At 71.7% G+C, this 43424-nt stretch carries 41 protein-coding genes, 1 tRNA gene and 1 pseudogene; 7 read left to right on the forward strand and 36 right to left on the reverse strand.

The features are described from left to right. The coding region (locus VLJ82_RS12115; RefSeq protein WP_408663612.1) for an ArnT family glycosyltransferase at window positions 1–660 on the reverse strand (660 nt) is incomplete at its 3' end. Then, a complete protein-coding gene (locus VLJ82_RS12120; protein ID WP_408663613.1) occupies window positions 657–3089 on the reverse strand; it encodes a glycosyltransferase in 2433 nt (810 codons plus the stop codon). The genes VLJ82_RS12115 and VLJ82_RS12120, both read right to left, overlap by 4 nt. 687 nt (window positions 3090–3776) lie before the next feature. Between VLJ82_RS12120 and VLJ82_RS12125 the strand changes: the two genes are divergently transcribed. Continuing rightward, on the forward strand, window positions 3777–5318 hold the full coding sequence (locus tag VLJ82_RS12125) for an ATP-dependent DNA ligase (RefSeq protein WP_408663614.1): 1542 nt from the start codon (window positions 3777–3779) through the stop codon (window positions 5316–5318). A gap of 73 nt (window positions 5319–5391) precedes the next feature. Continuing rightward, window positions 5392–7290, forward strand: a complete 1899-nt coding sequence (locus VLJ82_RS12130; protein ID WP_408663615.1) for a glycoside hydrolase family 2 protein — start codon at window positions 5392–5394, stop codon at window positions 7288–7290. A gap of 4 nt (window positions 7291–7294) precedes the next feature. On the opposite strand, the gene VLJ82_RS12135 is transcribed toward VLJ82_RS12130, so the two are convergent. From VLJ82_RS12135 to VLJ82_RS12155, 5 genes are all read right to left on the reverse strand, one after another. Next, window positions 7295–8326 carry a family 43 glycosylhydrolase gene (locus VLJ82_RS12135; RefSeq protein WP_408663616.1) on the reverse strand — a complete coding sequence of 344 codons (1032 nt, stop codon included), beginning with the start codon at window positions 8324–8326 and terminating at the stop codon, window positions 7295–7297. Window positions 8327–8343: 17 nt separating this feature from the next. After that, window positions 8344–9507 (reverse strand): UDP-galactopyranose mutase, encoded by a 1164-nt coding sequence (gene glf, locus VLJ82_RS12140; RefSeq protein ID WP_408663617.1) that lies wholly within the window; start codon window positions 9505–9507, stop codon window positions 8344–8346. Then, on the reverse strand, window positions 9504–9803 hold the full coding sequence (locus tag VLJ82_RS12145) for a hypothetical protein (RefSeq protein WP_408663618.1): 300 nt from the start codon (window positions 9801–9803) through the stop codon (window positions 9504–9506). Before VLJ82_RS12145 ends, glf begins: the two co-directional genes overlap by 4 nt. Then, entirely contained in the window at window positions 9800–12298 is a 2499-nt protein-coding gene (locus tag VLJ82_RS12150; RefSeq protein ID WP_408663651.1) for a family 1 glycosylhydrolase, read from the reverse strand. The genes VLJ82_RS12145 and VLJ82_RS12150 overlap by 4 nt, the downstream gene beginning before the upstream one ends. A gap of 315 nt (window positions 12299–12613) precedes the next feature. Further along, entirely contained in the window at window positions 12614–12832 is a 219-nt protein-coding gene (locus VLJ82_RS12155) for a hypothetical protein (RefSeq protein WP_408663619.1), read from the reverse strand. A 141-nt stretch (window positions 12833–12973) separates the two neighbouring features. Between VLJ82_RS12155 and VLJ82_RS12160 the strand changes: the two genes are divergently transcribed. Continuing rightward, window positions 12974–13360, forward strand: coding sequence for an Mpo1-like protein (locus tag VLJ82_RS12160; protein WP_408663620.1), 387 nt, complete (start codon window positions 12974–12976; stop codon window positions 13358–13360). 46 nt (window positions 13361–13406) lie between these two features. On the opposite strand, the gene VLJ82_RS12165 is transcribed toward VLJ82_RS12160, so the two are convergent. The 3 genes from VLJ82_RS12165 to VLJ82_RS12175 all read right to left on the reverse strand — a co-directional run bounded on the left by VLJ82_RS12165 (window position 13407) and on the right by VLJ82_RS12175 (window position 15033). Then, window positions 13407–13703, reverse strand: coding sequence for a DUF2516 family protein (locus VLJ82_RS12165; protein WP_408663621.1), 297 nt, complete (start codon window positions 13701–13703; stop codon window positions 13407–13409). A 96-nt stretch (window positions 13704–13799) separates the two neighbouring features. Beyond that, window positions 13800–14582: a hypothetical protein gene (locus tag VLJ82_RS12170; RefSeq protein WP_408663622.1), complete on the reverse strand. Its 783-nt coding sequence runs from the start codon at window positions 14580–14582 to the stop codon at window positions 13800–13802. 4 nt (window positions 14583–14586) lie between these two features. Continuing rightward, complete coding sequence (locus tag VLJ82_RS12175; RefSeq protein WP_408663623.1) at window positions 14587–15033, reverse strand: helix-turn-helix domain-containing protein; 447 nt, start codon at window positions 15031–15033, stop codon at window positions 14587–14589. 207 nt (window positions 15034–15240) lie between these two features. Here VLJ82_RS12175 and VLJ82_RS12180 point away from each other — a divergent pair, with 207 nt between their 5' ends. Further along, window positions 15241–16146: a Rieske 2Fe-2S domain-containing protein gene (locus VLJ82_RS12180; RefSeq protein WP_408663624.1), complete on the forward strand. Its 906-nt coding sequence runs from the start codon at window positions 15241–15243 to the stop codon at window positions 16144–16146. On the opposite strand, the gene VLJ82_RS12185 is transcribed toward VLJ82_RS12180, so the two are convergent. Next, a complete protein-coding gene (locus tag VLJ82_RS12185) occupies window positions 16143–17069 on the reverse strand; it encodes a DUF72 domain-containing protein (protein ID WP_408663625.1) in 927 nt (308 codons plus the stop codon). The two genes, VLJ82_RS12180 and VLJ82_RS12185, sit on opposite strands and share 4 nt — an antisense overlap. Before the next feature lie 124 nt (window positions 17070–17193). On the opposite strand from VLJ82_RS12185, the gene VLJ82_RS12190 reads away from it, so the two are divergent. Continuing rightward, window positions 17194–17688: a DUF6328 family protein gene (locus VLJ82_RS12190; protein ID WP_408663626.1), complete on the forward strand. Its 495-nt coding sequence runs from the start codon at window positions 17194–17196 to the stop codon at window positions 17686–17688. Between the two features lie 14 nt (window positions 17689–17702). Here the strand turns inward: VLJ82_RS12190 and VLJ82_RS12195 are convergent, their stop codons facing one another. The 12 genes from VLJ82_RS12195 to VLJ82_RS12250 all read right to left on the reverse strand — a co-directional run bounded on the left by VLJ82_RS12195 (window position 17703) and on the right by VLJ82_RS12250 (window position 30355). Continuing rightward, entirely contained in the window at window positions 17703–18428 is a 726-nt protein-coding gene (locus VLJ82_RS12195; protein ID WP_408663627.1) for an aspartate/glutamate racemase family protein, read from the reverse strand. Next, window positions 18425–19705 carry an NAD(P)/FAD-dependent oxidoreductase gene (locus VLJ82_RS12200; RefSeq protein ID WP_408663628.1) on the reverse strand — a complete coding sequence of 427 codons (1281 nt, stop codon included), beginning with the start codon at window positions 19703–19705 and terminating at the stop codon, window positions 18425–18427. The genes VLJ82_RS12195 and VLJ82_RS12200 overlap by 4 nt, the downstream gene beginning before the upstream one ends. 26 nt (window positions 19706–19731) lie before the next feature. Beyond that, window positions 19732–20586 carry a family 3 encapsulin nanocompartment shell protein gene (locus tag VLJ82_RS12205; RefSeq protein WP_408663629.1) on the reverse strand — a complete coding sequence of 285 codons (855 nt, stop codon included), beginning with the start codon at window positions 20584–20586 and terminating at the stop codon, window positions 19732–19734. 51 nt (window positions 20587–20637) lie between these two features. After that, the gene (locus VLJ82_RS12210) at window positions 20638–21480 is read right to left on the reverse strand and encodes a class I SAM-dependent methyltransferase (RefSeq protein WP_408663630.1); all 843 of its coding nucleotides are present in this window, start codon (window positions 21478–21480) and stop codon (window positions 20638–20640) included. 63 nt (window positions 21481–21543) lie between these two features. Next, window positions 21544–22386: an SDR family NAD(P)-dependent oxidoreductase gene (locus VLJ82_RS12215; RefSeq protein ID WP_408663631.1), complete on the reverse strand. Its 843-nt coding sequence runs from the start codon at window positions 22384–22386 to the stop codon at window positions 21544–21546. Continuing rightward, window positions 22370–23485, reverse strand: a complete 1116-nt coding sequence (locus VLJ82_RS12220; protein ID WP_408663632.1) for a sulfotransferase — start codon at window positions 23483–23485, stop codon at window positions 22370–22372. The genes VLJ82_RS12215 and VLJ82_RS12220 overlap by 17 nt, the downstream gene beginning before the upstream one ends. Before the next feature lie 21 nt (window positions 23486–23506). Next, window positions 23507–24673 carry an MFS transporter gene (locus tag VLJ82_RS12225; protein ID WP_408663633.1) on the reverse strand — a complete coding sequence of 389 codons (1167 nt, stop codon included), beginning with the start codon at window positions 24671–24673 and terminating at the stop codon, window positions 23507–23509. Continuing rightward, window positions 24670–25986 carry a DegT/DnrJ/EryC1/StrS family aminotransferase gene (locus VLJ82_RS12230; RefSeq protein ID WP_408663634.1) on the reverse strand — a complete coding sequence of 439 codons (1317 nt, stop codon included), beginning with the start codon at window positions 25984–25986 and terminating at the stop codon, window positions 24670–24672. The genes VLJ82_RS12225 and VLJ82_RS12230 overlap by 4 nt, the downstream gene beginning before the upstream one ends. A gap of 322 nt (window positions 25987–26308) precedes the next feature. After that, complete coding sequence (locus tag VLJ82_RS12235) at window positions 26309–26974, reverse strand: HAD family hydrolase (protein WP_408663635.1); 666 nt, start codon at window positions 26972–26974, stop codon at window positions 26309–26311. A gap of 96 nt (window positions 26975–27070) precedes the next feature. Next, the gene (selB, locus tag VLJ82_RS12240; RefSeq protein ID WP_408663636.1) at window positions 27071–28861 is read right to left on the reverse strand and encodes a selenocysteine-specific translation elongation factor; all 1791 of its coding nucleotides are present in this window, start codon (window positions 28859–28861) and stop codon (window positions 27071–27073) included. Next, the gene (gene selA / locus VLJ82_RS12245; protein ID WP_408663637.1) at window positions 28861–30210 is read right to left on the reverse strand and encodes an L-seryl-tRNA(Sec) selenium transferase; all 1350 of its coding nucleotides are present in this window, start codon (window positions 30208–30210) and stop codon (window positions 28861–28863) included. Before selA ends, selB begins: the two co-directional genes overlap by 1 nt. Before the next feature lie 49 nt (window positions 30211–30259). Next, window positions 30260–30355, reverse strand: a tRNA-Sec gene (locus VLJ82_RS12250). A 64-nt stretch (window positions 30356–30419) separates the two neighbouring features. Between VLJ82_RS12250 and selD the strand changes: the two genes are divergently transcribed. Continuing rightward, a complete protein-coding gene (selD, locus tag VLJ82_RS12255) occupies window positions 30420–31409 on the forward strand; it encodes a selenide, water dikinase SelD (RefSeq protein ID WP_408663638.1) in 990 nt (329 codons plus the stop codon). A gap of 12 nt (window positions 31410–31421) precedes the next feature. Here the strand turns inward: selD and nrfD are convergent, their stop codons facing one another. From nrfD to VLJ82_RS12300, 9 genes are all read right to left on the reverse strand, one after another. Further along, window positions 31422–32489: an NrfD/PsrC family molybdoenzyme membrane anchor subunit gene (gene nrfD / locus VLJ82_RS12260; protein WP_408663639.1), complete on the reverse strand. Its 1068-nt coding sequence runs from the start codon at window positions 32487–32489 to the stop codon at window positions 31422–31424. Continuing rightward, window positions 32486–33403, reverse strand: coding sequence for a 4Fe-4S dicluster domain-containing protein (locus tag VLJ82_RS12265; protein WP_408663640.1), 918 nt, complete (start codon window positions 33401–33403; stop codon window positions 32486–32488). The genes nrfD and VLJ82_RS12265 overlap by 4 nt, the downstream gene beginning before the upstream one ends. Next, window positions 33403–36792, reverse strand: coding sequence for a formate dehydrogenase (gene fdh / locus VLJ82_RS12270; RefSeq protein WP_408663641.1), 3390 nt, complete (start codon window positions 36790–36792; stop codon window positions 33403–33405). Before fdh ends, VLJ82_RS12265 begins: the two co-directional genes overlap by 1 nt. Window positions 36793–36868: 76 nt before the next feature. Beyond that, a complete protein-coding gene (locus tag VLJ82_RS12275) occupies window positions 36869–37858 on the reverse strand; it encodes a TIGR03557 family F420-dependent LLM class oxidoreductase (protein ID WP_408663642.1) in 990 nt (329 codons plus the stop codon). A gap of 80 nt (window positions 37859–37938) precedes the next feature. Further along, window positions 37939–38379 carry a PIN domain-containing protein gene (locus VLJ82_RS12280; RefSeq protein WP_408663643.1) on the reverse strand — a complete coding sequence of 147 codons (441 nt, stop codon included), beginning with the start codon at window positions 38377–38379 and terminating at the stop codon, window positions 37939–37941. Then, window positions 38376–38633 carry an AbrB/MazE/SpoVT family DNA-binding domain-containing protein gene (locus VLJ82_RS12285; RefSeq protein ID WP_408663644.1) on the reverse strand — a complete coding sequence of 86 codons (258 nt, stop codon included), beginning with the start codon at window positions 38631–38633 and terminating at the stop codon, window positions 38376–38378. Before VLJ82_RS12285 ends, VLJ82_RS12280 begins: the two co-directional genes overlap by 4 nt. A 68-nt stretch (window positions 38634–38701) precedes the next feature. Further along, on the reverse strand, window positions 38702–39784 hold the full coding sequence (locus VLJ82_RS12290) for a YgfZ/GcvT domain-containing protein (RefSeq protein ID WP_408663645.1): 1083 nt from the start codon (window positions 39782–39784) through the stop codon (window positions 38702–38704). After that, a complete protein-coding gene (locus tag VLJ82_RS12295; protein WP_408663646.1) occupies window positions 39781–40221 on the reverse strand; it encodes a Fur family transcriptional regulator in 441 nt (146 codons plus the stop codon). Before VLJ82_RS12295 ends, VLJ82_RS12290 begins: the two co-directional genes overlap by 4 nt. A gap of 272 nt (window positions 40222–40493) precedes the next feature. Further along, window positions 40494–41075 (reverse strand): FABP family protein, encoded by a 582-nt coding sequence (locus tag VLJ82_RS12300; RefSeq protein WP_408663647.1) that lies wholly within the window; start codon window positions 41073–41075, stop codon window positions 40494–40496. Window positions 41076–41194: 119 nt separating this feature from the next. On the opposite strand from VLJ82_RS12300, the gene VLJ82_RS12305 reads away from it, so the two are divergent. Next, complete coding sequence (locus VLJ82_RS12305) at window positions 41195–41566, forward strand: DsrE family protein (RefSeq protein ID WP_408663648.1); 372 nt, start codon at window positions 41195–41197, stop codon at window positions 41564–41566. A 1-nt stretch (window position 41567) separates the two neighbouring features. On the opposite strand, the gene VLJ82_RS12310 is transcribed toward VLJ82_RS12305, so the two are convergent. From VLJ82_RS12310 to VLJ82_RS12325, 4 genes and pseudogenes are all read right to left on the reverse strand, one after another. Further along, window positions 41568–41867, reverse strand: coding sequence for a DUF1416 domain-containing protein (locus VLJ82_RS12310; protein ID WP_408663649.1), 300 nt, complete (start codon window positions 41865–41867; stop codon window positions 41568–41570). Window positions 41868–41958: 91 nt separating this feature from the next. Beyond that, window positions 41959–42789 carry a sulfurtransferase gene (locus tag VLJ82_RS12315; RefSeq protein WP_408663650.1) on the reverse strand — a complete coding sequence of 277 codons (831 nt, stop codon included), beginning with the start codon at window positions 42787–42789 and terminating at the stop codon, window positions 41959–41961. A gap of 133 nt (window positions 42790–42922) precedes the next feature. Continuing rightward, window positions 42923–42997 (reverse strand): putative leader peptide, encoded by a 75-nt coding sequence (locus VLJ82_RS12320; protein WP_408663652.1) that lies wholly within the window; start codon window positions 42995–42997, stop codon window positions 42923–42925. 52 nt (window positions 42998–43049) lie between these two features. Then, window positions 43050–43424, reverse strand: a pseudogene (locus tag VLJ82_RS12325) (hypothetical protein); the annotation flags it as partial.

Genomic DNA, 43424 nt, shown 5'->3' on the forward strand with positions numbered 1-43424 from the left:
CTCCTTGGCCAGCACCGTCGCGCCCATCAGGGCACAGCTGGCCAGCATCCAGGGCAGCGCTGCCGACTCGACGTAGCGGGCGACGCAGTACAGCACCAGGGTGGCGCACAGCGTCATCAGGCCGTCCAGCAGCACCTGCCGACTGACCACCACGTGGTAGGGCATCACGGCCAGGATCAGGGCCGCCAGCAAGCCCACCCGGTGGTCGTACAGGCGCCGGCCCAGGGCATAGGTGGCCAGCACCGCGGCCACCCCGATCAGTGCGGTGACCGCGCGCGCCGACCAGTCGCTGAGCTCACCGTGCATTCCCCACGACAGCAGGATCTGCAGGAACAGCGGATGTGCCCGGAACACCGGGAACATCGAGCGCAGCGTGTCGTTGCCGGCCAGTGATGCGGCGGTGCCGCTGTAGACCGCCTCGTCGCTGTTGAAGCCGACCCGGTCGAGCTGCCAGAACCGCAGGAAGGTGGCCAGGGCGAGCACCAGCGCCACCGGCAGCGCGGTGCGCAACCGGTGGCCGGTGGCCAGCCGGCGCCAGCGAGGATCGGGCCGGTCAGCCTGGCTGTCGGGGCCGGCGGGTGGCTCGTCCCAGATCGCTGCCCCGTAGAACCGCTGGGGAGCGGGGACCAGTACCGAGGCCGGTTCGGTATCGCTGGTCATGCCGGGGCCGGCAGCACGGTCGGTCCGCTGACCGGCGGCTCGGCGATCCCGGCCGGTTGTTGCGCTGCCGCGGGAGCACCGGAGCTCCGCAGCAACGCGGCGATGTCCTCGGCCCAGGAGAAGGTGTTCGAACCGAGCCGGCGTACCCGGATGCTGCGCATCGCCCGCACCAGGATCTCGCGCTCCTTGCGCCGCAGCTCGGCGTAGTCGTCCTCGCCGATCACGATCGAGGGCGCCATCTGCCGGAACGGCGGGAAGCCGTAGGCGTCGTCGGTGTTGTCCACCAGCGTCTGGATGGCCTCGTCGAACGGGATGTCGGCCAGCACCGGCTCGCCGCGCTCGATCACGAACAGGTTGTCGACCTCGACGGTGCGCACGATGCGGCAGTCCACCAGCCGGTCGACCTGGTACTTCGGCGGCGGCACGATCCGCTGGGTGAGGGAGTTGATGCCCATGATCGGGATGTTCAGCCCCGCCAGCACCAGGCCGAAGTTGCGGCCCTCCTTGGAATGCAGCCTGCTCTGCAGCTTCAACCGCCGCCACTCGGCCGCCGTCAGGTCACCGGCCTGCACAGCACGCAGGGTGTGGTGGCTGATGGTCAGCGGCTTGGGGAAGCAGGTGGCATGCCCGTCCGGATGCAGGATCGTCATGTCGTCGGACAGGAACCGGGCGCCGTGCTCGCGCAGCAGCTTGAGCACGCTGCCGGTCTTGCCGGTGTCGGTGCGCGCCGACAGCAGCAGCCCGCGGCCGTCGAGCTCCAGGCAGGCCGAGTGCAGCAGGACCACCCCGCGGGACACCGCGATGAAGCGCAGCAGCGCCTCGATGACGTTGGTGTAGAGCACGTGCGGGGAGTGCGCCAGCGCCGGCGAGCAGGTGACCTCGATCTTCTCGCCGATCTCGACCCGGAAGTTGGCACCCAGCCGGCCGAGGTGCTCGGCGTAGCTGACCCCGGCCGGGAAGACGTGCTGGGTCATCAGCGCCCGGGTGCGCGGGCCGCGGCCGACCTCGCCCACCCGGATGCTGAGGTCGACGTCGTTGCCCAGCCACTGCGCGCGGAAGTAGTCCAACTCGCGCAGCGGCACCTGGGAGCCGACGCTGAGCACGCCGTCGATCGCGTAGCGGTAGGGCAGGTACCGGCTGCTCGCGCTGACCGGGCGGGCCTCGCGCCGGTGCCGGGACTGCCCGGTGGCCTGCTCGCCCGGCGCCGGACGCTGCACGCCGGTCAGGTCGACCGTGATGCGCATCGGCTGCCGCTCTACCACCTCGCCGTCGGGCTTGGCGTAGATGGCCGAGTCCGCCACCACGAAGCGCACCAGGAACAGCAACACCAGGGTCAGCACGTTGGCGATGAGCAGGTGGGCTCCGAACACTCCGACCAGCAGGGCCAGCAACGGCAACCGCGGCAACAGCGCCAGGTGGTTGAGCAGGAAGAACCGGACCGCGCGGCCGAGCCGGGTACCGGGCTTGTGGCCGGTGAAGACGAACTTCTCGGTCAGCACGAAGTTCCAGCTGGTCGACACCTCGGTGGCCAGCACCGCCGCGATCAGGTAGTGCGGGTGCACCACGTGCTCGGACAGCACCCAGAGCGCGGCGGTGTTGACGAACACGCCGGTCCCGCCGACCGCGCCGAAGGCGACCAGCCGGCCGAGCCGGCCGCCGGCGTAGGTGGTGGACGAGCGCCGCACCTGGATGCGCAGCACCAGCAACCGCAACCGCAGCAGGTGCCGGAGAAACCGCAGGCCCTCGCGCAGCGAGGCCTTGCTCTGCCCGGCGAGCCGGGTGCCGAACACGAACGGCACCTCGGCAACCTGCAACCGGGGCTGGCGGATCATCAGCTCCAGCAGGATCTTGAAGCCGATCGGGTCCAGCCGGTCGATGTCCAGAGCTGCCAGCCGCACCGCGAAGAACCCCGACATCGGGTCCGACAACCGCGACAGCCGCCGCGGGAACACCGCCTTGGCCAACCGGGTGGCCAGGCCCGACACCGCCCGGCGGTACCCGCCGGCCAGCCCGTCGGAGGCACCGGAGCCGGTGTAGCGGCTGCCCGCCACCAGGTCGAGGTTGCGCGCCCGGCCGATCTGGACGAGCTTGGCGGCCAACTGTGGCGGGTGCTGCAGATCGCCGTCCATCACCACCGCCCAGCTGCCCCGGGCGTGCTTGAGGCCGGCTACCACGGCACCGCCGAGCCCGCCGTGCCGGGCACCGGCGGGCCGGTGCAGCAGCCGCACCGCCAGGCCGCACTCGCGAGCCGCCTGCCGGATCTCCTCGGGAGTGTTGTCCGCGCTGTCGTCGACGAACAGAACCTCGGCCGGAATGCCGGACAGGCTCTCCGCCAGGCCCGACAGCAGCGCGCGCACCGAGCCTTCCTCGTTGCGGGTCGGCACGATGACCGTGAACCAAGCCGCCAGGTCCGGCGGCAGGACCGTCACGTCATGAGGTGCGGAAAGAGGTTCGCCGTTCGCGGCCACTTCGTCAGAAAGCCGCGCCGGGCGTGCAGCATCAAGGGTATTGGTCAAGAGAAGCCCCCCGCTTCACTTATGTGCGACTTCGCAACGGCGCACGCTTCCTGTGCCGGCCCGTCGGAAGTCTCGATCTCCGGGCCGAGCCCAAGAGAGTAGGACGAAGTTAAACCCCGTTTCTCGGTTAATGCAACCACTGGTTTACAGCGTTAACATCAGGGGAAAATTGACAGCGAGACAACGTGAGTCCCTTGTTTGATTTCGTCAGCAGAGGCGACTCGAACGCCGAAGACGGTCAGGAAACCCAATCAAACTGCTGGGAAAATTCGGCAGCACAGCATTCTGCTGTTGGATGCTCTTCTAGAAGCACAACAAACGCTGATCGGCAGGCCGACAGCCGGCGCGAACAGCCGGGAAACCCGCGGCGAACTCCGGCAGGTAGCGCACTACTCATCTAGATCTGCTACCGCCGCCGGGTCCCACCAGGCGCGTCGTGCTCCTATCGTCACCCGGTGGCTCGGGCATGCCTAGCCGCAATCCAGTAATGGAGTGGTCACCGTACGTGGTAGGGGTTGAGGCAGGTCAGCTGCGCCCTTTCCGGACATCGGTGCCGCCGGGTTGCGCTGCTCGCTCGGGGCCATCTGCCAGGCTGGAGGCATGCAGTTCTTCCTGGTCACCGCCACCTCCGACGAGCTGGCAGCCACGCCGGCTCGTGGTGCGAAGGTGGCGAAGCTGGCGGCGCTGCTTCGCGGCAGCTCCGGCGCGGAGGCGGTCACCGTGGTCTCGTGGCTGTCCGGAGAGTTGACCCAGCGACAGATTGGCGTCGGCTGGGGTTCGCTGCGCTCGCTGCCGCCGCCCGCACCGCAGCCGAGCCTGGACGTCGCCGCGGTGGAAGCCGCCCTGACCGAGATCGGCGGCTGTGCCGGTCCCGGCTCGCAGGCCCGCCGGCGGCAGCTGCTGGAGGCGCTGTTCGCGGCCGCCACCGAGTCCGAGCAGCGGTTCCTGGTCCGGTTGCTCACCGGTGACCTGCGCCAGGGTGCGCTGGCCGGCGTGATGGCGGATGCGGTCGCCCGGGCCGCCGACCTGCCGATCGCGCAGATCCGGCGGGCCGCGATGCTCAGCGCCAGCCTGCCGGCGGTGGCCGCCGCGGCGCTGGACGGCGGCAGCGAGGCGCTGGCCGGCTTCCGGCTGCGGGTCGGGCAGCCGGTGAGCCCGATGCTCGCCCAGACCGCGACCAGCACCGCCGACGCCCTGGAGCGGCTCGGGGGGACGGCCGCCTTCGAATGGAAGCTGGACGGCATCCGGGTGCAGGTCCACCGCAACGGCGACGACGTCCGGATCTTCACCAGAGGCCTGGAGGACGTCACCGGGCGCTTCGACGAGATCACCGCGGCGGTGCGCGGCGTCGCCGCCGAGGAGTTCGTCGCCGACGGGGAGCTGATGGCGCTGCGCGGCGACGGCCGGCCGCAACCGTTCCAGGTGACCGCGGGCCGGGTGGGCACCCTGTCCGCGCCCGCCGTCGGCTCACCCGAGCTGGGGATCTTCCTGTTCGACATCCTGCAGGTCGAGGGCACCGACCTGCTCGACGAGCCGGGCGACCGGCGGGCGGAGGTCCTGGCCGGCCTGGTGCCGGCGGCCGCCCGGATTCCGCGGCTGGTCACCGCCGATCCGGCCGAGGCCGAGGCCTTCCTCGCCGACGCCCTGGCGCACGGCCAGGAGGGCGTGGTGGCCAAGTCGCTGACCGCACCGTACGAGGCGGGCCGCCGGGGCGCCGGCTGGTTGAAGATCAAGCCGGTGCACACCCTGGACCTGGTGGTGCTCGCCGTGGAATGGGGATCGGGCCGGCGCCGGGGCACCCTGTCCAACATCCACCTGGGCGCGCGGGATCCGCGAACCGGTGGTTTCGTCATGCTGGGCAAGACTTTCAAGGGCATGACGGACGCGATCCTGGACTTCCAGACCAGGCGGTTCCTGGAGCTGGCGGACGGGCCCACCGACTCCTACGTGGTCCGGGTTCGGCCGGAGCAGGTGGTCGAGATCGCCTTCGACGGGGTGCAACGCTCCTCCCGCTACCCGGGCAAGGTCGCGCTGCGCTTCGCCCGGGTGCTGCGCTACCGCGACGACAAGACCGCCGACGAGGCCGACACCATCGACACCGTGCTGGCCCTGGCCGCCGCGGCAGGTCTGGACTCCGGCTGAGCACCGGTCCCAGGCCTGCGGGTACGGCCGGGCCGGAGTTGCCCGTCCGGAGGGCCCGATTACCCTGAGGCCAGTGAGAGTGGAGTTCCCCGCGGGCGTGCACCCGCGGCCCCAGCTGACCCGTGACCGCTGGTTCGACCTGTCCGGAGAGTGGCAATTCTCCTACGACGACTCCGACATCGGGCTGAGCAGGTGCTGGTACCGCACCTGGCACTCCTCGGCCGGCGTGGTCGAGCGCAGCATCACGGTGCCCTACCCGCCGGAGTCGGCAGCCAGCGGCATCGGCGACACCGGCTACCACCGGGTGCTGTGGTACCGCCGCACCTTTACCGCGCCGCACCAGCCCGGCGAGCGGCTGCTGCTGCACTTCGGTGCGGTGGACTACTCGGCCGAGGTCTGGTTGAACGGCCAGCTGGTGGCCTCGCACACCGGCGGCCACACCCCCTTCTCCGCCGACATCACCGACGCGCTGCTGGACTCGGCCGAGCAGGTGCTGGTGGTACGTGCCGTCGACGACCCGCGCGACCTCGAGCAGCCCCGCGGCAAGCAGGACTGGCAGGACGAGCCGCACGCGATCTGGTACGAGCGCACCAGCGGCATCTGGCAGCGGGTCTGGCTGGAACCGGTGCCTGCCGTCCGGATCGAGAAGCTGCGCTGGACGCCGGACGTCGAAGCCGCGGTGCTGCGCCTGGACGTCCGGCTCAACCAGGTGGCCCAGCAGCCGTTGCGGCTCCGGCTGCGGTTGACCGGCCAGGACACCGAGCTTGCCGACAGCACGGTGTCGGTGACCCGGGGTCGGGCCACCATCGCGGTCCGGCTGCCGCAGGCCGACATGACCCTGGAACGGCAGCGGATGCTGTGGTCGCCCGAGACCCCCAACCTGTTCGAAGCCGAGATCGAGCTGTACGGCAATGACGAGGCCGGCACCCCCACGCCGGTCGACCGGGTGCACAGCTACGCCGCGATGCGCAGCATCGCCGCGTCGAACAACCGGATCCTGCTCAACGGCCGGCCGTACTTCCTGCGGCTGGTCCTCGACCAGGGCTACTGGCCCGAGTCGCACCTGGCCGTCCCGGACTCCGAGGCCACCCGCCGGGAGGTGCAGCTGGTGCGCGAGCTGGGCTTCAACGGCGTCCGGTTGCACCAGCGAGCCGCCGACCCGAGCTTCCTGTACTGGTGTGACCGGCTGGGCCTGCTGGTCTGGGCCGAGATGCCGGCCGCCTACGAGTTCTCCACCCGGGCGGTGGAACGGATCACCGAGGAATGGACGGAGATCCAGCGGCGCGACTACAGCCACCCCTGCATCATCGCCTGGGTGCCGATCAACGAGAGCTGGGGCGTGCCGACGCTGACCAGCTCGGCGGCGCAGCGCAGCTTCGTCACCGCGCTCTACCACCTCACCAAGGCCCTGGATCCCACCCGGCTGGTGGTGGGCAACGATGGCTGGGAGCAGATCGTCACCGACGTCCTCACCGTGCACGACTACACCGCGCACGGCAAGGTGCTGAGCCAGCGCTACGGCAACACCGCCGCCGTCAGCACTACCCTGCAGGACGTCCAGCCGGGCTACCGCTCGGTGCTGCTGCCGGGCATGACCGCCGACGGCCTGCCGCTGATGATCACCGAGTTCGGCGGGATCTCCTACGACACCGACGACGGCCCGTCCTGGCACGGCTACTCGGTCGCGCGCAGCTCGGAGGAACTGCTGGCCCGCTACCGGGCGCTGGTGGACGCGCTGCTGGACGCCCCCGCCATCAGCGGGTTCTGCTACACCCAGCTCACCGACACCCTGCAGGAGAAGAACGGGCTGCTGACCGCCGACCGGACGCCCAAGGCGGACCCGGCCGTCCTGCGGTCCATCAACCGCCGGCCCTCGGCAGCCGTGCCGGCCGATCAGATCGGCTCGTTCGAGTACGGCGACTACCCGCCCACCGTGATGGAATCGGGCATCAGCAACGGCGGAACGCCCTGACGCCTCAGTCCGATCGCTGAGGTTGCGGCACCGCCAGCCGGGGCAGGTCGGTGCCGGGCTCCCACCGCAGCGCTGCCACCGAGAACTGCCTGACCGCCGCGGGCGAGCTGCGGAAGTGGTAGCACAGGTACGGCCGCCCGTCGCTGGTGAGCACGCTGCAGTGTCCCGGGCCGAACAGGCCGGCCGCCGGGTCCGGGCCCAGTAGGCTGGCCGCCGGCGTCGGGCTGAGGTCCAGCCACTGGCCGCCGCCAGGCTCCCGGGCGATCACGCCGATGCCGTAGAAGTCGGCGAAGTTGCCGCCGCTGTAGAGCACCACCTCGCGGCCGCCCGGTGAGGTGAGCACCGCCGGTCCCTCGATGGTCGACCAGCGCACCGTCTCGGCCCGGTCCCACCGCACCCCGGGGATGTCCTTCCAGGGCATCGAGCGGTGCGCGTCGTAGAGCTGCCACTGCGCCCGCGGCCGGGCGATCACCTCCGGCCCAGACTCCAGGCGCCGCAGGTCCGCACTGATCCGAGCCCGCACGATGCCGGTGCCGTACGGCTCGTCGTCGACGAAGTCGGTCGCGAAGTACAGCCACCGCACCCCGCTGGCGTCGGCGCAGACGTCCGGGTCGATGGCGAAGTCCAGGTCCGGGGTCAGCACCTCGCCGGAGTCGGCGAACGGGCCGGCCGGCGAGGAGCTGTCGGCCCGCCGCAGCCGGTGCTGCTGGTGGCCCTCGGGCTCGCCGGCGCCCCTGGCCCGGGAGTAGAGCATCACCCAGGGCCGCGGCAGGCCGGGCAGATAGCGCACGCACGGCGCCCAGCACCACGGGTCCACCCCCAGGCCCGGGTAGCTGTCCCCGACCCGCTGCCAGCCGGCCGGGTCGAGCAGGTCGTCGGACCCGTACACCGGAAAGCCCGCCGCGGAGACGTAGACGTAGAACCGGAACACCCCGGCCGACCGCTGCCCGGCCGGCACCTCAAGCAGGAACGGATCGCCCTGGTCCACCGCCGGCTCCGGCACGAACGCCGTTCCCAGGCCTGCCGTCGGGGTCATGGCTTCTCTTTCTGGAGTCAACGGAAACGGCCGGCCAGCTCGTTGTCCACCAGCCGCAGCGCGGACGCGATCGCCATGTGCATGTCGAGGTACTTGTAAGTGCCGAGCCGGCCGCCGAAGTACACGTCGGGCTCGGCCGCCGCCCGGGCCCGGTACCGGGCCAGCATCTCCCGGTCCCGCTCGGTGTTCACCGGGTAGTACGGTTCGTCGTCCCGGCCGGCCTGCCGGGAGAACTCCCGGACGATGACCGTGCTGTCGGCGGGATATCCGCTCCGTTCGGGGTGGAAGTGCCGGAACTCGTGAATCCGGGTCCACGGCACGTCGGAGTCGGCGTAGTTCATCACCGGCGTGCCCTGGAAGTCGCCGACGTCGAGCACCTCCTGCTCGAAGTCCAGCGTGCGCCAGCCCAGTTCGCCTTCGGCATAACCGAAATACCGGTCCAGCGGGCCGGTGTAGACGACCGGCACGCCGGCCGGGATCCGGTCGCGGACGTCGAAGAAGTCGGTACCGAGCAGCACGCTGATGTTGCGGTGGTCGGCCATCCGCCGCAACCACGGGGTGTAGCCCTCGGTCGGCAGTCCTTCATAGGTGTCGTCGAAGTAGCGGTTGTCGAAGGTGTAGCGCACCGGCAGCCGGCTGATCACGTCGGCAGGCAGCTCGCGCGGGTCGGTCTGCCATTGTTTCTCGGTGTATCCGCGCACGAACGCCTCGTACAGCGGCCGCCCGATCGAGGCGATCGCCTTGCGTTCCAGGTTGTCCGGCTCGGAACCAGACACCTCGGCGGCCTGCTGGCGGATCAGCTCGCGCGCCTCGGACGGGCTGAAGTGCGCGCCGAAGTACTCACAGATGGTGGCGAGGTTGATCGGCATCGGGTACACCCGGCCCTTGCTCACGGTGAAGACCCGGTGCTGGTAGCCGGTGAAGCCGGTGAAGCGGTTGACGTAGTTCCACACCCGCTCGTTGGAGGTGTGGAACAGGTGCGCGCCGTACCGGTGCACCTCGATGCCGGTCCGCGGCTCGATCTCGGAATAGGCGTTGCCACCGAGGTGATCGCGGATCTCGAGCACCACCACCCGCCGGTCGAACTGCTCGGCCACCCGCTCGGCGACCGTCAGCCCGAAGAACCCCGATCCCACCACCACCAGGTCGGCGGCCCGCAGCTCGCCGGCGGTCCCGGTCACGGGTTCAGCTCCCGCGCGGTGGGGCACGGCGCCGGCACGTTGCAGGTGGCGCACCGGCCGGCCGCGTCGCCCTGCACCGGATGCATCCGAAGCGCATTGAAGATCCGGCTCAGCAGCGGTGCGCGCAGGAACGGCGTCGCCGACGACACCGCCGCCTCGGCGAGCACCGGCACGCCGGCCCCGGTGAGCCGGGCCGCTCCGAGCGCGGCGTCCTGCAGGCCGTGCCCGGCCGCGGTGACCGCCTGCCGGTGGGCGAATTCCAGGTCCCGGGTGAGGGCGCTGACCGCCGCGCTCATGCCGGCACCTCCTCCTGGCCGGTCGTCTCGACGTACACCTCGGCCACCTCGACCACCACCTCCACCGTCCGGGTGTGCCGGTCGAGCAGGCCGGCCATCGCCGAGGCGATGCAGTCCCATTCCTGCCGGGCCTGGATCGGCTGGACCCGCCGATCCCGGTCGGCCACCGAATGGGTCACCACCTCGCGGCAGGCCGCCGCGAACGCCGGCCCGTCGTCGGCCAGGCACACCACGCCGGAATAGTCGGCCACCACGTCGGGCACCCGGGTGGACACCACCGGCAGGCCGGCGGCCAGGTACTCCAGGGTCTTGGTGGGGCTGATCGCCCGGGTCGCCTCGTTGCGGGCGAAGGGCATCAGCGCCACGTCGAAACCCGCCATCACCCGCGGCAGTTCCGGATAGCCCACCATGCCCAGGTAGTCGAGGTTGGCCGCCTGCGGCAGGTCGGACGGATCGATCTTCGCCACCGGGCCGACCAGCCGCACCGTCCAGTCCGGCAGGCCGGCGGCCAGGCTCGCGACCAGCTCGAGGTCGATCCGCTCGTCGATCACCCCGACGTAGCCTGCCACCTTGCGCTGGCGCGGGACGCGTAACGACCGGGAGGCCGCGTAGTGCCGGCTCTCCACGCCGCTGGGGAACAGGTGCACGGCGTGCCGGCGCTGGCTGAGGGTGGCGCGGTGCAGCGAGCGGCCGCCGGTGAAGACGACGTCGGCCGCGTGCAGCAGTTGCCGCTGCCGGAGCCGGAGGCCCTCGGGGGCGTTGCGGAAGGCGGCCAGGTCGTCCATCACGTCATAGACCAGCCGGCCACCGTGCAGCTGCCGGGCGATGTCGTAGGCCATCGGGGTGTAGAGCCACAGATCCGGTTCCGGCCGGCAGCCGTGCTCGGCCAGGAACTGTGCCAGCAGGGCGGGATAGCACGCGGCGCGCGGGTCGGCGAAGCTGACCGAGCCGGTGGGATCGCTCTGGCCCGGGACCTCCAGCCGCACCCGGGTCAGCCCGTCCCGCTCCTCGGCGGCGATCCGGGGCGCGTCGACCCCGGCCGCGACCGGTTCCTCGACGAACCAGGTGCGGGCACCGGCCGCCGCCCGCTGCCGGGCGAAGCGGGACACCAGGTGCTGCGGGCGCTGCCACACCCAGGGCCAGCGAAGGTGAGAGAGCACTACCAGATCCGGCTGGGAACAAAGGTCGTTCATCACGAACTCCTGGTCGATGGGCAACGGAACGGCGACGGCGGCGGCGACCTGCTCCGCCGGAGGGTCCTCCCACGGCCAGTGGTCGAGGCGGGCGGTCAGGCCGGCCAGCTGGGCATCGCACGGCGGCTGGAACCGGTACGCCGGCAGGTCCCCGGCACCGGCGCCCCGCACCACCTGCTGCCACGCGTCGGTGAAGCCGGTCCACTCGCGGCCCCCGGTCGCCGGGTCGATGCCCAGCACCCCGACCGGGTCCACCCGGCCGGCGCTGCGGGCCAGCAGCGAGTCCCAGTCGCAGGAGTCGACCTGGGGGAACCAGCAGAAGCCGTGCAGCGGCACGCCCCGCTCCAGCGCGAGGTCGTACTGCTCGAGCATGTAGCGCAGCCACGAGACGCGGTCGGAGGGCTGGCCGCGCAGGTTGGTCTCGGTGAGCATCATCGGCAGGCCGTACCGGGCCGAGTACTGCTCGGCGAGCGCGGCGAACCCGATCGGGTACGGCGAGGGCGCGTGCCCGCCGGCCTCGTCGTAGAACCACTCGGAGTGGCAGTAGTAGTCCAGCCCCAGCAGGTCGACCCGGCACGGCGGCAGTTCCAGCAGCGGGCCGCCGCCGGCCCGGACGAACTCGGCGAGGTAGGGCCGGGCCGGGTCCAGGTCGTGGCCGGTCAGCAGGTCCAGCAGCAGGTACCGCCGGTCGTTGGCGAGCTCCGCGTAGTCCTGGCAGGCCGGGTTACCGGTGTGGTGCTCGGCGGTGTCGACCCACACGTGCCGGGCCTCGGGCAGCAGCTCGGCCCAGCAGCCGGCGGCCCGGCTGACCGCCGGCAGCACCGAGCGGGCCAGCCGGACGAAGCCGGCGATGCCGCGGTCGTACGGCGGCCACAGCCCCTCGCACCCGGCCAGGTGCAGGGTGGCGAACGGCTCGTTGAACAGCGTGTACGCCGGCAGCCAGGGGTAACGCCGCGCAACCGCCTCGGCGTAGCGCACCAGGGCCGGTGCGAATCCCTCGTCCCGGAAGCCGTCGGACAGCCAGTCGGGATAGCTGGTGTGGTGGACCAGGTCGACGATCGGCACGGCGCCGGCGGCGCGCAGGTGCTCCAGCACCCGGTCGGTCCGCGACCAGTCGAAGCGGCCCGGCTCCGGTTCGATCCGCGGCCAGCGCAGCGGGTAGCGCAGGCAGCGCACACCGGCGGCCAGCAGGTCGTCCAGGTCGGCCTGCCATCGCTCGGCGTGCCCGGTTGCCTCGGCCAGGTCGGTGCGGTAGGCGGGCAGGTGGGTGCTCTCGAAGCCCCCGACCACGGTGCGGCCCACGGCTGGCAACGGCCAGATGCCGGAAGCGGGAAGGACAGCTGGATGCACCGGAGGAGCCCCTTACGAAGCGTCTGGTGTCCAGCCGGACGCTCGCCATCGGCGCTGCCGGAAGGGGCAGCGTAGAGACGCTGGCTTTCCAGCTGTTGTCACAGTAACGGGTCGGTTGCCGGATCTGCCACCCCCGGCAGCCGCGGCCGACGGCGGGTGTGTGGTGCAGCCGGGTCACGGCAGTCGGCTACCGGCCAGGTTTCCGGCCTGCCGCGCCGGAGGATGTCAGTCCGCTGCCGGAGGAGGTCAGTCCGCTGCCGGAGGAGGTCAGTCCGCTGGCAGGTCCGCCGACTCCGGAACCTGGTCATGGCGATCCGGGGTCTGGGACGAGTCGTGCCTGGTTTGCTCGGGTGCGGCCACCCGGGTGTCGGAGTCTTCCAGGATGACCTCGGCCTGCCGGTGCGGATCGTCGCTGCCGGCCGCCAGCTCCTCGGGCTCCAGGTTCGCGCGGGCCTCGATGCGGTCTTCGTCCGGATGCTCGGTCATCGGCCCAGATTACCGTGCCGGCCCGTTCCGGCCGCTCGGGAACGTGCTGCCGCACACGGGGTTCTCCGACGTTGCTCGGCTTTGCCACAATGGCAGCTGAGTCCGGTCCCGAAGAGCACGTCGGCGAGGGAGGTACCGAGCATGTTCGGCAGCTACCAGGAGTTCTTTCCGTACTACGTCGCTATGCATTCCCAGCCGCTGACCCGCAGGCTGCATGCTGTGGGCACGCTCTCAGGCCTGGCGCTGGCGCTGTTCGGCCTGCTGACCGGCCGCCGCCGGCTGCTCGCCGCGCTGCCGGTGCTCGGCTACGGCGTCGCCTGGCCGAGCCACTGGCTGATCGAGAAGAACAACCCGGCCAGCTTCGGTCACCCGCTGTGGTCACTGCGCGGCGACGCGCAGATGATCGCGATGCTGCTGGACGGCCGGGACCGGGAGCTGACGCTGATCGCCCGGGACTGGCTGGCCGAGCACCCCGAGCACCGCACCGCCACCAACTCCCCGCCGTCCCCGGTCCGGCTGGCCGCCTGAGGCGCCCGATCGAGCTGCCGGGACGGCCGGTCGACTGCCGGGACGGCTACCAGCGGGACGGGCCGCTGATCTCGCGGACCGCCGGCCGGACGTCGGCCAGGTACACGCAGCTGACGATGATGCCGATGTAGGAGAGCAGGTTCAGCACGTCCTGCAGGAAGGCCACCGGCGCGACGGCGACCGCGGTCAGCAGGATCCAGGTCGGCTTGGTGAGCTTGCCGGCGGCCGGGAACGCCGGTGCCTTGCGCGTGATGCAGTCCACCAACGCCCAGAGCTGCAGGGCCAGCACTCCCAGTAACACCACCAGGAGCAGGCCGTTCTCGATGTTGTCGATGGTCTGCACGATCACCAGCCTAATCCACCGAAAAGAGCTGTGCCCCGGCCCGAAACGATTTCAGGGGCCGGGGCTCAGCAGCTTGGAGCGCAGGAACGCCGAGGACTAGTCCTTCTTGGCCGCGGTCCTGCGAGTGGTGCCGGACTTGGTGCTACCGGACTTGGCCGGGGTGCTGGCCTTGGCCGGCGACGCCTTGGTCTCCGCCGCCTTGCGGGTGGCCGGCGCGGCGGCGTTCTCCCCGAGGTCGATGTTCTCGATCTTCTCGGCGGCCGAGTCGAGATCGGAAACCACCTCCGAGCGCACCGCGCCCAGGACCGGGGCGATCCGGGTGGCCAGGGCGGCCGAGGCCGCGTCCAGCTCGCCGAGCAGCTTGCCGACCCGGGGGTCGTTGCGCAGGTCGGCCAGCCGGGCCCCGCCGCGGGCGGTCAGCCTGCCGTAGGCCTGCCGAGCGGTGTCGAGGTAGCCGCTGGTGGTGCCGGCGGCGATCACCGGCAGGCTCGGCAGCGACCGCACGGTTTCAAGGCCCGCGTCCAGGCGCTCGCGCAGCTCGCCAAGGCGGGCCAGCGCGTCGTCCTGGGCCCGGTCGAGCAGCGCCTTGCCGCTCTCCTGCGCCTTGGCGAGGTTGCCGGCGGCAGCGGCCGACAGTTCCGGCAGCGACTCCATCCGCCGGCCGAGGTGCTCGGCCTGCTTGCCGAGGGCCTCCACCTGCTTGCCGACGGTCTCGGCGAGCAGGTCGGCCGCTCCCAGCACGACTCGCACCTGCTTGCCGGCGTCGGCGGCCAGCCGCTTGTTGGCGGTGCCGGCGGCGGTTCCGGCCTGGTTGAGGGCCGCCCGGCCCTGCTCCAGGGCGAGGTCTGCATAGGCACGGATATCCGTGGCGATGGACATGCGATTACTCCTTCTCAGATGCCGCATCGGCGGCGTTCGGCCGTGCTGCCACCGGCGTCGGGTCGAGGCCGGCAGCACTGTTCTCACGGCGGAAGGTCTCGTAGATCTCGACGAGCACGTTCTTCTGGCGCTCGGTCAGCGCCGGGTCGGAACGGATGGCCGGCACCAGCTCGGAGCCGGCGGGCCGGTCCTCCAGGATGCCGGCCCGGACGTAGAGCTGCTCCGCCGAGATCCGCAGCCCCTTGGCGATCTGCTGCAGGATCTCGGCACTCGGCCGGCGCAGCCCCCGCTCCACCTGGGACAGGTAGGGATTGGAGACCCCGGCCAGCTTGGCGAGCTGGCGCAGCGACACCTGGGCCTGCTGGCGTTGCTCGCGGATGAGGTCACCGATGGTGCCCACTCCGATCAGCGGCGCCTTGGCCGCCGTCTCCTTGAGCCCGTCCACGTTCACGCAGTCCAGCCTGCTCCGCAAGTGCTAGCAATTGCAAGCAGGGCGCTTGCAATTGTGGCCGGCCTCATAGCCAGCCCCGCTCGGACGCCTTCGCCCGGGCATGCGCGGCGCGGCGGGGCCACGCTACTGTCGGCTCAGCTGAACCCCAGCGTCCTTCGAGCACACGGGACTGTGGCACGCGCGCTGCCCGCCCGGGTAAGGCCCGACATGCTGAGCTGGCGAATCAACCGCACCCTGGACTCCCTGATCGGCCGGGTGGAGCGAAGCACCGCGCTGGACCCGGTCGCCGACCGGCTGGCCACGCTGGTGAGCAAGCCGCTGTACGCCTCGACGGGGCTGCGCAACACGCTGAGCGGCACCGCCGCCGGGCATCCGCTGCACCCGGTGCTGGTGGTGGTACCGCTCGGCTCCTGGATCGGGGCCAGCTACCTGGACCTGGCCGGTGGCAAGCAGGGACAGGCGGCGGCCACCAAGCTGGTCGGGCTCGGCATCGCCGCGGCGATCCCGGCCGCCCTGACCGGCGTCAACGACTGGGTGGACACCACGCTCGCCGAACGCCGGGTCGGCCTGGTGCACGCGCTCGGCAACCAGCTGGCCCTGGGGCTCTACGCCGGCAGCTGGTTCGCCCGGCGCCGGCAACGCCAGGGCGTGGGCGCGGCGCTGGCCGCGGCGGGCGCGGTCACCCTGGGCGTGACCGGCTGGCTGGGCGGGCACCTCAGCTACGCCCGCGGGGTCGGCGTGGACACCACCGCCTTCGACCACGCGAACGAGGAATGGGTCGACGTGCTGCGCGAGGACGAGCTGGCCGACGACCAGCCCACCCTGGTCTACAACGGCAAGCTGCCGGTGCTGCTGGTGCGCACCGGTGGCCAGCTCTACGCCATCGCCGACCGGTGCACCCACCGGGGCGGCCCGCTGCACGAGGGCGAGCTCGCCGACGGCTGCATCACCTGCCCGTGGCACTTCAGCAAGTTCCGGGTCAGCGACGGGCAGGTGCTGGCCGGGCCCGCCACCCGCAACCAGCGCGCCTACGAGGTGCGCACCCGGTACGGCTCGATCCAGCTGCGGCACACCGACGAGCCCGGTTCGCTGCGGACCAACCCGGTCAGCTAGCCCCGGGCCGCCCAGGGGTTCGGCCGGGTCGGCGTCCGGGCAGGAGCGGTCCGGGCCCGGGCCGGCCGGCCGGCAGTCACCTCCGGCCGCCGGGGCAGCTCCATCACGCCCCGGGCCGCCAGCTGGTGCTGCAGCGCCTGGGCGTCGTAGGGGGCCCGCACCTTGATGTCGTTGTCGAAGTACACGAACACGTCCAGGCCCCGGCTCGTCCAGCCGGCGATCCGGTCGGCCCAGCCGGCGAGCTCGGTGTCGTCGTAGCCGCTGGCGTAGAGCTCCTGCGCACCGTGCAGCCGGACGTAGACGAAGTCGGCGGTGACGTCGAACAGCTGCGGCCAGCGGCCAGCGGTGTCGGCCACCACCAGCCCGACGCCGAGCTGGCGCAACAGCTCGGGAAAGGCCGGCGTGCGGTAGCTGTCGTGCCGCACCTCCACGGCGTGCCGCAGCGGCCGGTCGGCGAGCACCCCGGTCCAGGCCCGGCCGGCCAGCCGCTCGTCGTGCCGGCGGGCCAGGTAGGCCGCCTCGCCGGTGGAGGCCGGCAGCCCGGTGAAGAACTCGGTCAGCCGGTCGGCGTCGAAGCCCAGCGTCGGCGGCAGCTGCCACAGCAGCGGGCCGAGCTTGTCCTGCAGGGCCAGCACCCCGGAGCCGAAGAAGTTGGCCAGCGGGGTGTCGACGTCGCGCAGCTTCTTCATGTGGGTGATGAACCGGCCGCCCTTGACCGAGAACAGGAAGTCCGGCGGCGTCTCGGCCGCCCACCGGTAGAAGCCGGACGGCCGCTGCAGCGAGTAGAACGACCCGTTGACCTCGATCGAGGTCAGCCGGGAGGCGGCATAGGCCAGCTCCAGGCGGTGCGGCAGCCCGGGCGGATAGAAGTCGCCGCGCCACGGCGGGTACATCCAGCCGGAGATGCCGACCCAGGCGCTCATGGGCTTCAACCTAGAGTGCGACAGGAAGGGACCGGAACTCACTACCCCGGGATCGGTAGATGTGAAAACCGGCCCGATCATGTGAAACGCTGAGCTACCGCCGACAGAAGGGACATCCGCAGACGTGGCAGACCCGAAGAAGGCCGACGACGGCCGGGACGAGTCCGAGGCCGACCGGCTGGACCGCAACTACAACGAGTTGCTGCAGGAGCTGCGGGTCGCCGAGACCGGGGTGCAGATCCTGTTCGCCTTCATGCTCTCGATCGCCTTCCAGCAGCGGTTCCAGACCCTGGACGACGTGCAGCGCACCATCTACGTGATCACGCTGCTGTTCTGCACGCTGTCGATCGCGCTGCTGGTGGCACCGGTGGCCTTCCACCGGCTGGTGTTCCGGCACGGGCTCAAGGACGAGCTGGTCCGGATCACCAACGCGCTGGCACTGGGCGGCACCAGCTTCCTGCTGCTGGCCGTGCTCAGCGGCGTCCTGCTGATCCTGGACTACGTGGTGGGACGCGGCTTCGCCGCCGTGGTCACCGCGGTGCTGGCCGTGCTGTTCGTCAGCCTGTGGCTGGTGCTGCCGCTGTCCCGGCTGCGCGCGGAGGAGAAGCGCTCCGGCTGACAAGTCCCGGAAAGTTACCGGTAGGGCCGGCGGGTGAGGCTGGCGTGCACCATGTCGGTCAGCGTCACGATGTCGAAGACCGGAACGCCGATCAACCGCTGGATGTCGCTGGCGAACGGCACCAGGTCGGTGCACTCGAGCACCACCGCCCCGAGCCCCGGGTCGCCGGCCAGCCGGCCGGCCACCGTGAGCACCTCGGCGCGCATCCGCTCGACGTCCAGCTCGGCCCGCCGGCCCTCCAGCATCACCTCGCGGAACTCCTGCTGGTCCTCCATGCCGGACACCCGGATCGGCACCGACTCCGCACCGATGGCGGCCAGGTGCCGGGGAGTGAGCGAGGCCTGCTTGGCGGTCAGCACGCCCACGTGCTGGCCGGCGGTCAGCATCCGGTGCACCATCGGCAGCTGCACCAGGCTGGAGGCGAACAGCGGCACGGTCACCGCGTCGGCGAGCTGCTGCTGGAACAGCACCAGGAAGCCGCAGCCGGTGGTGATCGCGCCGGCGCCGCGGGCCTGCAGCTGCCGGGCGGCCTGGCAGAACGGCTCGATCAGCGTCGGGTCTGCCTGGGTCACCACCCGCTCGGCGGTGGCACCGGCCACCACCTCGTAGATCACCGGGAAGCCGAAGGTGCTCGGATTGCGGATGTGGCCCGGGATCTTGGTGAAGATCGTCTCCAGGCCGATCACCCCGACCGGCTGGTCGGCCGGCCATCCCGCCGCGGTGCCGGCCTCCGCGGTCACGCCGAACCCCGGGACGAGAAGCGACCGACCTCGAACAACAATGCATCCATTGCCACATCCTGATCCGTGAGTAACTGCGCGACGAGCTCGCCCGCCGCCGGCGCCAGCGACATGCCGTTGTGGCCGTGCCCGGTCGCCACCGTCACGTTCGCCAGGCCCGGCGCCCGGCCCAGCAACGGCAGGCTGTCCGGCGTGCACGGCCGCAGGCCCACCCACACCTGCGGGTCGGCCGGCTCCAGCGCCGGCAGGTGCGCCCGGACTTCTGCCAGCATCCGGTCCACCCGGCGCCGGTCGATCGAGGTGTCCGGGCCGGCCAGCGCCAGGTCACCGGCGAACCGCAGCCCGCCGTCCAGCGGCCGGACCGCCACGGTGCCCTCGCTGAGCAGCACCGGATGCCGGGGCGCGGCGGCCGGCGCCTGCGCCGTGACGGCGTACCCCTTCACCGGCTGCACCGGTAGCTCCAGGCCGAGCTGGGCGGCCAGCCGGGGCGTCCAGCTGCCGGCCGCCAGCACCAGCTCGGCGGGCCGGAAGCTGGCGGTGCCGGTGTGCACCTCGCACACCCGGCCGGCCGTCACCCGCACCCCGGTCACCGCCGTGTGCGGCCGGATCTCGACCCCCCGCCCGGCCAGCGCGGCGGCCAGGTTGCGGCTGAAGGCCGGGGCGTCGAAGAAGCCGGCGTCCGGGTTGAACAGCGCACCGACGATCGCGAACTCGACGTCCGGTTCCAGCGCCGCCAGCTCCGCCGGGGTCAGCGCCCGCATCGGCACGCCGGCGGCGACCAGCTGCTCGATCCCCGAACAGGCCCGGTCGAAACCGGCCTGTGTCCGGTAGGCGTGCAGCATGCCGCCGGCGGTGAAGCCGGCCACCGGCAGCTCGGCCATCAGCTGCCAGCTGCGCCGCTTCAACGCCAGCATGCCGGCGGCGCTGCGCCGTACCCGCTCCGGCGAGCCCGAGCGCCGCAACTGCCGCAGCCAGCGCAGCCGGCCGGCGTCCAGGGTGGGCGGCAGTGCCAGCCGGTCGTCCGGACGCAGCTGCGAGCGCAGCCCCGCCCGCAGTGCGCCGGGACCGGCCAGCGGCACCCCGCCGGCCCCGAGGAAGCCGGTGTTGCCCGACGAGCACGCCGCCGGGTCGCCGATCGCGGCCTGGTCCAGCACCGTGACCGACCGCCCCGCCGAGGCGAGGAAGTACGCGCACCACAGCCCCGCCACCCCGCCGCCGACCACCAGCACGTCCGGCTCGGACGTGCCGGACGTGCTGGTTTCGGAGGCGTCGGGCACGGTGATCTCCGCGGGCCTGCCGGGGCCTACAGGGTGACCAGGTGGAAGGTGAACGGCAGGTTCAGCACCACCCGTTCCCAGATCTCGGCCTTGATGGCCACCCCGGGCTCGACGAAGGTGCCCGGCGGCGGCTCGGCGAAGCAGATGCTGGTGCGGCCGGCGTCGAAGAGCTGCGCGCCGTGCCCGAAGTCGCCGACCAGCGCGCTGCCCGGCGGCACCAGCCGGGTCCGGACGATGAAGACCCCGTTGTCGTCCAGGGTCTGCATCAGCCGGCCGGTCTCCAGGTAGCGGTAGTAGTCCTGCGGGTTCATCACGATGCCGTCGGCGGTGCAGCCGATCTGCTCCACCGCGTCGCAGGCCGCCAGCAGGCCGGAGCCGAACGGTGCCGCAGCGGTCAGCCGGCCGATCTGCGGCATGTTCAGCAGGCCGCCCGCACCAGAGAGCAGCGTGTGGTTCTCCGCGGTGCCCAGCCGCATCACCAACCGGGCGTTGAGGAAGGACTCGAACGCCACCGGGTCCTCGGCCAGTCCCGGCGGCAGCTGCACCCACGCGGTGGTGGACTCGAGTTCCGGGATGGGCGAGGCGTGGAAGTGGTTGGCCAGCTCCCGACGCTCCTGGCCGTACAGCACCGCCGGGTCGTCTGGCTGCCCGGCGCTCTCGTGCCAGTACGCCTTGCGCTGCTGCTCGGACAGGTACACCACATTCTTGAACAGGTACCGGGTCGGGCGGCGCGGCTTGCGCCGGGTGCTGCCCAGCGAAGCCGTGACGGTGTAGTCGAGCTCAAGGGAGGCGTCCTGCCCGTCCCGCTGGTAGGCCTCGACGAACAGCCGCCCGGCGGAGGCTGGCTGAACAGGGGCCGGCTCGGTGATCGCTCCGGCCATTGATTCGGTGCTGTGCATGGGTTCCTTTCGTCCCGGGTCTCGCACCGGCGCTCAGGCCGGCTTGCGGGCGACGAAGATGCCCCAGCCGAACTCGCCCCGGTCGATCGCGAGCTCGATCTCGTCGCAGGACTCGGCGAAGCCCAGCATCCAGTCCCGGGCCGCGGTGTCGTCGGTCTGCTCGGCCCGCTCCCGCGCCGCCTTGCCGATCACCCGGTAGGTCTGGCGGATCTGCGGCTCCAGGTTGCGGGCGTGGGTGACCACGAAGCCGGCGTCGGTCAGGGCCTGCTGGTAGCCGAGGTAGGAGAACCCGTTGTTCCAGCGCACCCGGTCATAGACGTGCTTGCGGCCCCGCTCGCTGATGTCGGTCTTGGGCTGCAGGAAGTCGGAGAAGGCGAACACGCCGCCCGGCTGCAGCACCCGGAACACCTCGGAGTGGGTCTTCGGCTTGTCCGGGATCAGGCACAGCGAGTCCTGGCTGACCACGTGGGTGAAGGTGTTGTCCTCATACGGCATCGCGGTCGCCGAGCCGTGGGTGAAGTTGACGTTCAGGCCGGCCTTGTCCCCGGTCAGCAGCCCGCGGGCGAAGTTGATCCGCTCGGTGGACAGGTCCAGGCCCTCGCCACGGCAGTCGAACCGCTCGGCCAGGTACAGCAGGAACGGCCCGCAGCCGCAACCCACGTCCAGCACGTAGGACGAGGCGTTGATGCCGGCCTCGTCGGCCACCACCTCCGAGGTGCGGGCCGCCGCGGCCTGGTAGTCGGTGTCGTCCTCGCCGAGGAAGTAGCCGGTGTGCAGCACGCCCGAGCTGTCCCAGAAGTCCAGGTAGGTGCGGGTGGTCTGGTCGAAGAAGCTCTCGACGTCCTGCTCGGTGAAGGACTGGCCGGTGGTGGTCATGATTTCCCTTTCGTCAACGGGGCATGCTCGCGGGGGGCCGAACTGTGGTGGGAGGCTTCGGTGCTAGGTGAAGGTGTCGGGGGCGGTGCCGGTCAGGTGGGCGAGCTCGGGCCCGACCACGCCGGCGCCGCCGTCGACGAGGTGGACGCCGCCGGTGACGAACGAGGCCCGCTCGCTGGCCAGGAACGCCGCCACCGCGCCGATCTCGTCCGGGCGGGCCAGCCGGCCCAGCGCGCTGTGCGCGCCGATCGCCGCCAGCCGGGCCTCAATAGCGCTGTCGCCGCTTCCGCTGTCGGCCAGCCGGGCTGCGGCCCGCTCGATCGGCGGGGTGCGTACCGTGCCGGGCGCCAGCACGTTGACGGTGATGCCGGTCGGCCCCAGGTCGGCGGCCAGCCCCTGGGCGAAGCGCACGATGGCGGCCCGGGTCATGCCGGACAGCACCAGCGGCGCGATCGGCTGCACCGCGGTCTCGGAGGCCACGAACAGCAGCCGTCCCCAGCCGGCCGCCCGCAGGTGCCCGAGCGCGGCCAGCGCCAGGTTGATCGCCGGGTAGAGCACCCGCTCCACCGCCGCCTGGTAGTCCGCCAGGGTGAACCGGGTGGCCGGGCCGATCGGCGGGCTGCTGCCGCTGACCAGCACCACGTGCAGGGCGCCGTAGTCGGCCGCCACCTCCTCCACCCATCGCCGGGCGGCGTCGGTGTCGGTCAGGTCCAGGCTGGTGCCGGTGATCCGGCCGCCGCGGGCCAGCTGCTGCAGGTTTGCCACGGCAGCCTGCAGCCGCTGCGGGTCGCGGGCCCCGATCGCCACGTGCGCGCCCTCGCGGGCGAGTTCGGTCGCTACCGCCAGGCCGATCCCGCTGGACCCGCCGGCGACCAGCGCCACCTTGTTCTCAAGTCCCAGATCCAACGGTCCCGTCCTCCAAAGCCGGCTCGGCCGCCGGCGCTGCCGGAACGGTAGCGGGCCGGAGCGGGTGAGCCGGAACCCGCAGGCCGCCGGTGGTGCGGTAGCCGTAGCGCCAGGCCATCGGCCAGGCCACCACCGCGGTGGACAGCCGGGCCAGCAGCGGCAGGCCCTTGCGCCAGGACTCGTCCTTGGGCCGGATCACCGTCTCGCCGTGCCGGAACCGGTCCGGGTTGCCGGTCACGGTGTGGTTGGTGTGCAGCGTGACGGCCTGCCCGTGCACCGGGTTGCCGGCCGGGTCGGCGCCGCACATCCGCAGCAGGGTGTCGACGGTGCCGGCCGGGTCGGCGATGAAGTCCTCGTAGCGCAGCAGCATCGACTGCTCGGGGTAGTGGCGCAGGATCGCCCGGGATGCGATGTTGAAGGCCCGCCAGTAGGCGGTGTTCTTGCCCGCCGACATGGTGTAGACGTAGTCCTTCGGGGTCCGCCAGGAGTTCGACACCGCCATCGGGTCGCGGACCAGGTGCACGAACACCGTCCGGATGCCGGGCAGCCGCGGCAGCACGGCCGCCTCCCCCGGGATCTTGGTGGTGTCCACCAGCACCCGCGAGCCGGTCTGGGCGGCCACCGCCCGGTAGACGCCGGCCATCAGCTCGGCGTGCTCCTTCAGATCAGTGGAGTCGGTCGAGTTCAAGCCGTTGCGCATGATCCGCCAGGTGTGCCGGGTCCGCGCGGACGAGCGCTGCCGCCGGATCACGTTGCGGGCATGCTCGGCCGGCGTCATCCCGGCCGGCCGGCCGACCGGCAGGATCTGTGACCACACCGGGCACTCGGGCAGCGTGGCGCCGCAGCCACAGAGGTTGTTCACCCCCAGTCCGGAGGAGTTCTTCCAGAGGAAGTGGATCTCGCCGACGTGGAAGAAGCCCGGCACCTCGTTGAGCACGTTGCCGAGGATGGTGCTGCCGTTGCGGCACCAGCCGGTGATGCACAGCACGGTCAGCTCGGAGTTCTCCGGCCCGGGGTTCTCCTGCTCGGGATTCTCCCGCTCGGGGTTCTTCTGCTCGGGGTGCACCGTCGCCGAGGCCTGCGCCGCGGGGTCTGTCACTGGTTGTTCCATCCCGGCCACCTAGGCCACCGTCACGGGCTGATCGCTCGGCTCGGCGATCAGCAGGGCCATCACCGCCGACACTCCGGCACAGCAGGCGCCGACCACGAAGACGGCCTCGTACCCCAGGACACCGGCGATCACGCCGCCAACCGGGCCCCAGACTGCCACGCCCAGGTCCCAGAAAGAGGTGTATGCGCCCAGCGCCGCACCCTGCTGGGTTCTGGCCGTGCGGTTCATCACCATCAACGCCAGCGACGGGTGCAGCAGCGAGAAGCCGACGCCCATCACCACGCTGCCGAGCAGGGCGATGAGCAGGTTCGGCGTCACCGCGATGATGAGCAGGCCGATCGCCTCGCTGACCGCGCACACGGTGGCCACCCGCCGCGGGCCGTACTTGTCGGGGAACCGGCCGATGAACAGCCGGGTGCCGGCATAGACCAGGCTGAAGCAGCTGAGCACCACCACGCCGGAGCCGATCCCCCGGTCGTCTAAGTGCAGCACCACGAAGGCGGCCAGCGCCGCGTAGCCGCCGGCGGCCAGCGCGAGCGCCAGGCCGGGGGTCAGCGCCGGACGCAGCATCAGCCCGGTCTTGCTGCGCGGGCCGGTCGGGCGGGCCGGCGCGGGAGCCGAGCTGATCAACGCCAGCCCGACCAGCGGCGCCACCGTGCACAGCGTCCAGACCGCGGAGTAGCTGATGTTGTGCAGCAGCGCGCCGAGGAAGGTGCCGGCCGAGATGCCGCCCCACATGCTCACCCCGTACAGCCCGATCAGCTGGGCACGGCGGCTGTGCGGCGCCAGCGAGACCACCCAGACCGCGCCGGCGGTGAACAGCGCCGCCTCGCCCACCCCCAGCATCAGCCGGTCGAGCACCAGGCCCGCCAACCCGATCGGCAGGAAGTAGGCCAGACCGCCGAGCGCCACCAGCACCGCGCCGACCTGCATCACCAGCCGGTTGCCCCGGTAGTCGGCCTGGCCGCCGGCCAGCGGCCGGATCAGCAGCGCGGTCAGCGCGGTGGCGGTGACCACCAGGCCGACCAGGAAGTCCGAGGCGTCGTAGCGGTCCCGGACGAAGCCGGGCAGCACCGGAATGGCCGCGGTCAGCCCCAGGTAGCCGCAGAACAGCCCGCCGAACGGGCCGGCCAGCGCCTTGCGGGGCAGTGCGTCGGTATCGGTTACTGCCGTCATCGCGCCGATTGTGCTCCCCGCTCGCAGCGCTGGTTCTGCACCCGGGCGATCCGGCGGACCGCGGTGATCAGGTGGTCGCAGTCCTCGGGTTCGAGGGTGGACGACAGTGCCACGTCGACGGCGTTGTCCAGGTAGCCGGCGGTGACCGGCAACTGGGCCTTGATCTGGTCCACCTCGGCATCCGGGAACAGGAACCGCCAGTTCCAGAACGCCCGGACGTTGGCGTCCCGGGCCGAGCCCAGGTTGCGGGCGTCGATGCCCTCGGCGCACAGCGCGTCGGCGAACCACTGGGCCTGCCCGTCCGGCACCCGGAAGATGAACGCCTCGCCCAGGTAGGCGCCCGGCGCGACCGGCTGCCGGATGAAGATGCCTTCGACATCAGCCAGCGCGGTGGCGACGTAGTCGTAGTTGCGGTGGAAGCGAGCCAGCCGCTGCGGCAGCCGGACCAGCTCCGAGCGCAGCAGCGCCGCCCGGATCTCGTCCATCCGCAGGCTGAGCAGCGGCAGCGTCAGGTCGGTCTCCAGCGGCGGTGGCCCGTCCGGGAAGTGCCGCGCGACCCGGTTCTCATAGGCACCTGCCAGCACCACCGAGCGGGCGTAGAGCGCGCTGTCGTTGGTGAGCAGGAAGCCGCCCTCACCGGAGTTGAGCGACTTGTCCGACTGGGTGCTGAACCCGCCGGCCAGCCCGAAGGTGCCGAGCTGGCGGCCGTTGAGCTCCGCCCCGAGGGCCGGCACCGCGTCCTCGAACAGCGGCACCCCCATCTCGGCGGCGAAGTCGGTCAGCGCCTCGACGTCGGAGGCGAAGCCGCGCATGTGCACCACCAGGATCGCCTTGATGTCGGGGGTCCAGCGCCGGCGGAGGTCGGCCAGGTCGAGGTGCAGGTCCTCGGTGACCTCGATCAGCAGCGGTGTGCAGCCGGCCATCACGATGGCGCTCGGAGTGGCGACGAAGGTGAAGCCCGGACAGGCGATCAGCGAGCCCGGCGGGATGCCGGCCGCCAGAATCGCCAGCGCCAGGGCGGCGGTTCCGCTGGTGACGGCGAGCGCGTGCTTGGTGCCGAAATAGTCGCACAGCTCCCGTTCTAATTGCCCGCATTCGGTTTCGGCGTACGGGCGATAGTCATACCGGAAGTACAAATGACTGCGGATTGCCCGGAGCGCGGCTTCCTCGTCCTCGGGCTGGACGAAAACCGCGCCCTTGTCGTAGGTGGGCCACGGAGTGTCGCGGACCGGCGTACCGCCGTCGATCGCCAGCGGGACTTCCGGATCGCCCACTACAGCCGGCCGGGCGATGAGCTCCTCGTTGACGGTCACCCTGGATGCTCCTAACTCATCGGTCATTCCTGGCCGGAGAGGGCCGGGCGAGACAGCCGGCCGCGCGCCACATGCAGTCACTCCACGGTTCTCCGCGGAGCGGATGCACGGGCTCGACGCGCGTGGTGCTGACTGCCCAAGGAATACTTCAGGTAACGCAGTGACGAGGCCCGTGACCCGCCACGCTGCTCATGATTGTGGACAATTGCTGACCGGTCAACGACGTGGCTATAACAACTCTTTGTCTACATCTGGTGCCGCCGGCTGGCTACACCCGCGCCGCCTGCTGTCTACATCCGATGCGCGGTCTATTTGCTGGAAATCAGTTGATATCCAGCGGACTGCCGGAGAAGTGCGCCAGCAGGTCGGCGGCGTCCCGGTAGGTGGCCACCGCGCCGGCTTCGCGCAGCTCGGCGGCACTGGTGCCACCGGACTCCACGCCCACGCACTTCAACCCGGCCTTGCCCGATGCCTGCACATCCCACACCGCGTCGCCGACGAAGACGGCGTTGCCCGGTTCCAGGCCGGCCTTGTCCAGCGCTACCTGCACGATGTCGGGGTCGGGCTTGCTGCTGTCGGCGTCGTCGGAGCTGGTGGTCGCGTCGATCATCTCGTCGAGGTCGAGCACCCTGGTCAGCACCTCGAACTCGGGCTTGCTCGCCGAGCTCGCCAGCACCGTGACCAGCCCGGCCTGGTGGCAGTGCCGCACCAGCTCGCGGGCGCCGGGCAACAGCCGCAATGCCGGCCAGTAGGTGGCATACACCGCGTCGTGGCTGGCCTTGAGGTCGGGCAGTCGGTCGTCGGCCGCGCCATCGGTCACCTCGTGCACCAGGTTCTCGGCCCCCATCCCGACCGCCCGGTGAATGCGCGCCATCGGCACGTCCAGCCCGGCGTGCCGGAACGCCTGCCACCAGCTCACGGCGTGCAGGTAGCTGGTGTCGACCAGGGTGCCGTCGATGTCGAACAGGACTCCACGCCGGACGCTCACGGTGGCTTCCTCTCTGTTGCCTTCCTCGTCGCCATCTTGCCCTGTCGCCGGACCGGCCGGTCAGCCGCGCACCGTCGATCAGCCGCGCACCGTCGGTCAGCCGCGCACCGTCCGGGACTGGCCGTCCAGCCGGACGGTCAGGCCGGCCGCGTCCAGCCGCTCCAGCAGCGGCAGCGCCACCCGCCGGGTGGTGCCCAGCGCCTGCCGAGCCTGGCTGGCGGTGAACGGCTGCGGCAACGCCCGCAGCACGGCCATGGCACGTTCCAGGGCGTCCGGGGCCACCACCAGGTCCGGAGCCAGCCGCAGCACCCGGCCGGTCCGGGCCGCGGCGGCCAGGTCCCGGATTCCCAGGCCCAGTTCGGCGAGCTCGGTGCGCTCCGGCGCGTCGAAGGGATTGCGGGCCAGCCGCTCGTCCACCAGCCGCAGCGATCGCTCGGCCGCCCCCAGGGCCGGGGCGGTCTCCGGCCGGCTGATCCGGCCACCCTCGGCCCGCAGCCCGCAGCCGGCGACCAGGTCAACCAGCAGCCGGGGCTCCGGCAACCCGACGGCCTGCCGGGCGGCCTCCTCGCTGATCTCCGGATGCCGGGGGTCGGCGGCGGCGTGCCGGTCGACCGCGGCCAGCAGGGCGTCCTGCCAGCGCTGCCAGGCGTCCGGGTCGATCAGCCAGTCCCCGCGAACCAGCAGGCCGGCGGTGTCGGCGACCGGGATGCCGAGCATCGCCATCCGCGCCCGGCTGGCCGCCCCGCGCCGGCGGACCTGGCCGGCCAGGGTGGTGGCGGTGCCGCCGGCGAGCTCCGCGCCGCGGGCCTTCGCAGCACCCCGGCGGGTCAGGGCCGGCGGGTCCGGGTCGAGCACGCACACCCCGGCGGTGACGCTCTGCTCGCCGGGATCGCGCAGCACCGCCCGGTCGCCGGCCTGCACCGGGATCGGCCGGGCCAGGCTGAGCCGGGCGGTGACGAGCCCGCCAGCGGCGGGCTCGCCGGCGGGGTCGAGCAATCGCAGCCGGACCGGGATCGAGGCCGAGCCGATGTGCAGCACCTGCTCGACGTGCGGCTCGGCCAGCAGCGGGTCCAGCGCCACGTCCAGGGTGTCGCTGGCCCACCAGGCGCCGGGGGTGAGCAGGCAGTCCCCCCGCCCGATCGCGTGCCGTTCCACCGAGCGCAGGTTGACCGCCACCCGGGCCACCGCCTCGACCTGCTCGGCCCGGCTGGCCAGCCGCTGCAGCCCGCGGACGGTCACCGGCCGGCCGGCCAGTTCCAGCTCGTCGCCGACCGCGACCCGGCCGGCGCCCAGGGTTCCGGTGACCACCGTGCCGCTGCCCCGGACGGTGAATGCCCGGTCGATCCACAACCGGACTCGCTCGTCCGGATCGGGTGCCGGCAGGCCCTCGACCAGCCGCTGCAGCCCGGCCCGCAGCTCGTCAAGACCCACCCCGGTCTCGGCCGAGACCGCCAGCGCCGGCACCTCGCCCAGGCTGGACCGGGCCACCCGCTGCCGGGCGTCGGCCAGCACCGCCGCGGTCTGCTCGGCGCTCGCCAGGTCGGTCCGGGTCACCGCGATCAGGCCGTGCCGGATGCGCAGCGCGTCGACGGCGTCCAGGTGCTCCGAGGTCTGGCGCCGCCAGCCCTCGTCGGCGGCCACCACCAGCAGCACCGCCGGCACCGGGCCGACCCCGGCCAGCATGTTGGTCACGAACCGCTGGTGGCCCGGCACGTCGACGAAGGCCAGCTGCTCGCCGGAGGCCAGCGTCGTCCAGGCATAGCCGAGGTCGATGGTCATGCCGCGGCGGCGCTCCTCGGCCCACCGGTCCGGTTCCATGCCGGTCAGCGCGCGGACCAGCCGGGACTTGCCGTGGTCGACGTGGCCGGCGGTGGCGATCACCCGCATCAGCCCGCGGCTCCAGTTGCCGGGCGGGTTCCGTCGTCGGCGTCGTCCGGCTGGCCGTCGGTCAGGGCGCGGGCGGCGGCCCGGACGGCGTCGGTCAGGGCGGCGTCCTCGGCCTCCTCGACGCAGCGCAGGTCGAGCAGGCACCGGCCGCGTTCCAGCCTGCCGATCACCGCCGGCCGGCCGGTCCGCAACGCGGCGGCGAACGCCTCGGGCAGCGCCACCGCCCAGCCCGGCAGCTCCAGGCCGGGCGCGCCGCCACCGCCGACCGCGCCGGCGCTCGGCACCACCTCGGCACCAGTCTCGGCTCGCAGCGCGGCGGCCACCCGCTCGCAGCGACGCCGCAGCTGATCCGGATCGGCGTGCAGGTAGCGAGCGGTCGGGGTGGCGGGACCGGCGATGCTGGCCTCCAGCGCGGCCAGGGTGAGCTTGTCCACCCGCAGCGCCCGGGCCAGCGGATGCCGGCGCAGCCGCTCCACCAGCTCGGCGGTGCCGAAGACCAGCCCGGCCTGCGGGCCGCCGAGCAGCTTGTCCCCGCTGCAGGTCACCAGTCCGGCGCCGGCCTCGAGGCTGCTGGTGACGTCCGGCTCGTCCGGCAGCAGGGCATCCGGGTGCAGCAGGCCGCTGCCGATGTCGGCCACCACCGGCACTCCCAGGGTGGCCAGTTCGGCGATGCTCGCCCCGGACGTGAAGCCCTCGATCCGGAAGTTGCTGGGATGGACCTTGAGCACGCAGCCTGTCTGCGGGCCGACCGCGGCAGCGTAGTCGGCCAGGCCGGTGCGGTTGGTGGTGCCGACCTCGCGAATCCGGGCGCCGGTGGTCTCGATCAGCTCCGGAAGCCGGAAGCCGTCGCCGATCTCGACCAGCTCGCCGCGGCTGATGACCACCTCGCGGCCGGCGGCCAGCGCGGTGATGGCCAGCAGCAGGGCGGCCGCGCCGTTGTTGACCACCAGCGCTCTGGCGGGGACCAGTTCCTCGAGCGCGGCCAGCGTTCCGCGGCCGCGGCGGGCCCGCCGGCCGGTGCCTAGGTCGAATTCGACGTCGAGGTAGCCCGCCGCCCGCTGCATCGCGTCCACCGCCGGTGGCGAGAGCCGGGCCCGGCCCAGGTTGGTGTGCAGCACCACTCCGGTGGCGTTGAGCACCGGGGTCAGGGAGCTCGCCGCCTCCGGCAGGCCGGCCAGCACGGCGGGTACCGCCTGGTCCGGGGGGAGGTCGCCGTCCCGGATCAGCTGCTGGACGGCGAGCACTGCCGCCTTGACCCGGGCGTGGCCCAGCCGTCCGGCGACCTCGACCAGCCGGGGGTCGGCCAGCAGCACGTCGGTACGGGGCACCAGCCGGCGCGGATCGGTCACCGGCCCTCCCCTCCTGCCGTCCGGCGGATACCGGGCGCGCGCAGCCGTCTGGCGGAGACGGACGGGAATCGAACCCGCCAAGCCGAGGTACTCGACTTCACCGGTTTTGAAGACCGGGGCGCCCACCAGGAACGCATACGCCTCCGCCAGCCACGCTAGCGGTCCGTGACGGGTGCCGGTGATCAGCCCGGACGATTAGCCTGGACGGGGTGACTACCACGAGCTACCGGCTGACCCAGTACGCGCACGGCGGCGGCTGTGCCTGCAAGATCCCGCCCGGTGAGCTGGAGGACCTGGTCGCGGGCCTGATCAAGCCCAGCTCGGAGGACCTGCTGGTGGGCCTGGACGGCGGTGATGACGCCGCCGCGGTGCGCATCAACGGTGCTACCGCGGTGCTGAGTACCGCGGACTTCTTCACCCCGGTGGTGGACGACGCCTACGACTTCGGCCGGATCGCCGCGGCCAACGCGCTGTCCGACGTCTACGCGATGGGTGGCCGGCCGGTGCTGGCGATCAACCTGGTCGGCTGGCCGCGCGAGGTGCTGCCGGCCGAGCTGCTGCGCGAGGTGCTGCGCGGTGGCGCCGACATCGCCGCCGAGGCCGGTTGCCCGGTGGCCGGCGGGCACAGCATCGACGACCCGGAACCCAAGTACGGCATGGCGGTCACCGGCGTCGCGGATCCGGCCCGGCTGCTGCGCAACGACGCCGCTGTCGCCGGCACGGCGATCACGCTGACCAAGCCCCTCGGGGTGGGAGTGCTCAACAACCGGCACAAGGCCACCGGCGAGGTGTTTCCCCAGGCCATCGCCTCGATGGTGACGCTGAACCGGGATGCCTGCGCCGCCGCGTTGGAGGCCGGGTTGGCCGCCGCCACCGACGTGACCGGCTTCGGGCTGCTCGGCCATCTGTACAAGATGGCCCGGGCGTCCGGGGTGACCGCGGTGATCGACGCCGCCGCGGTGCCCTATCTGGACGGTGCCCGGCAGGCGCTGGCCGACGGCTTCGTCAGCGGCGGCACCCGGCGCAACCTGGACTGGGTCCGGCCGCACCTCTCGTCAGGGGTGGCCGAGGACGAGCTGTTGCTGCTGGCCGACGCCCAGACCAGCGGCGGCCTGCTGCTGGCCGGCGAGATCGCCGCCGGCGGCACGGTCATCGGCGAGTTCGTGCCGCGCGGCGAGGCCGTCCTGCGGGTTCGCTGAAGCCGGCGGAACTCAGGCGCCAGCGGTCTCGCCGCGTTCGATGCGCTGCCGTTGTGGCAGCACGGTGTACTTCGGGTCCCGGGCCGAGGCCTGGCCGGCTTCGAAGATGCCGAACCGGGTGCACACCGAGCCGGCCAGCAACGCCGCCCCGGATACCGCCGCGGCAATCCGGCTGCGCCGGGCCAGCAGCGAACCGGCGGCGCCCATAGCGGTCAGCGCCTTACTGGCCCGCATCAGCGTTCCGCCGAGGCCCTGATGCAGTGGCTCGGCGGTGACGCCCATCGAGGCCTCCATCGCCCGCTCCGCGCCCAGCTCCAGTAGTGCGCCGCCGAGTGCCAGCCGGCGGGCCGGCCCCGCCTCGGACACCGGCGCCAGCAGCATGCCCAGCCCGCCGGCGGCAGCCGATGCCGAGCCGACGAAGACGAACGGCAACTGCTTGCGGGATGCGCTCCAGGTCGGCGTCGAGGTGTTGGCCAGCAGCGCCGCCGTATACGAGGCCACCGCGGGCGCGACCAGCGCGGCGCCGACCCCGGCGGGCCCGGCCAGCCGGCCGAGCAGCCGGACCGGTGGGCGCACCGAGCACGGCAGCCGGTCCACTACCGGCACCAGCAGCTCGGCGGCGCCGGCCAGCCCGGCCAGCGGCCCGTACCCGGTGAGGATCCAGGTGCCCACCGACATCGGCGAGGTCGGCTTGGCGACCCGCAGCATGTTGACGAACCGGGCCGGCCGGCCCAGGTCGTGCACCAGGGCGGCGAAGCTGACGCTGATCGCGCCGAGGGCCGAGACCCGGCCGGCCCGCCGCAGCACCGGACGGCCGGTCAACCCGGCACCGGCCCCCAGCAGGGACGAGCCCGCCGCCAGGCCGCCCAGGAACAGGTAGGCCGGGATGTCGGCCTCCCACGGCGAGGCCTTGACCACCGGCCGGCCGTAGTAGGAGGTGAACACCGCGTCCGGCACCATCTGGTGCTCGTCGCGGCGGCGCCTGCCGACCCGGCCGCGGCGCCCGGCGGGAGCGGCACCATTCCGGACCGACGGATCCAGCCGCCCCTCGGCATGCAGCTCGGCGCGGTGCTCGGTCATCGCCGCCCGCCTCGACCGACGAAGGCCGCCACCGCACCGGCCAGCATGCCGGCCGCGGCGAGCGCGGCGTGCCGCCACAGCTGCGGCAGGTCGCGGGTCGGCACCACCGGGTCCGGCGGCAGGCCGTAGACCTCGGGTTGGTCCAGCAGCAGGAAGAACGCGCCGGAACCGCCCACCCCGTCGTCGGAACTCTCGCCGTACAGCCGTGCCTCGGAAACCCCCTGGGCGTGCAGCGCCTCGACCCGGGCCGCGGCCCGCTCGCGCAGCTCGTCCAGGTCGCCGAACTGGATCGACTCGGTCGGGCAGGCCTGCGCACAGGCCGGTTGGTTGCCCGCCCCCAGCCGGTCATAGCAGAGCGTGCACTTCTGCGCGATGCCCACGTTCTTCTGGCCCTGCTCGCCGATCCGGCGGTCGATCACCCCGAACGGGCAGGCCGGCACGCAGTAGCCGCAGCCGTTGCAAATGTCGTCCTGCACCACCACGGTGCCGAACTCGGTACGGAACAGCGAACCGGTCGGGCAGACGTCCAGGCAGCCGGCGTGCGTGCAGTGCTTGCAGACGTCCGACGACATCAGCCAGCGGAACTCGGTGGCCGACTCCGGGCTCATCGACTCGCCCGGCTTGACGGTGCTCGGCATGCCCAGGCTGACCGTGTTGGACGCCGGCGTCCGGGCCTGCTCGATGAACGCGACGTGCCGCCAGGTCGAGGCCGACAGCGAACCGGTGTTGTCGTAGGACGAGCCCAGCAGGTTTAGCCCGTCCTCGGGCACCCCGTTCCATTCCTTGCAGGCCACCTCGCAGGCCTTGCAGCCAATGCACACCGAGGTGTCGGTGAAGAATCCCTTGCGCGGCTGGGGCTGTTCCCAGCCGGCGTCGGCGGCCGGGTCGGAGAGCGGACCGGACAGGCTCGGCATCAGTCCTCCTGCGATTCGCTCGGCGTCGATTCCGCGGTGCCCGCAACACCGACCGGTGTGCGCTTGGTGTTGCCGGTCTCGACGGTGATGCCGGCCCGCCGCCGGTAGTCCTCCACGAAGCGCAGCAGCGCCGGTCCGGTCGGCCGGCGGCCGGGACGGATGTCGCAGCTGGCGACCTTGCTCTCCTGGATGTGCACGTTCGGATCGAGGGTGACCCCGAACAGGTCGTTGGCCGAGTCGCCGGACACCACCGCCGAACCGCCCACCCCCCAGTGGTAGGGCAGGCCGATCTGGTGGAACTGCTTGCCGTCGATCACCAGCGGCACCACCCGTTCGGTGACCAGCACTCTGGCCTCGATGGCGGTGCGGGCGGTGACGATGGTCGCCCAGCCCTGGTGGGTGAGCCCCCGCTCGCGCGCCAGCTGCGGCGACACCTCGCAGAAGAACTCCGGTTGCAGCTCGGACAGGTAGGGCAGCCACCGGCTCATGCCGCCGGCGGTGTGGTGCTCGGTGAGCCGGTAGGTGGTGAACAGGTACGGGAAGACCTCGGCGTGCGGCTCCGGCGGCGAGGGGTTCTGCAGGTTGTCCGGCCGCGGGTAGACCTGCCGGGTCGGGTTGGCCTGCTGCCGGTACAGCGGGTTGCGCACCGGCGACTCGGCCGGCTCGTAGTGGGACGGCAGTGGTCCGTCCAGCAGGCCTTCCGGCGCGTACAGCCAGGCCTTGCCATCGGACTGCATGATGAACGGGTCGTCACCGGCCAGCCCGGCGGGCCCGGGGGTGCCGGGCTCCGGACGGTAGGACGGCGCCTTGTCGGCCACGAAGTCCGGCACGTCGTGACCGGTCCACTTGCCCTGCTCGGCGTCCCACCAGACGTAGGCCTTGCGCTCGCTCCACGGCGTGCCGTCCGGCGCGGCCGCGGCCCGGTTGTACAGGGTGCGCCGGTTCATCGGCCACGCCCAGCCCCATTCCGGGGCCACCCAGTTCTGCTCCTTGCCGGGCTTGCGGCGGGCCGCCTGGTTGATCCCGTTGGCATAGACGCCGCAGTAGATCCAGCAGCCGCCCGAGGTGGAACCGTCCGGCTTCATCTCGGTGAAGGAGTTCAGCGGCTGGCCGGCCTTCTCGCCGGTCAGGTGCACGCCGTTGATCTCGCGCAGCACCGCGTCGGCCGACGGGTCGCCCTCGGCGTCGAGCGGGTAGTCCCAGGTCAGGTCCAGGATCGGCCGGTCGCGCTCGTCAGTGGAACCGGCCAGCCGCTCGCGGATCTTGCGGCCCAGGTGGAAGAAGAAGTGCAGCTCGCTGCGGCAGTCACCGGGCGGCGGCACCGCCTTGTGGTGCCACTGCAGCATCCGCTGGGTCTGGGTGAAGGTGCCGTCCTTCTCCACGTGCGAGGCGGCCGGGAAGAAGAACACCTCGGTGTCGATGTCGGAGGTCTTCAGCTCGCCGGTCTCGATCTCCGGGCTGTCCTTCCAGAACGTGGCCGACTCGATCAGGTTCAGGTCGCGCACGACCAGCCATTTCAGGTGAGCCATGCCCAGCCGCTGCATCTTGCCGTGCGCCGAACCGACCGCGGGGTTCTGCCCGAGCAGGAAGTACCCCTCGACCTTGTCCTCCAGCATGTCCATCACGGTCTGGTACGTGCCGTGGTCGCCGGTGAGTTTGGGCAGGTAGTGAAAGGCGAATTCGTTCTCGGCCGTCGCCGCGTCGCCCCAGTAGGCCTTCAGCAGGCTGACCGTGTAGGACTCGGCCTCCGACCAGAAGCCCTTCTGGTCCTTGCTGCGGATGGTGTCGAGGTAGGAGGCCAGGTCGTCGTGCTCGCCGACCTTGGGCATCGGCAGGTAGCCCGGCAGCAGGTTGAACAGCGTCGGGATGTCGGTCGAGCCCTGGATGCTGGCGTGCCCGCGCAGCGCCAGGATGCCGCCGCCCGGCCGGCCGATATTGCCCAGCAGCAACTGGATGATCGCCGCGCCGCGGATGTACTGCACCCCCACGGTGTGGTGGGTCCAGCCGACCGAGTACACCCAGGCGGTGGTGCGCTCGCGTCCGCTGTTGGCGGTGACCGCCTCGCAGACCGCGAGGAAGTCCTGCTGGGACACCCCGCAGACCTGCTCGACGAGTTCGGGGGTGTAGCGGGCGTAGTGCCGCTTGAGAACCTGGAACACGCACCGGGGATGCTGCAGCGTCTCGTCGCGTTCCACCTGCGCGTGCTGCAGTTTCGCGCCGTGGCCGCCCATCTCGTGGCCACCGCCCCGTTCGCTCTGCGACACCTCGCTCTCGTTGCCGCTCCCGCCTGCGCCGGCGTCGTCGGCCTGCGAGCCGGACTCGCCGCCGGTCGCGGTGCGCTCCGAACCGGCGGCCGCGTGACCCTGGTCCTGGCCCTGGTAGGTCCAGGACGACGTGTCGTACACGCCGGTCTCCGGGTCGTAGCCGGAGAACACCCCGTCCAGGTCATCGACGTCAGTGAAGTCCTCGCGCAGCAGGGTGGCGGCGTTGGTGTAGGCCAGCACGTAGTCGTGGAAGTACTTCTCGTTGCTGAGGATGTAGTTGACGACCCCGCCGAGGAAGGCGATGTCGCTGCCGGCCCGCAACGGCACGTGCTGGTGGGCCAGTGCCGAGGTGCGGGTGAACCGCGGGTCGATGTGGATGACCCGCGCGCCGCGCGCCTTGGCCTCCATCACCCACTGGAACCCGACCGGATGGCACTCGGCCATGTTCGAACCCTGGATGACGATGCAGTCAGAGTTCTGCAGGTCCTGCAGGAAGGAGGTGGCGCCGCCACGTCCGAACGAGGCCCCCAGACTGGGGACGGTGGCACTGTGTCAAATACGGGCCTGGTTCTCGATCTGGATCGCACCCAGAGCGGTGAACAGCTTCTTGATCAGGTAGTTCTCTTCGTTGTCCAGGGTCGCCCCGCCGAGCGCGGCGATGCCGGTGGTGCGCCGCAGCGGCCGGCCGTGCTCGTCGGCCTGCTGCCAGGTGCGCGAGCGGCTGGCCAGCACCCGGTCGGCGATCATGTCGGTCGCCGTCTCCAGGTCCAGCGGTTCCCACTCGGTGCCGCCCGGACGCCGGTAGAGCATGGTGGTCTGCCGGCCGGGCGAGTTCACCAGTTGCTCGCTGGCCGAACCCTTCGGGCACAGCCGGCCCCGGCTGACCGGCGAGTCCGGGTCGCCCTCGATCTGGATGACCTTGTCGTCCTTGACGTACACCCGCTGGCCACAACCGACCGCGCAGTACGGACAGATGCTCTTGACCATCCGGTCGGCGGTCTCGGTGCGGGCCGTCCAGTGCTCGGCGGAGTGCTTGGACTGCGCCGCGGTGCCGCGCCCGAGCGGGTCACCGTCGCTGAGTTGCCGCAGCACCGGCCAGGACAGCAAGGCCTTGCGCACGTCCATTCGGTAACTCCTCCCGGGCACCCGAATTCCACATTACCGAGCTGTCAATGGCCCGGCGCGGCGGGCGGTACGGGGGTCAGGAGCCGGCCGCGGCGCGAAGCTTGTCCAGCAGCGGCTGGGCGACCTTGTCCAGGAACTCCTGCTGGTTCTCGTTACCCACCTGCACCAGGGCGACGTCGGTGAAGCCGGCTTCCCAGAACGGCCGCACCGACTCGACAAGCTCGTCGAGGTCCGGCCCGCAGGCGATCGAGCCCGCCACGTCCTCGGGCCGGACGAACTGGCTGGCGGCCTCGAAGGCCGCCGGGGTGGGCAGGTCGGCGTTCACCCGCCAGCCGCCGCCGAACCACCGGAACAGCTCGTGCGCCCGGGCGATCGCGGCGTCCTTGTCCGGACCCCAACAGATCGGTATCTGGCCGATCTTGCGGCTCGCCGGCAGGCCCAGCTCGGTCCGGCTGCGGTCCCAGCCGGTGACCAGGTCGGCCTCCGGCTCGACGGCGATCATGTGGTCGGCCAGCGGGGCGAACTCGGCGATCGAGCGGTCGCCGGACACCGCGATGGCCAGCGGCACGCCGCCGTCGGGCAGGTCCCACACCTTGGCCGAGTCGACCCGGAAGTACTCGCCGACCCAGGTGGTCAGCTCGCCGGTGTGCAGGGCCCGGATGATCTGGATCGCCTCGGCGAGCATGTCCTGCCGGACGGCCGCCACCGGCCAGCCGTCGCCGACCACCACGTGCTCGTTGAGGTTCTCTCCGGACCCGAGCCCCAGGGTGAACCGGTTGTCCGACAGCAGGCCGAGGGTGGCGGACTTCTGGGCCACCACCGCTGGGTGATAGCGCATCGTCGGGCAGGTCACGTAGGTCATCAGGTCGACCCGTTCGGTCACGGCGGCGACCGCACCCAGCACCGACCAGGCGTAGGGCGAGTGGCCCATCGCGTCCAGCCACGGGAAGTAGTGGTCGCTGGACACCTCGAAGTCGAAGCCGGCCTGCTCGGCGGCGACGGCGTAGCGCACCAGTTCCTTCGGCCCGCTCTGCTCGGTCATCAGGGTGTAGCCGAAACGTGTCATGAATCCACTACTACCCACCCGGTGCGGGCTTGGCAAACCTCGGCAAAGCAGCCGCCGTCGCCGTGTTCGGCCGTTATCCCTCATCCCGGGGGCTGAGCCCAGGTCGTGCCGTCGGAGCCGGGCAGCGGGATGACCTCGATCCGTTCCGCGAGGCAGACGTCGAGCAGGTCGGGGTCAGCGGTGGCCAATGGTCGGCGCACGACTCGTGCGGTCTCGGCGGCGATGCAGTCGGCCATGCTGATCGGGCAGCGGGTGCGGTGATAACGACGAGCACGAAGGCGTCCTGCCGCGTTGCCGGTCCTCGCTTCGACCGGGATCGCATCGATGAGTCCGAGCTGCGCCAGGTCCAGGACGGCGTCGTCCTCTTCGGCGTTGGCAAGGCGCACCAGGTGGTCGAGCACTTCGGCCAGCCCGACAGCGGTCAGCGCGGCGTCGCCGGCCTCCAGCAGCGGGCGGACATGATCGGCGGCCGGTTCGTCGCGGAGGTAGGCGATAACGGCGTAGGCGTCGAGAACGGTCACCCGCGGCGCCGGGGCGCCGAGTCCTCCGCACGGCGGGCCGCGCGCCGCGCCGCGCCACTGTCGGGGCCCTTGTCGGCGTACTTGCCCTGCAGCATGGTCAGAGCATCCTGGGCATCGACGGCGGGGCGCATCACGACCCGGTCCCCGAGGTCGACCACGACTACCTTTCGGGTGCCCCAGCGGGCTCGGGTGGCAGCCGGGATGCTGACCTGACCGTTGCGCGAAATCGTCATCACATGCTCTGCCGCCGTCATCTCTTCATTGTATGACTAGCGGAGGACGTTGTATATCGTGTCCGCTCGGTCACTCGATAGCTATGGACTCAGGCGGTGCTGGAGGTGCTGCCGGACCGGCCGGCGAACCCGGTGGGCAGCTCGGCCACCGCATCGGCCGGGTCGAGGGCCGCCGAGTGGCCGGGCACCGTAAGCACGTCGGAGTCGGTCAGTCCGCGCTTGACGATGGCCAGCGCCACCGGGCCGAGCTCGTGGTGCTGCACGGCGGTGCCGACGAAGCCCACCGCCCGCCCGTCGCGCTCGACCGGGCTGCCCGGCGCCGGCAGCTGCTCGGAGTCGCCGGACAGGTGCAGCAACACCAGCCGGCGCGGCGGCTTGCCGAGGTTCTGCACCCGGGCCACCGTCTCCTGACCGCGGTAACAGCCCTTGTCCAGGTGCACCGCGGAGCCGATCCAGCCCGCCTCGTGGGCCAGCGTCCGGTGGTCGGTGTCCAGGCCCAGCCGCGGCCGGCGCCGTTCCACCCGCAGCGCCGCGGCGGCCCAACTGCCGACCGGCTCGGCGCCGGCGGCCCGCAGCCGATCAGCCATGGCGGCAAGCTCGGCCCGCAAGACGATCAGGTCCAGCGGCCCACCGGGCGACAGCGCCGGACGGACGAAGCCCTTGCCCGGCAGCGCGATCCCGCGGTCGACAGGCACCGGCAAGCCGGCACGTTCCAGTACCGCGGCGGCGTCGGGCCCGAGCAGCGACAGCACCGCGTACTCGGCGGTGACCACCGCCGGTTCCACCCGCTTGAGGAAGCGCATCTTGAGCAGGTAACCCAGCACCTCGTCGCCGGCGTGCGGCTCGGTATCGATCCAGACCTGGCCGCCGAGCTCGGTGAGCTGCCAGTGCTGCTCCACATGCCCGTTGGGGGAGAGCACCAGCGCCTCGGTGGACTCGCCGTCGGCCAGCGCGCTCACATGCTGGGAGCAGATCGCGTGCAGCCATTCCAGCCGGTCGAGCCCGGGCACCACTAAGACATCGCGGTGTGAGTTGTCCAGCAACCCGGCGCCGGTGGCAGCCCGGCGCTGCTCGCCCAGCGGGTCGCCGTAGTGCCAGGCGGTGCCGGCGTCCGGGCCGCCGGCCTCGACGGCACCGGGCCGGTCCAGCAGCGGTGAGCGGTAGTCGGTCATCGTGGTCCTCCGGTAGCGCGGGCCGCACAGTCGGCGCAGGTGCCGAACACGGTGAAGTGCGAGCGGTCCAGCATGAAGTGCTGCTCGGCCAGCAGCTTGGCGGCCAGCGCGTCGGTCAGGTCGGCGGGCAGGTCCACCACCGACGAGCAGGAATGGCACACCAGGTGCACATGGTCGTCACCGGCCAACCGGTAGGACGGCGCGCCGTGGCCCAGATGGGTATGGGCGAGCAGGCCGATCTGCTCGAGCACCTCGAGCGTGCGGTACACCGTGGTCAGGTCGATCTCGGGAACCGCCTCGGCCACCTGGTCAGGAGTGGCATGCACCAATTCGGTCACGGCAGCCATAACGCGCCGGCGCTGCGGGGTCATCCGCAGGCCGCGCTCGTGCAGCCGGCTGGCCAGCGAATCCGGCGGCGCGGCGGGTCGGCGAGTCATGGTCGCCCTCCAGGGTAGGCGTCGCGGCACGAACCGGGCACCGGAAACGACATGGCGCGAAATGGGTGGCCTAATGGGTGTCTGCGTCGTAGATTAGTGCTTGTAATGGAAAGGAGGTGGTCCAGAACTTGATGCGCTCTCGGACACCTGAGGAGGTTGCCGGCTAGTCCGGTGATCCCTGAAACCCCGAGTCGCCGGGCTTGTCCGACCGGCAACAGGTCCACCGTGGACCGGCTCGGGGTTTTAACTGCCCGGACACTCCCCGAGACAGCTCAGTCCCGGGTCAGGGTGGCGTTGAGGTGCGGCCGGTAGTCCCCGGGCGTCAGGGCCAGCTCCTGGACGTAGCTGAGCTGCTCGCCGGTCAGCGCGTACAGCCGCCGTTCGCCGGCGATCTGCTTGGCCGAGGGGGTGAAGCCCACCCCGGACGCGGCCAGCTCCCACCTGGCGTCACCGGCCACCCCGGTGAACACCTCGACGATGCCGACCGCGGTGGCCAGCACCAGTTCCAGCTCGTCAGTAGTGCCGGCACCGCCGGCACCCATCCGCAGGAACCCGTTCTCCCGGAACGCCGGGCGCAGCACCGAGCCGTCCGGGTTGAGCAGCCAGGTGCGGGACTCGTACGACAGGAACGGCCGGCCGTCGTGGGCGAAGCTCACCCGCTGGGCGTAGCGGAACTGCTCACCGGTGGCGGGCTTGGCGCCGTGGCCCGATCCCGACCAGCGCCCGACCAGCGGCAGCACCGCCAGCAGCGCGGAGTTGAGCTCCGGGCCGGACCGCAGGTCGGTGGTGTCGGCAGGCTCGGGGACCGCCGGGTCGTCGCCGGCCGGGCGAGCCTGATCAGGAGGCTGGGACACCTACTGCTGGCCCGCGTACAGCTTGCCCACGATCAGGGCTGCCATCCCGGCGATCGCCAGGAAGGCGACGATGAGCAGGATGATGAAAAACGCCTCCATGGAAGGACAGGGTAGTCGCTGTGGACATCTCACCCCGCACGCTGATCGTCAAGTGCACCGCCGGCGCCGACGAACCGGAGCGGTGCGCGCAGGCCTTCACGGTGGCCGCCACCGCCACCGCCGCCGGTGTGGACGTCTCGCTGTGGCTGACCGGCGAGGCGGCCTGGTTCTCACTGCCCGGCCGGGCCGAGAACTTCGTGCTGCCGCACTCGGCGCCGCTGGCCCAGCTGCGGGACGCGGTGCTGGAACTGGGCACGCTCACGGTGTGCACCCAGTGCGCCGAGCGGCGCGCCATCACGCCCGGCCAGCTGATCCCGGGCGTCCGGATTGCCGGGTCGGCGAGCTTCGTCGACGAGATCCTGCAACCGGACGCCCAGGCGCTGGTCTACTGAGTCAGGACAGCTGCAACGAGGCTTCGACCAGGCCGGGCCCGGCCGCGTCGACCTGCCGGCGCACCGAGCCGGAGTTGTGCATCACCGACAGCGTCCAGTCGCCGGGGGCGGCGAAGAACCGGTAGTCCCCGGTGGCCGAGGTCAGCACCTCGGCGGTGAACTCGCCGCTGGCGTCGAGCAGCCGGACGTAGGCACCCGGCACCGGCGCGTCGTCCTTGGAGACCGTTCCGTAGATCACGGTCTCCTTGGTGATGTCCACGTTCGGGGGCAGCGTGGGGGTCTGGGGCGGGGCTCCGCACATTCTTGCTTCTCTTCCTCTTCGTGCGAGCGCTCATCGGTCGCTCGCTCCGGTCTCACTCGCTGGCGCTCGCTGCGATCCTCGCGAGCGCGGCTCAGCCCTTCTCGATCGGGACGCCGATCAGCGAGCCGTACTCGGTCCACGAACCGTCGTAGTTCTTGACGTTGGGGTGGCCGAGCAGCTCGTGCAGCACGAACCAGGTGTGGCTGGAGCGCTCCCCGATCCGGCAGTAGGCGATGGTCTCCTTGCTGGTGTCCAGGCCCGCGTCGGCGTAGAGCGTGGTCAGCTCCTCGTCGGACTTGAAGGTGCCGTCCTCGTTGGCCGCCTTGGACCAGGGCACGTTCACCGCGGTCGGGATGTGGCCGCCGCGCTGCGACTGCTCCTGCGGCAGGTGCGCCGGGGCCAGCAGCTTGCCCGAGAACTCGTCCGGCGACCGGACGTCCACCAGGTTCTTGACGCCGATCGCGCCGACCGTCTCATCGCGGAACGCGCGGATCGACAGGTCCTGGTCCTGGGCGTGGTACTGCGTCGCCGGCCGGGTGACCTCGTCCTTGCTCAGCTCGCGGCCCTCGAGCTCCCACTTCTTCCGGCCGCCGTCGAGCAACGTGACCTTGTCGTGGCCGTACAGCTTGAAGTACCAGTACGCGTACGCGGCGAACCAGTTGTTGTTGCCGCCGTAGAGCACCACGGTGTCGTCGTTGCTGATGCCCTTGGCCGACAGCAGCTTCTCGAAGTCCGCCTTGCTCACCGCATCGCGCACCACGGGGTCCTGCAGGTCGGCCTTCCAGTCCAGCTTGACCGCGCCGGCGATGTGGCCGGTGTCGTAGGCGGTGGTGTCTTCGTCGACCTCGACGATCACCACGCCGGGGGTGTTGAGGTTCTGTTCGACCCAGTCGGCCGAAACGAGCGCTTCTGAGCGGCTCATGAGTTATTTCCTCCTTGATCGGTAGGAAGATCTTCGACGGAAACCGCCACGGAGGGTCCTCCGGTCGCGGTTGCGGAAAGCACACAGCGAACTGGTGGGCAGTCGCCGACGGACGCCGGCCTGGGCTACCCGATCAGAGGAAGGGACACAGCGCGCTGCCGACGCGGCACAAGTCCACGGCGCGGCGAGACGTCAGCAACTGGCCCATGGTTGCTCAGCCTAGTCACCTACGGCGGACCGGCCAAGTGCCGGGCGCGGGCTCAGCCGGAGAGCGCGTGCACCAGGACGTAGCCGGCCGGCGTGCTCAGCGCCATCGTCATCAGCACCGCCGCCACCGGGCGCAGCCGGGCAGCGCGCCCGACGGGGGCCTCGGCGCCTGCCGGAGCCAGGCTGGTGTGCACCCCGCTGAAAGCCGCCCCGATGGACAGCAGGCACGCCACCGCCGCGATCGAGGCCCCGACGAAGGCGCCGCGGCCACCGGCCAGGTCGATCACCCGGTGCAGGCCAAGCGCCCCGACCGCTGCTCCGGCCAGCACCCCGACCACCACGGCGGGCAGTCCGCGATCGACCTCCGGGTCGAACCGGGGCGCCGGAAGGACCGCGTCGGTGAAGTGGGCTGCCACCAGCCCGGCGGT

This window comes from Jatrophihabitans sp., from assembly GCF_035474675.1.
In the GTDB taxonomy this organism is placed as follows: Bacteria; Actinomycetota; Actinomycetes; order Mycobacteriales; family Jatrophihabitantaceae; genus Jatrophihabitans_A.

Coding starts and splice junctions, on each gene's coding strand:
- VLJ82_RS12295 (WP_408663646.1), bottom strand. CDS start 40,221: ATGACTCGCCGACCCGCCGCGCCGCCGGATTCGCTGGCCAGCCGGCTG.
- VLJ82_RS12275 (WP_408663642.1), bottom strand. CDS start 37,858: ATGACACGTTTCGGCTACACCCTGATGACCGAGCAGAGCGGGCCGAAG.
- VLJ82_RS12265 (WP_408663640.1), bottom strand. CDS start 33,403: ATGCCGAGCCTGTCCGGTCCGCTCTCCGACCCGGCCGCCGACGCCGGC.
- VLJ82_RS12145 (WP_408663618.1), bottom strand. CDS start 9,803: ATGAGCGCGGCGGTCAGCGCCCTCACCCGGGACCTGGAATTCGCCCAC.
- VLJ82_RS12125 (WP_408663614.1), top strand. CDS start 3,777: ATGCAGTTCTTCCTGGTCACCGCCACCTCCGACGAGCTGGCAGCCACG.
- VLJ82_RS12290 (WP_408663645.1), bottom strand. CDS start 39,784: ATGACCGACTACCGCTCACCGCTGCTGGACCGGCCCGGTGCCGTCGAG.
- VLJ82_RS12185 (WP_408663625.1), bottom strand. CDS start 17,069: ATGAGCGCCTGGGTCGGCATCTCCGGCTGGATGTACCCGCCGTGGCGC.
- VLJ82_RS12170 (WP_408663622.1), bottom strand. CDS start 14,582: ATGTCCATCGCCACGGATATCCGTGCCTATGCAGACCTCGCCCTGGAG.
- VLJ82_RS12285 (WP_408663644.1), bottom strand. CDS start 38,633: ATGACGGCGGCAGAGCATGTGATGACGATTTCGCGCAACGGTCAGGTC.
- VLJ82_RS12155 (WP_408663619.1), bottom strand. CDS start 12,832: ATGACCGAGCATCCGGACGAAGACCGCATCGAGGCCCGCGCGAACCTG.
- VLJ82_RS12225 (WP_408663633.1), bottom strand. CDS start 24,673: ATGACGGCAGTAACCGATACCGACGCACTGCCCCGCAAGGCGCTGGCC.
- VLJ82_RS12135 (WP_408663616.1), bottom strand. CDS start 8,326: ATGACCCCGACGGCAGGCCTGGGAACGGCGTTCGTGCCGGAGCCGGCG.
- VLJ82_RS12310 (WP_408663649.1), bottom strand. CDS start 41,867: ATGTGCGGAGCCCCGCCCCAGACCCCCACGCTGCCCCCGAACGTGGAC.
- selB (WP_408663636.1), bottom strand. CDS start 28,861: ATGCGGGTGATCGCCACCGCCGGCCACGTCGACCACGGCAAGTCCCGG.
- VLJ82_RS12205 (WP_408663629.1), bottom strand. CDS start 20,586: ATGGCCGGAGCGATCACCGAGCCGGCCCCTGTTCAGCCAGCCTCCGCC.
- VLJ82_RS12315 (WP_408663650.1), bottom strand. CDS start 42,789: ATGAGCCGCTCAGAAGCGCTCGTTTCGGCCGACTGGGTCGAACAGAAC.
- VLJ82_RS12180 (WP_408663624.1), top strand. CDS start 15,241: ATGCTGAGCTGGCGAATCAACCGCACCCTGGACTCCCTGATCGGCCGG.
- VLJ82_RS12160 (WP_408663620.1), top strand. CDS start 12,974: ATGTTCGGCAGCTACCAGGAGTTCTTTCCGTACTACGTCGCTATGCAT.
- nrfD (WP_408663639.1), bottom strand. CDS start 32,489: ATGACCGAGCACCGCGCCGAGCTGCATGCCGAGGGGCGGCTGGATCCG.
- VLJ82_RS12210 (WP_408663630.1), bottom strand. CDS start 21,480: ATGACCACCACCGGCCAGTCCTTCACCGAGCAGGACGTCGAGAGCTTC.